Source organism: Paenibacillus jamilae (assembly GCF_050482105.1).
Classification (GTDB): Bacteria; Bacillota; Bacilli; order Paenibacillales; family Paenibacillaceae; genus Paenibacillus; species Paenibacillus jamilae_B.
The window spans coordinates 1-44,317 of the sequence record NZ_JBCNHI010000041.1 but is presented as its reverse complement, the minus strand read 5'-3'; the positions used below and the strand labels follow the sequence as shown (position 1 = coordinate 44,317).

The 44,317-nt window shown below is 42.5% G+C and carries 45 protein-coding genes; 19 read left to right on the top strand and 26 right to left on the bottom strand.

From position 1 onward, the window contains the following. The 3 genes from ABEW32_RS25775 to ABEW32_RS25765 all read left to right on the top strand — a co-directional run. Window positions 1–599, top strand: a 599-nt coding sequence (locus ABEW32_RS25775; protein ID WP_430193087.1) for a CdiA family toxin C-terminal domain-containing protein, incomplete at its 5' end; no start/stop codon positions are given. A 23-nt stretch (window positions 600–622) separates the two neighbouring features. Then, window positions 623–1,009, top strand: coding sequence for a ribonuclease toxin immunity protein CdiI (gene cdiI, locus ABEW32_RS25770; protein WP_430193085.1), 387 nt, complete (start codon window positions 623–625; stop codon window positions 1,007–1,009). A gap of 214 nt (window positions 1,010–1,223) precedes the next feature. Then, on the top strand, window positions 1,224–1,511 hold the full coding sequence (locus ABEW32_RS25765; RefSeq protein ID WP_430193083.1) for a hypothetical protein: 288 nt from the start codon (window positions 1,224–1,226) through the stop codon (window positions 1,509–1,511). 60 nt (window positions 1,512–1,571) lie between these two features. Here the strand turns inward: ABEW32_RS25765 and ABEW32_RS25760 are convergent, their stop codons facing one another. Beyond that, complete coding sequence (locus tag ABEW32_RS25760; RefSeq protein WP_430193081.1) at window positions 1,572–1,817, bottom strand: hypothetical protein; 246 nt, start codon at window positions 1,815–1,817, stop codon at window positions 1,572–1,574. Here ABEW32_RS25760 and ABEW32_RS25755 point away from each other — a divergent pair. The 5 genes from ABEW32_RS25755 to ABEW32_RS25735 all read left to right on the top strand — a co-directional run bounded on the left by ABEW32_RS25755 (window position 1,802) and on the right by ABEW32_RS25735 (window position 6,414). Then, the gene (locus tag ABEW32_RS25755) at window positions 1,802–2,056 is read left to right on the top strand and encodes a hypothetical protein (RefSeq protein WP_430193079.1); all 255 of its coding nucleotides are present in this window, start codon (window positions 1,802–1,804) and stop codon (window positions 2,054–2,056) included. The two genes, ABEW32_RS25760 and ABEW32_RS25755, sit on opposite strands and share 16 nt — an antisense overlap. Next, complete coding sequence (locus ABEW32_RS25750; protein WP_430193077.1) at window positions 2,053–2,595, top strand: hypothetical protein; 543 nt, start codon at window positions 2,053–2,055, stop codon at window positions 2,593–2,595. Before ABEW32_RS25755 ends, ABEW32_RS25750 begins: the two co-directional genes overlap by 4 nt. 268 nt (window positions 2,596–2,863) lie before the next feature. Further along, window positions 2,864–3,223 (top strand): putative zinc-binding protein, encoded by a 360-nt coding sequence (locus ABEW32_RS25745; protein WP_013311396.1) that lies wholly within the window; start codon window positions 2,864–2,866, stop codon window positions 3,221–3,223. Window positions 3,224–3,845: 622 nt separating this feature from the next. Continuing rightward, a complete protein-coding gene (locus ABEW32_RS25740; RefSeq protein ID WP_430193075.1) occupies window positions 3,846–5,273 on the top strand; it encodes a pyridoxal phosphate-dependent decarboxylase family protein in 1,428 nt (475 codons plus the stop codon). A 268-nt stretch (window positions 5,274–5,541) separates the two neighbouring features. Beyond that, a complete protein-coding gene (locus tag ABEW32_RS25735) occupies window positions 5,542–6,414 on the top strand; it encodes a copper amine oxidase N-terminal domain-containing protein (RefSeq protein ID WP_430193073.1) in 873 nt (290 codons plus the stop codon). A gap of 64 nt (window positions 6,415–6,478) precedes the next feature. Here ABEW32_RS25735 and ABEW32_RS25730 read toward each other — a convergent pair whose 3' ends face one another. From ABEW32_RS25730 to ABEW32_RS25690, 9 genes are all read right to left on the bottom strand, one after another. Beyond that, window positions 6,479–6,991, bottom strand: coding sequence for a stalk domain-containing protein (locus ABEW32_RS25730; protein ID WP_430193071.1), 513 nt, complete (start codon window positions 6,989–6,991; stop codon window positions 6,479–6,481). 222 nt (window positions 6,992–7,213) lie between these two features. Further along, window positions 7,214–8,125 (bottom strand): M23 family metallopeptidase, encoded by a 912-nt coding sequence (locus ABEW32_RS25725; protein ID WP_430193069.1) that lies wholly within the window; start codon window positions 8,123–8,125, stop codon window positions 7,214–7,216. Window positions 8,126–8,146: 21 nt separating this feature from the next. Next, window positions 8,147–9,274, bottom strand: a complete 1,128-nt coding sequence (locus ABEW32_RS25720) for a serine hydrolase (RefSeq protein ID WP_430193067.1) — start codon at window positions 9,272–9,274, stop codon at window positions 8,147–8,149. Between the two features lie 12 nt (window positions 9,275–9,286). After that, entirely contained in the window at window positions 9,287–10,639 is a 1,353-nt protein-coding gene (locus ABEW32_RS25715; protein ID WP_430193065.1) for a DCC1-like thiol-disulfide oxidoreductase family protein, read from the bottom strand. Then, window positions 10,620–11,303, bottom strand: coding sequence for a DUF5819 family protein (locus ABEW32_RS25710; protein WP_430193063.1), 684 nt, complete (start codon window positions 11,301–11,303; stop codon window positions 10,620–10,622). The genes ABEW32_RS25715 and ABEW32_RS25710 overlap by 20 nt, the downstream gene beginning before the upstream one ends. 72 nt (window positions 11,304–11,375) lie before the next feature. Further along, entirely contained in the window at window positions 11,376–11,693 is a 318-nt protein-coding gene (locus tag ABEW32_RS25705) for a hypothetical protein (RefSeq protein ID WP_430193061.1), read from the bottom strand. Between the two features lie 520 nt (window positions 11,694–12,213). Continuing rightward, entirely contained in the window at window positions 12,214–12,738 is a 525-nt protein-coding gene (locus ABEW32_RS25700; protein ID WP_430193059.1) for a VOC family protein, read from the bottom strand. Between the two features lie 51 nt (window positions 12,739–12,789). Beyond that, window positions 12,790–13,416: a type 1 glutamine amidotransferase family protein gene (locus ABEW32_RS25695; protein ID WP_430193057.1), complete on the bottom strand. Its 627-nt coding sequence runs from the start codon at window positions 13,414–13,416 to the stop codon at window positions 12,790–12,792. Window positions 13,417–13,525: 109 nt separating this feature from the next. Continuing rightward, entirely contained in the window at window positions 13,526–14,488 is a 963-nt protein-coding gene (locus tag ABEW32_RS25690) for a helix-turn-helix transcriptional regulator (protein WP_430193055.1), read from the bottom strand. Window positions 14,489–14,737: 249 nt separating this feature from the next. Here ABEW32_RS25690 and ABEW32_RS25685 point away from each other — a divergent pair, with 249 nt between their 5' ends. The 7 genes from ABEW32_RS25685 to ABEW32_RS25655 are packed head-to-tail and all read left to right on the top strand — an operon-like array spanning window position 14,738 to window position 22,542. Then, window positions 14,738–16,237 (top strand): hypothetical protein, encoded by a 1,500-nt coding sequence (locus tag ABEW32_RS25685; RefSeq protein WP_430193053.1) that lies wholly within the window; start codon window positions 14,738–14,740, stop codon window positions 16,235–16,237. Between the two features lie 20 nt (window positions 16,238–16,257). Continuing rightward, complete coding sequence (locus tag ABEW32_RS25680) at window positions 16,258–17,361, top strand: pentapeptide repeat-containing protein (RefSeq protein WP_430193051.1); 1,104 nt, start codon at window positions 16,258–16,260, stop codon at window positions 17,359–17,361. Between the two features lie 12 nt (window positions 17,362–17,373). Then, a complete protein-coding gene (locus ABEW32_RS25675; protein ID WP_430193049.1) occupies window positions 17,374–17,886 on the top strand; it encodes an imm11 family protein in 513 nt (170 codons plus the stop codon). A 12-nt stretch (window positions 17,887–17,898) separates the two neighbouring features. Beyond that, window positions 17,899–18,528 carry a hypothetical protein gene (locus ABEW32_RS25670; RefSeq protein WP_430193047.1) on the top strand — a complete coding sequence of 210 codons (630 nt, stop codon included), beginning with the start codon at window positions 17,899–17,901 and terminating at the stop codon, window positions 18,526–18,528. A 31-nt stretch (window positions 18,529–18,559) separates the two neighbouring features. Continuing rightward, window positions 18,560–19,039, top strand: coding sequence for a DUF4280 domain-containing protein (locus ABEW32_RS25665; protein ID WP_430193045.1), 480 nt, complete (start codon window positions 18,560–18,562; stop codon window positions 19,037–19,039). 25 nt (window positions 19,040–19,064) lie between these two features. Continuing rightward, the gene (locus ABEW32_RS25660; RefSeq protein WP_430193043.1) at window positions 19,065–22,046 is read left to right on the top strand and encodes a contractile injection system protein, VgrG/Pvc8 family; all 2,982 of its coding nucleotides are present in this window, start codon (window positions 19,065–19,067) and stop codon (window positions 22,044–22,046) included. Next, window positions 22,039–22,542, top strand: a complete 504-nt coding sequence (locus ABEW32_RS25655) for a hypothetical protein (protein ID WP_430193041.1) — start codon at window positions 22,039–22,041, stop codon at window positions 22,540–22,542. The genes ABEW32_RS25660 and ABEW32_RS25655 overlap by 8 nt, the downstream gene beginning before the upstream one ends. A gap of 598 nt (window positions 22,543–23,140) precedes the next feature. Here ABEW32_RS25655 and ABEW32_RS25650 read toward each other — a convergent pair. From ABEW32_RS25650 to ABEW32_RS25625, 6 genes are all read right to left on the bottom strand, one after another. After that, the gene (locus ABEW32_RS25650) at window positions 23,141–24,022 is read right to left on the bottom strand and encodes a carbohydrate ABC transporter permease (RefSeq protein ID WP_430193039.1); all 882 of its coding nucleotides are present in this window, start codon (window positions 24,020–24,022) and stop codon (window positions 23,141–23,143) included. Between the two features lie 56 nt (window positions 24,023–24,078). After that, on the bottom strand, window positions 24,079–24,960 hold the full coding sequence (locus ABEW32_RS25645) for a carbohydrate ABC transporter permease (RefSeq protein WP_430193037.1): 882 nt from the start codon (window positions 24,958–24,960) through the stop codon (window positions 24,079–24,081). Between the two features lie 26 nt (window positions 24,961–24,986). Further along, the gene (locus tag ABEW32_RS25640) at window positions 24,987–26,327 is read right to left on the bottom strand and encodes an extracellular solute-binding protein (RefSeq protein ID WP_430193035.1); all 1,341 of its coding nucleotides are present in this window, start codon (window positions 26,325–26,327) and stop codon (window positions 24,987–24,989) included. A 138-nt stretch (window positions 26,328–26,465) separates the two neighbouring features. After that, a complete protein-coding gene (locus ABEW32_RS25635; RefSeq protein ID WP_430193033.1) occupies window positions 26,466–27,266 on the bottom strand; it encodes a response regulator in 801 nt (266 codons plus the stop codon). 2 nt (window positions 27,267–27,268) lie between these two features. Then, on the bottom strand, window positions 27,269–29,029 hold the full coding sequence (locus tag ABEW32_RS25630) for a cache domain-containing sensor histidine kinase (protein ID WP_430193031.1): 1,761 nt from the start codon (window positions 29,027–29,029) through the stop codon (window positions 27,269–27,271). Between the two features lie 269 nt (window positions 29,030–29,298). Continuing rightward, the gene (locus ABEW32_RS25625) at window positions 29,299–29,742 is read right to left on the bottom strand and encodes a HEAT repeat domain-containing protein (RefSeq protein WP_430193029.1); all 444 of its coding nucleotides are present in this window, start codon (window positions 29,740–29,742) and stop codon (window positions 29,299–29,301) included. Window positions 29,743–30,014: 272 nt separating this feature from the next. On the opposite strand from ABEW32_RS25625, the gene ABEW32_RS25620 reads away from it, so the two are divergent. Continuing rightward, complete coding sequence (locus ABEW32_RS25620; RefSeq protein WP_430193027.1) at window positions 30,015–31,208, top strand: glycoside hydrolase family 5 protein; 1,194 nt, start codon at window positions 30,015–30,017, stop codon at window positions 31,206–31,208. A 251-nt stretch (window positions 31,209–31,459) separates the two neighbouring features. Next, window positions 31,460–31,789: a hypothetical protein gene (locus ABEW32_RS25615; protein WP_063211224.1), complete on the top strand. Its 330-nt coding sequence runs from the start codon at window positions 31,460–31,462 to the stop codon at window positions 31,787–31,789. 89 nt (window positions 31,790–31,878) lie between these two features. Here ABEW32_RS25615 and nfi read toward each other — a convergent pair whose 3' ends face one another. From nfi to ABEW32_RS25595, 4 genes are all read right to left on the bottom strand, one after another. Beyond that, window positions 31,879–32,589, bottom strand: coding sequence for a deoxyribonuclease V (gene nfi, locus ABEW32_RS25610; RefSeq protein ID WP_430193025.1), 711 nt, complete (start codon window positions 32,587–32,589; stop codon window positions 31,879–31,881). Between the two features lie 43 nt (window positions 32,590–32,632). Next, a complete protein-coding gene (locus ABEW32_RS25605) occupies window positions 32,633–33,214 on the bottom strand; it encodes an NAD(P)H-dependent oxidoreductase (RefSeq protein ID WP_430193023.1) in 582 nt (193 codons plus the stop codon). 72 nt (window positions 33,215–33,286) lie between these two features. Beyond that, window positions 33,287–33,871 carry a TetR/AcrR family transcriptional regulator gene (locus ABEW32_RS25600; RefSeq protein ID WP_430193021.1) on the bottom strand — a complete coding sequence of 195 codons (585 nt, stop codon included), beginning with the start codon at window positions 33,869–33,871 and terminating at the stop codon, window positions 33,287–33,289. Between the two features lie 431 nt (window positions 33,872–34,302). Further along, the gene (locus ABEW32_RS25595) at window positions 34,303–34,935 is read right to left on the bottom strand and encodes a DUF4183 domain-containing protein (RefSeq protein ID WP_430193019.1); all 633 of its coding nucleotides are present in this window, start codon (window positions 34,933–34,935) and stop codon (window positions 34,303–34,305) included. 452 nt (window positions 34,936–35,387) lie between these two features. On the opposite strand from ABEW32_RS25595, the gene ABEW32_RS25590 reads away from it, so the two are divergent. Next, complete coding sequence (locus ABEW32_RS25590) at window positions 35,388–35,801, top strand: DUF4183 domain-containing protein (RefSeq protein ID WP_430193017.1); 414 nt, start codon at window positions 35,388–35,390, stop codon at window positions 35,799–35,801. Window positions 35,802–35,964: 163 nt separating this feature from the next. On the opposite strand, the gene ABEW32_RS25585 is transcribed toward ABEW32_RS25590, so the two are convergent. Next, window positions 35,965–36,702 carry a cyclase family protein gene (locus ABEW32_RS25585; RefSeq protein ID WP_430193015.1) on the bottom strand — a complete coding sequence of 246 codons (738 nt, stop codon included), beginning with the start codon at window positions 36,700–36,702 and terminating at the stop codon, window positions 35,965–35,967. A gap of 398 nt (window positions 36,703–37,100) precedes the next feature. On the opposite strand from ABEW32_RS25585, the gene ABEW32_RS25580 reads away from it, so the two are divergent. Then, on the top strand, window positions 37,101–38,384 hold the full coding sequence (locus ABEW32_RS25580) for a pectate lyase family protein (RefSeq protein WP_430193013.1): 1,284 nt from the start codon (window positions 37,101–37,103) through the stop codon (window positions 38,382–38,384). 141 nt (window positions 38,385–38,525) lie between these two features. On the opposite strand, the gene ABEW32_RS25575 is transcribed toward ABEW32_RS25580, so the two are convergent. From ABEW32_RS25575 to ABEW32_RS25555, 5 genes are all read right to left on the bottom strand, one after another. Beyond that, window positions 38,526–39,593 (bottom strand): ABC transporter ATP-binding protein, encoded by a 1,068-nt coding sequence (locus ABEW32_RS25575; RefSeq protein WP_013372507.1) that lies wholly within the window; start codon window positions 39,591–39,593, stop codon window positions 38,526–38,528. Window positions 39,594–39,818: 225 nt separating this feature from the next. Then, window positions 39,819–41,198, bottom strand: a complete 1,380-nt coding sequence (locus ABEW32_RS25570; protein ID WP_430193011.1) for a sensor histidine kinase — start codon at window positions 41,196–41,198, stop codon at window positions 39,819–39,821. Between the two features lie 2 nt (window positions 41,199–41,200). After that, window positions 41,201–41,911 (bottom strand): response regulator transcription factor, encoded by a 711-nt coding sequence (locus ABEW32_RS25565; protein ID WP_430193009.1) that lies wholly within the window; start codon window positions 41,909–41,911, stop codon window positions 41,201–41,203. A gap of 169 nt (window positions 41,912–42,080) precedes the next feature. Further along, entirely contained in the window at window positions 42,081–42,599 is a 519-nt protein-coding gene (locus tag ABEW32_RS25560) for a hypothetical protein (RefSeq protein ID WP_430193007.1), read from the bottom strand. A 157-nt stretch (window positions 42,600–42,756) separates the two neighbouring features. After that, window positions 42,757–44,317 (bottom strand): WIAG-tail domain (locus tag ABEW32_RS25555; protein WP_430193005.1); only part of this gene is annotated, 1,561 nt, incomplete at its 5' end.

The following is a 44,317-nucleotide window of genomic DNA, read 5'->3' as shown; positions in this document are numbered from 1 at the left end:
ATTTAAAAAAGGAAAAAGAAGTTGTTAAATCGAAGAATACTAAGGAGACGTCACAAGCTCCTAATGTTAGAGTCAATTATAAATCAGGTTATGATAATCATTTAATTGAAGTAGAAGGGTTTAAAGCAAAACCGACTATAGGAATAAAAGGTGGCCATAACCTTGAAAACTTTGAGCGGTATATTTTAGACAACTTTGGCGATCAGGTTAAGAATATTAACCAAGCTGTGATAAAAACGTCACATCCAGATATTCCGGGAATTTATGAGGTTAAATACAAGCTCCCTGTTTATGACGGAATGAGCACAGCTAATGGTGGAAAAGGAAACTATACTGGTCAGTGGAAAGAGTATAAGAATCCTAAGACTGTTTATGATCCGAAAGTTTTCTCTGATGAACAGTTATTGAAGTTGGGAAGAGAAGCGATGGAAGAGGGCATTCAAAATAATAAAATAAAAATAGACACACGACAAAATGCTGTTTCTGATGAAATTGTTGGATATGCTGAAGTTGCCGGTAAAAAACTGCAATTTATAGGTTACAGGGATAAAGCTACTGGAGAAATAACAAACTTTTTCCCTGTGATTCCGAAAAATTAATTAATAGATAGGGAATGAATAAGATGGATGATGAAATATATTATGTAGAAGATGCACAGGAAAAAATTAAGAATATGGAGGCATACTACGGTACTTTAGGGGACGGCTATTTTTTAGAAGCTCTTAATGAATTTAAAAAGGGTAAAGGATTTGGTATTGGTTATACTAGCTGCTATTTTGCTACTGAATGCACTCCAAATGATGAAGAGTATTTTGGAGATAGTGGAGTGAATTTTACAACAACTCCGCCAGTAACTAGTGTAGAAGTGTATGCAATTGTGGATTATGAGATGTTTTTTGAGTATTTAGTTAAGGTAGCTCAGGAGTATCTATCAAGACATTCCCAGAATGTCACTAAAGTTGAAAGTTGTTTAGTTCAAATCAAGGAGAAGTTAAATTTATACACTTAAAACAATAGGATGTCTACAAACCCAACAACAAGATCGTACAATACAACCAAACACTAAAAAAACTTGACACACACTTGATAAACTTTCCTCCTCATATTCCAACTTGAAATATGAGGAGGAATGAGCCTTGTTTTTCACGAAAAACAATGACTTGCCATCCCTCCCTATCAGAGTTAACATACACACACTTCAACCACGGGAGGGATAATGCGCTATGTCAAATTGGCCAGATTGGTTTCAAGAAGCATTACGTCAACGTTTTTATCAATTAGAATTAGCCAGTGAACAAAACGCTTCAAATTTATCAGAAAATGAGCATTCATTCACTCAAATTGAGCAACTGAAAGGTAATCAAACTGAAGATATTCAACATCTACTATCTGAATGGGAAGAAGCAATTGGTTATCAGCTAAGTCAGGACAAACAGTCGATCTATATGGAAGGAGTGCATGACGGGATTCAATTGATCCTTCCCGTCATGCACTCCACAAATATTCGTTAGCCCATTGATCGTTCCAGCCTATGGCTTCTCTAGTCCATAAATTCATTTAACAATGATCTATTAATCTTCTATAATTTCATCTATGCTCATTCCACTTTTCAAGGTAAAAACAAAATGCGCTGGTGAGAGAATCGTGATCTTCTCCACCAACGCATTGAATAGGTTATCATCAAATTGTTTTAGTATACCTTGCCGTGAGCTTAGTACTTGAATGATTTCATCGACTCGCTCCTTGATTTTTGCTTTCTGATCCTCTTCCTCCTCTAATATCAAAAAGAATGCAGGATTATTTGGAAGCAAAGACAAAGCAGGATTATTGCCAAAAGAATTCTCTTAATGAATATGCAGTGGGAAATTGCGCAGAAGTAGATGCAGTGAATCAAGCACTAAATCAAAAGGCTAATGTGAATGATTTATATATACTATTAAAACAACTCCACATCGAATTTGGAGCAGCAAAAATAGCCTGCGAAAACTACATATTTACTTTTAAAAGAAATATTGCTGACGCACTAACCGGATGGTATAAAGGAGACCAGCGATGATGCACATGGAAAAATTCAGACATATTTCAATGAGGGGTAGAGTTGCATATGGTATTAACTGCTTTGAGAACGCTATTATAGCCTTGAAATATGATGTTAATGATTGGAATATCGTTTTAAATTATTTATGGGAATACACTAATATACAATACTTGGATGATTGGAACGATATATTCATTGAATTAACTCCTGAGAATTTAACAGAATTTAAAACATACGAGGAGGAAGAGTTGGAGAAGTTGAGTAAAGATGAATTCATATATTTGTATAGCTTGTATCAAAATATTGATGAGCCAGTCGCCGCCTTACTACGAGGTATTTATGAGCTTGGTATCAGTCATGCGTACACTGTGATCGAAGGATACGGCGAAAGCAGTTTGAAATCTTTGGAGAGAATTATAAAGCTCATGATAGATTACAATATTCCATTGCCAAGTATCGAACCATTTCTAAAATTTTCTATAGAAGAAAATAGAGGATGGGGCGACAAGTTCGATGGTACAAAATTATCTAAAATTCTTCACCCGGAAATTGATTAGTTTAATTGCACCTAAATATTAAAAGTTCAAAAGCTTATTCCAACTTCAATCTATGAGTTGGGATAAGCTTTTTTTCTAAAGCTCTAGCTGATTTTATATATACACACACAATTAGCCCTATAACAGATTTCACAAAAATATTGTCGTGATCACGATCACGGTTTAGACTGTAAATTTAAGTTAAAATACAAACAATTTTAAATTTATTTTATCTAAAACCAAAGATACCCTGATGGATTACAAAGAAAAAACAAGGAAGTGTACAAAGATGAAAAGAACGGATTTACCTCTTGTCTATTCTTGTTCTGGATGTTCCTCCGCAGCACAAACCGCCAACATGATCGCTATACAAATGGATCGAGAAAAAGTCGCTGAAATGTCCTGCATAGCTGGTGTTGGCGGTGATGTCAAACCCCTTGTCAGAACAGCAAAATCGGGACGTGACATCATTGCAATTGACGGCTGTCCCTTGTCCTGTTGCAAGAGTTGCTTAGCAAGACATGAAGTTCAACCCAAACACCATTTCCTGCTGTCTGACTTTGATGTACCCAAAATAATAGGAGAAGATCCTAACCCCGATCATTATAGAAATGCTTACACACAAATCTTAGAACAAATTGGACAATAATTCCCGACCGAAGTTAAGGTGTTGTGTATATATAGTAAAAGTATAGCTGACTCATATTATGTAACAATATTGTAAATTAGTTTGTACTGGTGGCTCCTAACACATTTTTAAGGGCCACCAGTATTTTTTTATTCCCATATTAATCATTGGATATAAAAATCCTAAAGAATTTGGAGCTCTAATTGGAGTCATTTTTCAAATCTTTAAGTAGCTCAGTTGCAACATTTGGCAAAGCGTTTCGAGCACTTTACTTACAAGTGACTATACATTTATTCTCTTTTTTAATTATTTTCAGATAACTAAGGTTCCCCTCCTATATTACAAGCTCCCCCCGCCTCCTTAGCTGTCTTGTAAAACTACTCGTCGTTACCATCCAAGCAACACAGCACTATATAGCTGATTACCAGCCTTGAGCTGGAGTACTATCTCATTCCCAACATCACATTTCCAACATTTACACTGAACGGGGATTTTATAGCCCTCTTTGCCTTTGAGAATTACTTTGCGTAATAGCGAAGAGCCTAAAAATAAACATAATGATGAAATCGGTGAATATCACAATATGACAACAGATGTTATATTATACTTTGGTTGAAGCTAAACAAAGGAGATGGAGATGCTTATGATGAATCAAGAACCAAATCAGCAATTAGGTGAGATTATTGAGCAGTTCGTACATTCATTTATAGCAGAAAACAATAACATTCGATCTCAAAAGGTAATCAACATTGCAGATGAGGATACAATAACTCATTTAAGGAAAATTGGCTTTCCCAAAAAAGGTAGACCTGTAAAAGAGGTTGTCGATGAAATGAGGAAAAACGTCTATCCTCATCAAGCCTTCATGCAACACCCTCGTTTTTTCGCAATGGTTCCTAGCCCCGTGTCTGTTTACTCTTGGTTAGGAGATATCATGACCTGTGCTTATAATACCCACGCCGGAAGCTGGATGCAGAGTTCGAGCGCAAGCCTTATAGAGGGGGAAGTGATCCGGTGGATGTGTGACCAAGCAGGATATCCTGCTACTGCTGGGGGCTTATTTCTGTCGGGCGGATCGCTGTCGAATTTGACCGCTTTAGCGGCTGCACGTAATGCAAGGTTATCCGAGCAGGAATATGCCATTGGAACTGCTTATGTTTCAGATCAAACTCATTCATCGGTCGCCAAAGGGCTACGCATTCTTGGATTCCGTAGTGATCAAATCAGGAAGGTTCCAAGTGATAAAAATTTTCGTATGGATGTTTCAGCCTTAGAGAAAAAAATAATGGATGATCAGGCGGCTGGCATGAAACCTTTTGCGATCATTGCAACGGCAGGAACAACCAATACGGGAAGCATTGACCCGCTAAACGAAATTGCTGACCTATGTGAAAAACATAATATTTGGTTACACGTGGATGGAGCTTACGGTGCGTCAATTTTGGCTTCTTCGAAATATAAGCCTCTTTTGAGCGGGATATCGCGTTCAGATAGTATCACCTGGGATGCACACAAATGGCTAATGCAGACCTATTCCTGTAGCGTGGTTTTAGCCAAAGATAAGCATCAACTCAAAAACTGCTTCAGCACACGCCCAGAATATTTGAAGGATGCCGAGACTGATGAAGAACATTTTAATTATTGGGATATGGGTCCAGAGTTAACCCGGCCTGCTCGAAGTCTGAAACTATGGGTGACACTGCAAGCTTTAGGCACGAATGCTGTCGGTGAAGTTATAGAGCATGGAGTCCAACTCGCAGAATGGGCTGAAGATGAAATCAAAAAACATAATCATTGGGAAATTGTATCCCCCGCACAGTTAGCGATTGTTAATTTTCGATATGCGCCTGCTGGATTATGTGAGCAAGAATTAGATTCGCTCAATAAAAAGATCTCCCAAGAAATGGTGACGAACGGGTACGCCACAGTGCTTACGACACAACTCAATGGAAAGACTGTTCTCAGAATCTGCGCAATTCATCCGGACACTACGGAAGATGAGATCAGGAATACAGTTCAGCTTTTATCGAATATAGCAAGATCATTGAATGAGAAAAAAGTTTTTTTATGATGTTCAATTGTGAAAATGAAGTGCTACACTTTCTGTAAATAAATAAAAATGCTCAGCATTACGAAAATAAGAGGGGCACGCCGCCCCTCTTTACTGTCTTCCCATACATCTTCCAAATTATTTACCATTGTGCAATGCAGTAACAATGAACAGCACTCAATCCTAAAACGTACGCACTCCACATGTGTCAAAGAAGGACAAACTGTCACTGCTCCAAAGCAAACATGCGATCTTACACAACCTATCTCAATTCAACGGAGGATGAAAAATGAAGCGAAAATATTTTTATAGCACGGCTGTAGTATCCTTTGCAGTTCTTGTGAGTGCTATATTCGGAACCTCTTCTTATAACGCTAATGCAGCACCGATTAATCGCTCTATTCATGTCAATGGAACCTCTTTGCTCAAAGTGAATGACTATGACGTTTTGTACTGCACACCGATTGGTCCCTACGTTAATGAAGAAAAACGTCTCATGGTTCCGCTTCGTTCCGTCGCCGAGCTTCTTGGCGCAAAAGTTGATTACAACGGTAAACTTCAGGAAGCAAAAATCAGGTGGAGGTCAAATGAAATTGTGTTTCAAAAGGGAGCAAAAACATATAAACTGAACGATACTTCAGCACAGATGGACACTCAGCCCGAAGTGATTCAGGATGCCTTTGTCATTCCGCTTGGGGTATTGCTGAGAAGTATGAATATCCCGTTTGAGTACATGAACAACAAAGTGATTGTAAAAGATCCGGCTTTTGACCAAAGCAAGATTTTTCAAAAAGTAATAGAACTGGATCAAGGAAGATTCATTGTTGACAATCCTTCTGCACTGGATATTCAAAATTTCAAACTTGTGGAAGAGAAAAACTCAGCAAGTGAAACCAGAGGGAGTATTACGGTGAGTGGGTTAAATCGGACAGGTTCTACGATTAGAGAAGGAAAAGAAGATTTGCACATCATTGGCTTCTTTAATCAAACGGTGGATATGGATGCAGATTTCGCGTCTGTAGATATCCCGGATCGAAAACGTCCAAAAGTTAATCCGGAAGGCAGCGTGTCTCAAAGTCTGTCGTATCTTAAAATGAATGACCCTTTGCAGTATATGCTAGCTGCCGGAAGAACATTAAAAACGAAGAATGAACGAAAATAGTAATATTGGAGAAATTTAAACTCAATACAAACGCTTGGTAGTCGGCAGAGTAAGCAATCAAGTATTATTTCTTAATGTCAACATGTAATGTTCCATTGACTGTCGTTATATTTACTGTAGCTCCCACAACTTCCGAAACAAATCTAAGAGGAACCATAACCCGATTCGGATATTCCGGCATAACGGGAGCACTTGGCATCATCTTTTCTTCACCGTTCACGTACGTAACTCTGCTACCCACGGTTAATCGTACAATTGTACCATTCGTCGATTTAATTGTAACTTCTTGTGTAGGTCTGTTCCATGTTACAGACTCTCCCAAGCCCTCAGATATGAATTTAATAGGGACATATACGGTGTTTGTGGATTTCTCTATATACGGACTGATGTCTGTTGTCAAAATGCTATTATTTTCGTTTGTGGATTTCTCTCCAAATGGATCTAATGTCAACGCGCTGTTATTTACAGCAACTTCAACATTATAACTGAATTTATATCCCGCCTGCGCACTCTCAACGGAGACAGAAGAAACGAACACAAAGATAACAGCTAAGGGTAAAATTATGCGTTTTAACATGGTTTATTATCTCTCCCCATTTATCAACTAGACCCTCATTGAGAAACTAAAACACCAAATGCATCCTGTATTCAATCTTTTTTTACTGACAGTGAACAGTAATCAACATGTGTCGAGACGATATCTCGCTTAAGTTAAAACCACTTGCTTTGAAGAACAATACACGATACGGAAAACCTGACAAACAAATTCTCAACCGACGTTCTAAGAAGATATTCATTTTTATCGAAAAATAACCGTTTGATTAAGCAATAAATCATTTCTTTTTAAGTAATTACCATTAAAAGTAATAGGTATCGAAGTTCCATTGAAGTAATCTCTCTTATTGTCATGTTTTATAGCATGAATATGAAGATGCGGCTCACTGCTGTAACCTGAGTTTCCTACTTTCGCAATTTCTTGTCCAACCTTGACAAAATCATTTTTCTTAACTAGCAGACTATCTTTCTTCAAGTGTAACAACAGAATATTATATCCTTTATGTTTGATGATAATCATATTTGTAGTACTACGACCCAGGGAGTTCGGAACATTATCTTCTACTCCATCCACAACTTCGATAATTCTACCTGCAACCGGACTATATACTGAATCATTATAAATGGGATAGGATTTTAAAGACTCAGGATTATCAAATTTTCCTTTCCTTGAACCTAACGGGGTGAGCTTAGTTATATCCACCGCATATTTCAGAGTACGATGCGAAAAGTGATAGTTCATAGATGAACTCATTCCACCATTCACTACCTCGTAAGCCCCTCCTTTCAAAGGGAAGGCTAAATCGACTGCATCTTCGTGTTTAGGAGTGGATGTAATGTATGAAATACTAAATAAAATACAAATAAAAACTTGATATATCGCTAAAAAGCCATATAGAAAAAGGAATATTCGTATTTTTCTATTTAAGCCATAAAATTTAAAAGTGTGTAAAGTAACCATTTGACGGAATAAGGAACATCCAAACAATACGATGCAAACTGGACGTAAATAATAGCTAATTTCTGTCCAATCGTTTATGAATAATATCATGAACGTATATGCACTTGTAAACAAAGTGTGGATAAACCACGAAATACGATTTTTAAATGGATAGTAAGCCATAATCCAATAAAGCATAAGCGGAACCAGCAGCATTTTTATAAAATAGAAAAACATTCAATTCCTTCCCTTATCACATGATAATTTGCTACTTACCTCTTCTTGAAATGCAGTATCGGTTAATAATTTGTAAAAAAACAAATCCAGCTTCTGCTTGAGCCAAATATGATCCACCCCAGAATCATCTTGAATAAACATGGCTAGTTGAATGTCATTTCCTTCCCGATCCGTACAATATAAAGCCTCTGTTAGAACAGAGATGGTAGATCCACCTTTGTTTCCAAACTCTATTAACTTGGAGTTATCTACTTGTCGCTGAATTAGCTTTTTTAGATATGGATTTATAGTAGAAGGAACCAACTTCTCCTTGTGTATAAGCTTCATAATGTAAGCATATTCTTTAGTCGTTGAACGAGGAAGCTTGCGTGATTCCAGCACTTGAAGCTTTCGTACATAATTCTGTTTGGTGTTCCATTTCTTAATACGTTCTGTCCCTTGATCACGATTTAAAATCTGATGAATTTCAACAGATTTTTTCATATATTCCTCGTAGCTCATCTCACTTATCTTTTGTATCGACTCTTTAAAACCTATGTTTTCGGTCTCTTGGATATAAGGAGACATAAATCCTGCAGATGAAAAAGGAAAGATTTTATCATGTAACGAAAGTGAGAGTTTGTTTATATTCTCGTTTATCTCATCTAATCCCATTTTCGCCATCAGGAATTCTGTATTGGCATTGGAACTGTAAGCTAACATGCCGTGAGCAATTTCAAATAATGTAATTTTCCCTTGAATCTCTTTATGATTTGACTCGATCCATTTGATCCAGCTATTATGAGCGTTGCCATCAGAACCAGGAATATAAAATTTATTTAATTCCTCTAAATCCACAAGTTCATGTTCATCTAACAGCTTTGCCGCTACTTGGCGAGCAAACTCAATAGCGATGATCACTTTCGCAGTGCTGGCAAGCGGCATTTTAACTTCTGAGTTGTAGCTGATTTTCTCCATACCATTTTTGATCATATACAAAGATGCTTTACTCGGATTTTCCTTCAAAAAGCTTAGAACATCCATTTCTGTTTTCTTATTATTTTGGCGCTTCGCAATGAGCAAAAACAGGATACATAATATGAGAACAAATATTAAAAGTATAGCTACTACCAATAAAATTACTTTCATATACTTTGCTCCTTAATGGACACGCTTAGGGTAAAGTTCACATAAATCGTCACAGTTCCCCACAGGAATCACTTTTCTTTTAGAAGCTATATAATCATACAAATAACCGCCTATACCCATTTTATTGAAAATGCTAATAAAGGGAACCGCCCACCATAGATACGGTATTCTTGTACAAATTTGTGCAATAGAGTCAATTCCGCGTTGTATATTACTGGGATCATTCAGTGAGAAACTATGCATTCGCCTTTCTAATTCATTAACATCTAATTTGTATGTTTGAACCAAGGAAGAATTCCGAAAACTAACAAGCTGTAGCATTCTAAAATAATCCAGTTTGTACAAATAGTCTTTTATATTTATACAGACAGGACACCAACCATCATAGAAAACCAGAATTTGTTTGTGTTGAAAGCTTACATATCCTAATCTTCTTGTTTTTCTTCGAATTGTAATTGATATTCTCCGAAAACTGATCTTTATAAAATGGTACAACTCTTTATATTCTTGATCCGTAAACAACAATAATTCCATAACAATCATAATTAACGAAAATGTGAGCAGACCCATCCCTATAGCAATACCTATATGAAACAATATCATAGCAATAACTACAAACGGTTTAAGCCTCTTATTAATCACAGCAAAAGGGAATGCAATTTTAATAATTATAGATAAATAAGTAAATACAATGGTGAGTCCAACATAATGGTTGACCATGTAATCCAAAATAGGTCTGCTAAACTCTCTCACTTGAGATATATAATAAAGTGCTGTTCCGTTTTGCCACATTTCGCCCATAAGCTGGTACATTCCTGAGAAAAAATAAACAATACACAGTTGTATAATACAAAAAAGTACTGCAAAATTGTGGATTATCACAGATAATTTATAGAGTAAAGAGTCTTTCGAGTCTTTTCCACGTGAGTTGTTCATTTTAGAATCCAAAGAGAAATAGGCTGTGATATTGGTGAACAACAGAAAAAACATATTCACTATAAGTAAGTTGTCTCCTCCGTCACTAATATGAAAAGAGCGAACATACAATGAATAAAAAAATAAGTAGGCCAGAATTGAAAAAAGACGGCCTTTATATCCTATTAAATAAAAAATAGTAACTATAATTCCTAGGTGATAGATAAAGTCAAAAAATAAAGCTGATGAATTCAAATTATATAAAGACCATGTTAATGACTTGTACCCAGCAGAATAAATATTAATTCCAGATTCGTGCCAAAAAAAGTATCTTTGTTTATAATGAATAAAATAATTGAAAAGTAATATCAATCCGATACATATCCGAAGGATACTTGTACCAATAAGAAAGCGTTCATTCATAAAAAAATTACGGTAATTCAACAACATCCTTTACAACTCCTTTCCAACCATATACGACATTCTCTTCTTTCACTTTAAAATGAAGATCATTCCGCTTTGAATATGGAACCGCATCCGATATTGAGGTCATAAACTGGACATCAGTTATTTCATGTTTCAAAAACTCCCTTTTTGCAAACGCAGAAGCATAGCGATATATGGTTTGTTCAACTTGATCCGAATCCTTTTCTAAAGAAGCATTTATTTCTTTGGCGACATCATCTTTTTTTGATATTTTATCCATTAATTTGTATGTTAGATCATCTTTTCCTCCTATATATAATTGATGTATGTATCCACTTCCAATTCTAAGCATCCTATTATAAGGTGAAAATACTGTCGTCTCATTTGTCCTGATCATAGGTTCAGTAACATCATACCAATTGCTTATTACAGTTTTGGTACTGCCCTCCCCCTTATACTTCACACGTACATATAATTTTAGATTTTGAGTCATAGGTTGAGGAGCAAATAGATGCCAGTTTTGTTGAAAAAACCGTCCAACATAATTATCAGTGACTGATTTCAATGAAACAGAGACCGGGTTAAGCGGTCCAGCGTGAAGAAAAATAAAGAAGAAATGAACCATCAAGAACAACGATAAAGATAATAACGTAGCATTCAAAATATACACTTCACTTCTTTTTTTCATTTAAGCAATCCTCTCTTTTAAATAACATCAGGGAGAGAGAAATATAAAATTTGATCTCCCCCTGATATTCAGCTATTTATCAAAAATTACATCTGCATTCTCTACATCACTACTAGAAACACCTGTACCTAATAGACTTCCTAAGCGGGTCGCTTCTCTCAGAGCATCCTTGTTAGCTTCATAAGCTGCTTTACCAACTTGTACTGCTTTACGAGCAAGGGAGGCTATTGCTTGAGGCTCAACAGCAGCACCGTTTGCATTCGCGCTAATTAAAGGAGAAGAATTTTCAGAGGAAACGTCATAATCAGAAGCGTAAGAAGCGCTTAAACTTACAGTAGAGAAGGCAGAGATGGCTAGAGCCAGACTAAGTATTGTTAATTTTTTCTTCATAGATAATTCCTCCTAAAATGGTTAGTAACAAAATAATTTCAATCTCTTAGTTTTATAACTTTTTATATGACTATTATTGAATATAATTACTTATTATATCACTTCCTTCCATATTTTATATCTTATTTTCCTTTGCCAAAAATCATAAGCATAAATTTTTAGTAATTAAAATTTAAAAAAATTATTTAGGATTTTAACCTATTCCATCAGGTGTCGCACTTCATTTTAAAATCCATTAAGAGAAGAAAACAGCAATCTCTACAAACTCCATCAAACTCTGTGCCTTAAAATAGTTTCAAGTCTACATTTGGTCTACAATTAAGGGTGATTAAAAGCAAAAACCCGCTCAATGAGCGGATTTCAGTATAAAGACGTGGGGAGTTAAACCTCTGTTCCAAACTTTTAATATACATTAATTGTTATTATCAGTGTTCTTCAAGCCATATGTATCAGACCTGAGGAGCTCTCTCCATTTATCAACTAGACCCTCATTGAGGAGCTAAAACACCGATGCATCCTATTATTCTCCACTAAAGCTTTTAGCCCATTCAGCAACCCTACGACTGCTTTCTTCTTCGGACAAATCCTCGATCCTGGTCATAATAGACCATCTTACTCCACAAGGATCCAATATACTTGCGAATCGATCACCTGAAACAAAGTTTGTAACGGGTTCCCTTACTTTCGCTCCTCTTGTTACCGCCTTTTCAATGACCTGATCCACATTCATGACGTAAATCCTGAAAGAATAGCACGCATTGTCTCCATCTGGCGGTAAAACCAACTGATATGTCGGATTCGCTGCTCCCAGCTGCAAAAAACCATTTCCAAAATCTAATTCCGCATGAACAATGATTTTATTGCCATTCTCATCAGGATATTCAGTAATATCCTTAACCCTCGCATTGAAAACTGTTTTATAAAACTCTATTGCTTCAGAAGGATTCTTCACGGTAATAAACGGGGTAATAGATGTAAAGCCGTTGGGTATCCCCTTATTTGTATATTTACCTGACACTCCCACATATTCTCTGCTTTCAGTCATTTTAACTCCTCCTTTAGATGATCTTAACAGTTCAATTTAATGCGCATACCTTCATTGGATGGAATCCATCAACTCATAGTAATATTTGGATGCACGTGTCTTATTTAGACTATACCAGGCTTCTAATGTTTTAGAAGAAAACACACCCAGAGCTTTCAAAACGTGTACGGTGAATTCCAACGGAGCCGTTCCAGATGCAGTGATCAGTTTTCCATCCGTTACAGCAGACTCCATTTTGTAATACTTTTCGCCTGTGTAGCTGGGACAGGTCATTTGGAGGTATTCCAGATCATTGCTTGTATGCGAACGTGAATTCAGCAATCCTGCCTGGGCAAGTCCGATGGTAGCACCACAAATCGCAGCAACCCATATACCTTCCTCTAAACACCTCTCAGCGATTTTTAAGATAGGTTGGTGAATGGTTTCTGTCCATGTATTTCCACCGGGTAAAATCAATGCATCTGTGCTCTCAATGCTGCACTCATCCAGTTGGATGTCAGGCAGGATTGTCAATCCGCCCATGGTAGTGACAGGAGTCTTTTCCATTCCCACGGTAACTATTTTGGATGGGCCCAGCCCCTTTTTATAATATCTTCCTGAGTTCAGTTCGGCAGTTAAGTAACCGATTTCCCAGTCTGCCATGGTGTCAAATACATAAAGATATACCGTACTATTCATTAACAGGTTCTCCTTATTTTATAATTTATCAAGTGATACCAACCCTCAGTAATCCATGATTATCCTCATTATAAAAAAGCTTCACTGACATCTACTGTCAGTGAAGCTTTTAACGTTGATAGTATTCCATTAACTCCGACGCAACCGCGGCAAGTTTTTCCTTCAAGCTCTGTGGTTCGATGATTTGAATGGATTTCCCGTAGGGCAGGAGTAAATAGGGGACATATGTATGAAGTGATTTTTCCTCAAGCAAAAAGATGGCTTGGTTAGCGGTTCGCTCTTTCAGATGATGCCCCAAAAACCAATGTAGACACAAGTCATCCAATGCCTCTGATCTGCCTTCGATCATTAGAGAAATTAAACCGTCCTTGCCCACTAAATCAGGTAACAGATTTTGCATAAAAAATTCACGAGCCGAAAAAGGTTCAGGACGCTTAAATAGAGTTGGAGTGCGCTTAATCTGCAAAATCCGTTCTGCCCGAAAGCTACGGATCTCATTTCTTAGGTGACAAAATGCAACAGTATACCATTTGTTGTTCCAGTAAACCATTCCATAGGGGTCGATCACTCTATTCTTGGGTTGTTCTTCATGGCTCGTGCGATAATCCATTTCGATAGAAAATTGGTTGGCTACAGCCTGCTCCAATTCTGCCAATATCGGCTGAAGAGAAGGAACTCCTATGCGATTTATTACTTCAAATCCGGCTAAATGACGGATAAGTATACTTTCCTGCTCTTGATTCGAATACATTTTCAATTTTGAGGTCGCACTGCTTAATGCCTCACTTAAAGGAGATCCAGCTTCTTTTGCAAAAACAGCAGCATGAAGGAGTGCCTTTTTTTCCTCCATATCAAATAGTAAGGGTGCTCTAATAAAATTATTCAGCAAGCTATACCCGCCATGATGACCCGTGTCGGATATGATTGGTACTCCACTGGCACATAGAGCGTCAATATACCGATAAACTGTCCTTATATTTATTTCTAACTTTTCGGATATTTGTTTTGCCGTCATTTTTACCCCCGAATTCAGCATCCATAAAATGGCCAGCATATTATCGTTTTTTGGCATAACCTGAACCCCCCTCTCTCATTAAAGCTCAATCTTTTATAAATATCTCATTATACTATCTCTTACCACCTATTATATGCTTTTTTCCAGCTTATACTTCCCTCTCATATCTTCTAATTCCAGATTTACACATAGTAAATACCATAATGAATGGGTCATTCTGTAAACTAACTCTCTCTTTTAACCGATAAATACATATGCTGGATTTATAATCCCACTTTTTAAACACAACTACAGAAGGAGACACCTATGGAAAATATCGTGACGTACGGTCATATCGAAATCATGCCTTATGAGTTCGTCCGCCTTCATGAACTTAAAATCTTAAAAACAGTCAATGACCATGCCCGAATGATCTGTACAGGCATCATCTCGGAGAAAAAGCGAGAGCTGTATGTACGTGCTTCTGACGAAGAAACCCAAGTCAAAGCTTTTGTTACGGACAAAAATGGCAATCGGCAGCCCCTTTTTCGAGGAATTGCCTTGGATGTAGAAGAAAAAGTGGTTCACGGGGTCCATTACCTGACCGTCGAAGCCATATCTCATACCTACGAGTTAGATATTAAGCGCCATCAACGCTCTTTCCAGAATCCTAACCTCACCTATATGGGTTTGATTGAAAGTATTGTATCGGACTATTCCAAAGCAGAAGCCATGGATGTTGTGTCCCATAAGAAGCCCATCGGTACCTTTATCATGCAATATGATGAAACCGATTGGCAATTTCTGAAACGGATGGCTTCCCACTTTTACTCTCCGCTCATTCCTGCAGTGGGCTATGGAGTTCCCAAGTTTTATTTTGGTCTACCTATGGGACTCAGCAAGGGCGAAATACAATCTACCAATTATAAAGTCACCAAACGGGTCGCGGATTTTCAAACCGCCTCAGAGAACCATATCCCTGGCGTGCGTGATGCGGATTTTATCCAATATGAGGTCGAGACGGAGAAATCATTGGAACCTGGCTACGAAGTGACCTTTCGAGGTCATAAGTTGATTGTAGCTGAGGTGCTAACAGAGATGAAGGACGGGGTACTGACCCATAACGCCAAGCTGTCACCACGAAGCGGCTTACGTCCGATTAAAGACTACAATCGTTCCATTATCGGCGCTTCCATTCAGGGCAAGGTACTGAGCGTTCGCCGAGACAAAGTACGCGCCCAGCTTGATATGGACGATCAGCAAGATCCAAACACGGATTACTGGTTTCCCTACTCTACCATTTATGCCTCTGCGGATAACACGGGCTGGTATTGCATGCCTGAAGATGGAGACAGCATCCGCATCTATTTTCCCAGTTATAAGGAAGAAGAGGGATATGCGATCAGCTCGGTTAAAAGAGAACCACAACCTTCCGAGGGAAAATCTACTACTTCTGGACATACCACAGCTTCTGCTTCATCTGCTGGATCAAAGTCTTCTTCGGCACTGTCTGCGGTAGCTCCTGCGCCAGACCGAATGGCTGATCCTGCCATTAAGACGCTGCGAACCAAATACGGCAAAGAAATCATGCTCGCCCCAGATCAAATCGTTATTTCTGGCAATGGCATGTCCATTGTCATTAACGATAAAACAGGCATTGATATTGTAAGCGGAAAAAATGTGAGTATTAGCGCGGCTTCGGATATTGTTATGAGTTCCGGTAACATCCAGCTTTCCGCCGGAAAAATTGAGCTGTCTGGTAAAGGCAACACGATCACATTGGATGACAAAACCACCTTCTCCGGCACAGAAATTAAGATGAACTAACGGAAGGTGAGAACTAGCAGATGAATAAACAAGCGGCATTACACCATTTTAAAGAGCATTATTTTACACCTTTGCTGGACATTCAGTTGGACAGGCTGGAAGCCATATTTCATCGCTACCAAGCTCAACTGATCTCCGATTTCAAAGAATCGTTCAGGGATTTGTGTAAGCACATTCTGAGCATGCAGCAGCAAGGTCAAAAAGAACCTATTGGATATATTCACTACTCCTTCTTGCGCACTCAGATGTTGGAGCAATCCTACCTGTATATGGTCGAGGCTTATTCTGCTGAATGGTATGAAGATGATTCCGATTGCAAGTTAACCTATGACGCATCATGGGCCTATGGATCGATGAGTACCATGTTGGAAACCTTGGAGCAGGAACGAAAAATATATATGGGGACGATCACTTCAGTGGACGTTGAACGATTGATGTTGGAATCCGCTCCTTTGTTCCACCAGTTTTTAAACTCCCTTCTACGCTTAGGGATAGCAGAAGTGGTTCAAATGCCTGAGTTTCTCGCTATTCATAAAGCTGATCGTGTAGTCATCCGAACGGGCGAATACAAGGACATCAGCGAGAATCTATATGTCGAAGATCAGGAAGCACTTCTTGCAGATCATGTGAGAGAGCAATTGATTCACTCCAGTGAAGAAGAACCCTTTGTTTACGAAAACCTAAAGCGGCTCTCTCTTCCCCATCTTCAGCTGATGCAAAAAGATTTGCGTTATAACGATTTTAGCCTTAGTGACTTACGAGAAAGCCAGTTCCATACCTGTATATTAATCGGGAGCAGCTGGCAAGGAGCAAATATAGAAGGGACTAGCTTTCAGGGATGCTTACTGACCGACGCTGATTTTAGATATAGCAATCTAAAGGGTGTCCATTTCTGCGGTGCCAGCGGACAGCCTTATCGGGAACATGGAGTTCGGGTTCCGGGGTTATGTGGCCTTCATTTTGAACACTCCATCCTGGATGGGGCCGATTTTACGAATGTACATTCGTTTGAACATGCGCATTTTGAGGGGGCTTCGATGCAAGGAACCCTTGTCCCGCGAAGGTACCAACAACATTGGAAACTAAGCGAATCACAGTGTCAATCCATTATGTGGGCGGAATAAGGAGGAATATGTATGCGCCATTATTATGTGCTGGTCGATGATCATCGTATATCCCGGAACATGGAGCCGATGAATTTAGACCTTTTTAAAACGCCATTCGTTGGTATGCCTCCAGCTCAGGTTTTAGATGTTCATGCGACAGAAGATGCCGAGTATACGGACTGGCTCCTGTTTTCAGCCTCACAACCACTATTTTCCGATCGTATGAAACAAATTCTAGAATTATACAATACACAAGCTCGTTTTAAGCAGGTGTATATCGTGAACCGGGAACCTAGCCGTCAGGAATTATATTGGATTTTATCCATTCCCTCTGTGGATGGCATTTCAGAGCAGACTGAATTTTATCCGCACGATCAAACCCTAAAACGACTTGTGCTGGATAGTCAAAAGGTGAATGGACACCATTTTTTCCGACTCTCCAACGTGAGAGAACCTTATTTCATCGTTAGCTTGGAAGCGGCTGAAAGCTTGCTGCGGCGGAGCTTGAGTGGTTTTCAGCTACAAAAGCTAGAACTCTTATAAGGAGGTTCAACCTTGACGGAGCATTGGGATGAATTTTTTTTAAAACTGCATCACCAACAAACAATGAAAGAGCAATTAAGTACAGCAGAAAACGATGAAAGCTGGATGATGATATCTATTGAAGAAGCGATGAAGGGAATTTCGAAAGGATCACTAACGCTATCAGATGAACAGGAAGTCCGGTTTCAAACCCTTCCTGTCTTTGAAAATCAACTCACCATTTCCCTGCCTGACTCTCTTATTCCAGAAGTTCGAGCGAGACAAACGGTAACTTCGTCGAAAAGCTTCGTTGTTCAGGACAAGCTGGGCGGAATCCTGCTCGGTCTGCATCAAAGCGGGCAAGAACTGAACCCTACGCAAATAGAAGTCTATCAACAACAGATGATTGAGCAAACCAGTCGTGCACAACCAAGTATGAAGCTCGTAGAGGAAAAGGCTTTTTCTATTCAAGATACCATCTTTGGCTGCTATGAAGCTATTTTTCTAGTTTCCCCATCTCCCTATTATCAAATTGTCTTTGTGCGTTCCTGGCGTGGCAAAGCTATGATCGGGAGTTGCCAATTCAAGCTGGAGGATGCTCCCCTCTGGGTCCCGTTAACCTATGCCATGCTGCACACTGCGACATGGTCGGAGCTTTCTTGATTCTATACCTTTTATCCAAGGAGGTACTTATATGTTTTTACCTATACTGATTAAAGCTCTGGCCCAGGGTGCGCTCAGCGGAGAACATTCTTATGTGGTAAGAGGAGCCAAGTTACAGTGCAGTCAAGGTACAGACCCTGGTGTGCTTAATATGATGTACAGTCATGGTGTCTTCATTAAGAATAAACCCGTTCTGAACGTGGACGATGCCATTTGTGGGGCCAATATTAGCAAAATCAATGCTTTTGGTCTGTGTAAATTGAAGCATGGTCTTCCTTGTGAACCAGAGATTGCGTTTGGGTCCAAGTGGACCGGTGGGAAAGAAGACGTATTGATTGAGGGGGCACCCGCCCTACTCAACAATTCGACCTTAATGTGTAGCTGCCAAGATGTTCTGACTAATACGTTTAATTTTATGATAGACCCCAGTGATGATGGTACCCTCTCTTCTGCGATAGGACCTAGTGGTGGTGGCATCATCTCGATCATCGATGACGGGCAAGACAGTTGACTTTATCAAGCAAGGAGATTCAGGAATGAACATCGTAGCGAAAGACCGCTTTACCTACCAGCATCTACATGTTACCTGGCCCTATGGCAAGCTGCGTCTTCGTAATATCCATATGAGTCACGAGCTCGGAGAACATGCCAGGCTGAGGATCACGGGCGTCTTGGATGGCAATCAGGCAGACACGATCATTGCCAAAGCGAGCAGCGACGACGAAGTTGAGCTATGGTATTCCGATGACAAAGATCAGAAGCATCCCTTATTCATAGGGCAACTATACTGCGTAGATGTGGAGCACACGCACCAGGAGGTCTTGGTGACCCTCGACATCATATCTCATAGTTTCAAACTGGATACGCAGCTCAAAAACCGTTCCTTTCAACATATCAATCAAAAGTATGCGGAGATTGTAGATGCAGTGCTGGCCGATTATAAAGGCTCGGATAAGATCGATGAAGCTTTTGAGAAAAAAGCGACAGGCCAGTTTATCATGCAGTATCAGGAGACGGATTGGACTTTTTTAAAACGGCTGGCTTCGCATGTAGGAGCCCTGCTCGTCCCCAATATTGTTTCACACCATGCGCAAATTTGGATCGGAATCCCGCAAGCCAGGCAGCATATTCATTTGAAAGAGGTTCCTTTTTCGTTACAACGCAAGATCGCTCCCTATCTGGATCAGGAGGCGAACGGCTGGAGATCTGCAAACATCGGAGATTACACCCGGTATACCTTTGAGTGGGATCAAATGCTGCAATTGGGAGATGAAGTTGAACGCAATCACGAAACTTACGTCATCACCAAACGTGAGGGTCAACTGATTCGTGGCTTGATGACTTGGTCGTATGAATGCGCCCTGTCGGCGGGCTTGAAGGTCCCTAAAATCTATAATCGAACGATCATTGGCGCGGCTATCGAAGGAAAAATACTGGAGGTCAGTCGGAATCAGGTTCGATTGCATCTAGATATAGACGGTCATCAAAATCCAAGGGATGCTCAGTGGTTCCCCTATTCTGCTGAAGGTAATCAGGTGTGGTATCTGATGCCGGAAAAGGGTGCACAGGTGAAGCTGTATTTTCCAAGTGCAGACGAAGACGATGCGATGGTCATACAATCGGTCCGAACGAAACCATCTAGTGTTGCTGTCTCCTCATCTCACGCAGCTCAAGGTGCCGTAATCGAATCACCTGCAGAACGACACCAGCGTAAAACAGCCGATCCCGGTGTTAAATCCTTTGCAAATCCACAAGGAAAAGAAATTTCCTTAGGGAACTCCGAGCTATCGATGAGTGCGCAGGAAGGATCGCTATACATCTCCATGAATACCCATCACGGTGTCAGCCTGAACAGCACCCAACGTGTACAAATTCAAGCCGCAGGCAGTCTTAATTTTTCGGCAGGCAGTATTCTGCTGCAAGGAACCAACGGCTTACATTTGAATACAACAACCGATACGCTTGATTTGGAGCAGGAAGTCAACAGCGTTAGCTCTGAGATTCAACTTAAAGCCTCCCTTCATCAATACTACCCAGAACCGATCTTGTCTGACTTTGAGAAGCAAGTCGCTGAAAAGGGAATCCAAGGCGTAATGGGAGCTCGTGCTAAAGAAAACGTAGGTGCCACCCTCAAGGGAGAATGGGATGCGGGTTTGGAGTTTGTAAAAGAAATGTGGAATTCGTTTGTCGATATAGCGGATCTTGTAACAGTTCCTCTTGCTTTTCGTTTTATCTTGCCAGAAGGAATCTTGAGACGTAATGAAACTTTCGAAGGTATTCAGCATGGTATAGAACTGGGCGCTGAGAAAGGTACCAAGTATGTGGAAGTTGTTAAAAATTCGTCCAGTGTAGGACAGGGATTTAAAGACATTGGGAAAGAAGTAAAAAGAGATGCTAACTTTATATGGGACGGCATCACAGAACCTTTCGTAAAAAAATTAGATAACTTCTTCCCCAACCCCTATACCGATACCAAACAGGAAAGTTATGATGCAGGGTATGATAGTATAAAAGCTGCGGAACGTGCAGCAGACATTTATACAGTTCTTAAAGGCGGCACAAAGTTATTTAAAAATCTTGGAAAGCTGGGTAAAGAAGAAGTCTCCTTATCTAAAGAGGCCAAGGAAACTGGAGAAAAGAATACTGGAAAAGGTGGCGCGCCGGGATTATTCGGAGATACAGCAAAAGCTGAATCTGCCCTTGCCAAGGCTGGAGATGGAAAATTCAAAACGAATGCCATTCGTTTCCCTAATAATTTTGAATCCTTAGGTAGTTACTTGCAAAGTGTAGCTAGAAAGATGAATATTCGTATTACTAAAAGGTCACCCATCTTCGCAACTGTTGAAGATCATTATCGGTTTCATGAACCTGGTCCTGATGTCCCACATTCTAAAGGTTCTGGTGCAAAGATTTCGCCTGAGAGACAAAAACAGATTGATGCGTTAGAATCAGGAGAGTACACGGGTAAAGGGAATAAGGGGACCGGAAAACCTCCTAAAAGGTATGGAGAGCCTCCTATTGAGCGGAAATTCAAGATTGATGTAGCGGCAGAAAGAAAGGCAGATTTAATAAGAGCAAGTAAATTGGATAATATTGGGGTTTTTGCGAAAAACACAGGGCTTAGTATTGAGGAAGCCAAGAATTTAAAATCCCACATGTTCTTAAATGAATACGAACTGTGTCATTATGATAAAAATGGTCTTTATTATTATAAATCACGACTTACACCCGATTCAGAAGTTGTGTATGCTTTTACCAAGGCTCAAGAAGGAGAACTAACCGTACAAGGCAAAGAATGGTTTAGACAATTAGCAGCACATGAATTAGAAGAAAAGAAGCTCATGGAGAGTGGTAATAGCTATCGCCATCCAGACTCTTGGGATGGCACTAAATTTACAAATGATCCTCCAGGCGCTCACGACTTGGCACCTAAGCAACCCGATTTCGGTTCATTTCCAGGGTATGAAAATAATGTAGCTAAATTTTATAATCTTAAATGGAGTGAATTATATGATTGATACAATAGAACAAGCCATAACTCGTCTCTCTAAAATTACTTGGAGTACCTCTGAACTAAAAAAGAAATCGAGCGAACTTTTAATTACTGAGTACCTAAGAAGGAGTTCATTATTTTTAGAGATTAATTCAATTGAATCTGGGCCATTTTTTAGTCCTGCGCAAGTATTAGGTACTAATCTGGATTTAGAGGATGTTATCACAAGTATTTTTACTGAGCCAGGTAAACCAAATTTATTATGTAAAACAATTTGTTTGCGTTACTTAGAATGGGCTTCCCTAGTTAAGAAAGGAGAGTTAATTGATGGCGAATATCAAGATATTTATGAGCCTTTAATAAAATATTTTGAAAGAGGAGGCTCTCTTAGAATTGATCAGGGTATCTATTTGGACTATGGATATGGGGCATTTCCTATAGACAATTGGCGTGAACGATATATAAAGTTACAAGCCGCTGATATTTCTGATGAAAATTTAAAAAAAATTGATACAGAATAAATGTTTTGTCTTTAATTTGTGTTACAACGAGCTAATAAAATCATACAATACAACCAACAAACCAACTTAATACACTTGAAGAATTTTCAAATGCTTGTTTCATCTTTGAGTAAAAAATGTGCTTCTTTCATGATCAAGATCAAAAGAAAACAGCACAATCGACTAAACTAAAACAATGGTAAGCCATCCCTCCCAATCAAAGTTAACATACTGTACTACAATCACAAGGGGGAGAAATACGCTACAACAGGTTGGCCAGAAAAGGCTTCTTGGAGCATTATGCCAACGGTTTACCCATTAGAATTCGCCCAAACAATAGGATTTATATTCACCATCAACAAAAATAAATCAATTTTAAAATTAAAATAGCTTCAGTTCCTTTTTTGCTTATCATTTATTTTTTACTAAGGTCCAAAGCATCAACATTCTAATTATAGCAATTACGCTTTTTACACTTTAACGTGCACAGATTCATTTATGTATTCCCTTCACCACAAACTAAACTCGCATAAAAATGCCCTCTAGCATTCATCGGACAAACCAAGGTTTGTTCCAATGTCTACACTAGAGGGTGCTCTTCTACTCAGAGGAGTCTGTCTTACCCTTTAACCGACCCGGCTGCGATCCCTTCCACAATCCGGTCACTCATGATGAGGAACACGAGCAAAATGGGCAAAATGCTGATCATCAACGTGGCCCCGATCGCTCCCCAATCGGTCGTATATTGACCGATAAAGTTCTGTACGCCAACGGTCAGTGTTTTATTTTCGTCCGAGCTGATGAACGTATTGACGAAAATAAACTCGTTCCAGTTGTAGATCATATTAATAATAGACGTCGTTGCCATGACGGGGGTGGTCATGGGCAGTACGATCCGAAAGAACATCCGGTTGACGGAGCATCCGTCCATAACGGCCGCTTCTTCCACTTCACGGGGCAAGGCATAATAGAAGCCCAGCAAGATCATCATCGTGGTCGGCAGATTAAAAGCGACATACGACAGGATGATGGATACTGAAGTGTCTGTTAAGTGCAGTTTAAGAAACATACTGAACAGCGGGATCAAGGTGGAATGGACCGGAATCATGAGTCCAACCATAAAGAGCCCGAGGACCAGTTGGCTTCCTTTCCAGCTCATACGTGTAATGGCAAATGTAACAAAGCTGGCGAGCAGCACGGTCAGCGCCACGGATATAACCGTAATCCATACACTATTGAAGAAATACCGCCCGATATTGCCGCTGGTCCACACGTTCATATAGTTTTCCCAATGCGGCTGGGACGGAAGTGCAAACGGTGGCAGGTTAAACACTTCCTGATTATTTTTAAGTGAAAAAAGCATCAGCCATACCAGTGGTAAAAGCTGCGTCACCGCCAAGATGATCAAAAGTATATACAAAGCGGCATAACCGACCCGAGTTAACATTTTGCCGCGGGTAGCGACTCCAAGCGGATAGTTGGCGGCTGCCTGGGTTTTCATATCCTTTCCTCCCTCTTTCTGTCCTCTGTTACTCCTGATCTAATTGCATGAGTGTCCTATGAATACTGGATGGTATCACTAGTTGCGGTCACCTTACGAATCACCCACGTAGCAATCAGGCAGATGAGCAGCAGGGCAAAGGCTGTAGCGCTGCCATATCCGAAATCGAAGCTGCGGAACGCCTGGTGGTACATGTACGAAGCCATCACTTCACTGGCTCCGTTCGGCCCACCGTCCGTCATGACATAGATCAGGTCAAAATATTTGAGCGAGCCGACAATCGATAATATGATCGTCACGTTAATTACCTCGCGCAGCAGGGGCAATTTGATACGAGTTGCAATCTGCCAGGCACTGGCTCCGTCGATGCGGGCAGCCTCCATCAGCGTTTCGGGAATGTTTTTCAGTCCGGCATAATAGATCAGGATATAAAAGCCTGCATATTGCCAAATAATTGGAATGAACAAGGCAAGCAGCACCAGAGACGGATTTGCTAACCACTCGGGCGGGTTGTGAACTCCGACTGACGCCAGCATGGAATTCAGCACTCCGTTGGTCGGGTGATACATTTTGAGCCACAATTGAGCGATCGCTACAGAAGACAGCAGCATGGGAATCAGATAAATTTTCCGCAGCAGGTTCGCTCCCTTGATTTTTCCTGACAAAATCATTGCAACGGCCAGATAACCGATCAGACTGATGCCTGAAAACAAAGCCAGCAGCAGCGAATGCCAAGCACTTTGCCAGAACGCCGTGTCTGTGAACAAATGTTGATAGTTATCCAGCCCTACGAACGTCATAGCGCCGATTCCATTCCACTGATTCAGACCGTAATAGCCGGTCAGTACGATGGGTACATAAATCACGGCGAATAACAGCAGCAAGGAAGGCAACACATAGAGAGCAATGACGAGCTTATTGGACATGACCTTATCCACGGTCAGACCTCCTTAGGTGGTCAATTTCAATTTCCTTTCTCAATGGCAGCCTTATGCTGGTCGGCAAATTGCTGCGGTGTCACCGCTTTACCAAACAACGCCTGAATCATGTTCAAATGCACCTGCGCCGCATTCGGCTTCATCTGTACATCAGCGAACAATGTAATGTTGCTGGCTTGGTTCAGCCCATTCAGCAGATCGACATATAGCTTGGGCAAGTTTTCTTTGGAGGTGTCCACCTTGGTCGCCGGAATAACACCCGCCTGTGTGACCGATTGCTCTCCCCATTTTTCTACGAAGTACTCAACGAACGCTTTGGCTTCTTCTTTCACTTTGGAATTTTCCGAAACAAACAAGCCTACTCCCGGACCTCCTACCCAGCTGTTCTCGTCACCCTTGCCGCCTGCAACCATCGGGAATTTAAAGAAGCCAATTTGATCTTTAAACGCTTGCGGGATATCGGGGTTAGTCGTAAAATTCGGCAGCTCCCAAGTAGCCATCAAATACATCGCCGCTTTGTCGTTCATAAACTCGGATTTTCCTTCATCATTGGACAAGCCGTTAAATCCTTTGTTAAAGGCATTCATATCCACCAGCGTCTGAATTTCGGATGCCGCCTGAATTAAGCCAGGGTCGTCAAACGAGCCTGAGCCGTCAATTGCTTTTTTCAGCGTTTCGCTACCTGCTATACGGTCTGCCAGATACATGTACCAAAGTGAACCCGTCCAGCGGTCTTTATTGCCCAATGCAATCGGTGCAACTCCATGATCTACAAGTGTTTTCACTACCTGCTTAAACTCGTCAAATGTCGCAGGTACCTTCAAGTTGTATTTTTGGAATATAGCTTTGTTGTAATAAATGGGTGTTATGTTCAATTCGATCGGAAGCGCATACGTTTTGCCGTTCAGCGCATAGGCTTCGGTCGTTCCTGGTACGAATTTGTCCTTCAGCTTAGAACCTTGCAACAGGTCATCCATCGGTGTAAACAATCCACCTTTAACGTAAGGCTCCATAAAACCCGCCGCCCAGGTGATGCCGATATCCGGTAATTCATTGGAAGCTGACAGCACTTTGAGTTTGTTTTTGTATTGTTCATTTTCCAGCACTTCCTGCTGAATGACGACATTCGGATGATCCTTTTCGTATTGATCTATAATCTGAGTCACAAGCTTGCTCTGCTGTGCCGAGCTTCCCTCTGGCCACAGGTGCATCATTTTGAGTGTAACCTTTCCTCCTGCTCCGCTGGAACCACCTTGACCATCCTTACCGCCACAACCGGACAGCACTAGCATGAATGACAGCAGTAGGGTCAACCCAGCAACCCATTTTCGGTGAGAGCGCTTACGTAAAAAAGACTTATTGGACATCGTTAGACCTCCGTTTGTTGTAATTTATTTTTTTGTAACCGTTATCATTTGTAAGTTTAGCACTCCATTCTTGCTTCCAACAGGGTACGCTCATTGGGTATAATTCCACTTTTATTGGATTGTGAGCAGCCTCTACTGTCAATCGATATTCTCCGGCCCTTTACGCATCTGCTGTCTATAGCGGCTGGGACTCACTCCCTCGGTCGTTTTGAATACTTTAATAAAATATTTATCTGTCCGATAGCCTGAGCGCTCGCCGATTTGGGCAATGGTCAGCTGAGTATGCAGCAGCAGCTCCTTGGCCCGTTGAATCCGTAGCCGGTGCAGATATTCACTAAAGGACAAGCCACTTTGCTCCTTAAACAAAACACTAAAATAGCTCGCATTCAGGTGTGAATGCGCCGCAGTCTGCGCCATCGTAATGGGTTCGTGAAGATGCTCCGCCATATAGGCGAAGGCTTGCCGTACTGGATCACTAAGCGTAGCCGCTTGGAGGTCAAGCTCTAGCAGCACAGGGTCAGCCAGCTTGTCCAGCTTCTTATATCGCTGCCGTTCCTCTTCCAGCTGAAGTGCTTCATTTACCGCATTCAGCAGCTCCTGCTTATCAATCGGCTTGAGCAAATAATTAACAGCTCCGAGACGAAGTGCCTGCTGGACATAATCAAACTCCGCATATCCCGAGATCACAATAATCGCCGGACGATGTGAATCTCGTTCCAGTGAACGGATTAAATCCAGCCCGCTGAATTCCGGTAATCGCACATCTGTAATGAGCAGATGAACCTTCTCTGCTTGCAGCATATGTGATGCCTCCAGGCCATTCCCTGATGTCATAATCCGGTATTTCCCTGCGGCCCACTGCTCCAGTGTCTGATGTATCCCCTGACGTGTTCTTTGTTCATCATCTACAATGACAATGGTCTTGGATGAAATGCTCATTTTTACCGCCCCCCGTATTCATCAGGAATTTCAAAAGCGACCAACGTTCCTTCCTGCACAGCACTGTGGATCAGTACACCCTCTGTTGGATAAGATGTGCTGTCATAATAGAGAGCCAGCCTCCGCTGCACATTAACCAGTCCCATACCAGTTCCCTTGCTCTGACAGGCAGATCCCTCTATCAACGCTGTACGTACAGCTGTAAGTTCCTCCTGTGTCATTCCAGGTCCGTTATCTATGATCTCAATCTTGGTCCAACCCAATCTCCCCGAAGGAGTGACTCGGATCTCAACACGACCGTTGCCGATACGATTTTCGACGCCATGTAAAATTGCATTCTCAAGAATAGGCTGGATTAGCAGTTTGGGAAGCGGAATTCTCGCCGCCTCTGACGGCATATGAATTTGCCAGCTCAGACGCTCACCCAGACGCATCTCCATCAGTTCCAGATACCGACGGATTTGGGCCATTTCTTCCCCAAGTGTCACCCAAGAGTCATGGTGAGCCGGTTCGATCACATAACGAAACAGCCGCGACATGGACACCATCAGCCCGGCAAGCTCCTCTTCTCCCTTCTCCTGTAGTGACCAGTTAAAAGCATCCAGCGTGTTAAAAAGAAAATGCGGGTTAATCTGTGCCTGTAGTGCTTTAAGCTCAGTTTGGCTTTGCAAAGCCTCCTTTTCACAAATGACGCGGATCAATTCATTAATATCGATAATCATCGTGTTGTACTCTGCGTTTAATTCCCTTAGTTCGACCGCTGCTGCAGGTTCTGGATTCAAGGCCAACGCCCCTTCCCGTGAACGGCGCATCGCCTGAATCAAGTGACCTATCGGCCTTGTAATCAACGTTGACAGCATAAAGGACATGAACAGGAATAGCACAGCCCCTAGAGACGCGGAAATAATAAGTGTTGTCCGTAAAACCGTAATTCCGTCTGTGACAACGCTAACTGGAATCAGGATCAGCAGCGACCAGCCTGTCCGCTCTGACTGCTGAACTGCTTTGACATATTCCCTTTTTCCAATGTGAACCGTCTGTGTCTTGCTGTGCAGTACATCTAACAAATTGGTCTGATTCATAGGCTCACCCGACAACAGTTGCCCTCGGCGATCTACAAGCAGCATGGTTTCATTTGCTTCTCCATCAGATGCTGACGCACCATTTAGCCCAAAATAACTTCGTTCCATGCGGGTAATCAGATATCCTCCGCGTGAAAACCAGCGATCCACCAGGCTCACCTGCCGAATCGCCAGCAGCGACCGGGGGTCCTCAGGATCTATACCGATCCAGACGAGCCGTCCTTTCATCTCATTCGCTTCCCGAATGCCCGGCTGGCCGATACGGTCCTCCAGACTGCCTTCTCTAATCGGGAATAACATCTTTCCTTTAGCGGTATACAACTCCAGCGAGCCAACGCTCGGCATATAAGCTTGATAGCTATGCATCACTTGCAGTAGCGACTGGCGCTGTTCGAAAGTCACCTGACTCCCATTGCGTTCCTCCAGCAAAATATGCTGAACAGATGGATGATTCGCCACTTGTTCTGTCAGGCTGTCCATCTGGCCGATTAATGCATCCAGTCTGCCACTTGCTTGTACTGCGGTCTGACCAATATGCCGCTCGGCGCTGTCTTTTAGCAGGTCAGAGACATTGAGGTAAATGAACGCCCCCGCCACACTCATCATAATGAGCATCACCAGTATAAAGCCGATAAAGATCTGATTACGCAATGTGTTTAATGATTGGAACCTTGAATGCATATGCCTTCTCCCCCTGAATCATTGCAGAAAAATTGATAATGATAGCGCTTTCCATTTTCTATTCTAGCGCATTGCTCTCCTTTATTGGCATCTTTTTAGCAGAGATTAATTAAAAGGGCCAGCCCTCTTAGGAATCATTTGTTTGATAATAGCACGTAATAACGATATATATTAAAAAAGCCTTAACAAAGATAACACCTTATCCTTGTTAAGACTTCATCTGCATTACCAGTAGCAATTCTCAGGGTTACATTCAATGGCTTCAGACATTATCTTGTCGATAACGAAGTCCATTTTTGCTCCAGCCACTGATCAAATTCAGCACCCTTGTTGCCTTCATATACGTCATAAATATCGACTCTCATCTTGTGCAGCTTCTCGCGAAAATCGTTATAGGTATGATCGGCTGGCAGGCTTTTTTTAATCCGCACCAAGATCTTCGTTAAGCCCTTAACAAGCTCTCCCTCTTTGCGCACAGGCGGCTGTACGTTTTCGCCCCATTCCTGAAGCTTGCGGTAAGCGGCCTCCTGAACAGCATATACCATATCATTATTCATTCGGTGCGTCAGCAAGTCAATCGTCTGCTGGTTCTTCCATGCACCTAGATCATTCACCGCAGCTAAACGCGCTTTCCAATCGGAGGTTCGGTTTGCAGCTACTTTAAGCTGCTCATATACTTCTGCAAATTCCTGCTGAGTTTCGTTGTTTTCCAAATTATCTCATCCTTTTCTAGAAATCACTATATTGCTGTTCATCACGATTGCCGTTTGTTAAATATAACATACTTACAGGTCTTCTTCTAAAAAAGATCATAATAAAATGTGAAGAACACCTAACCTAACTACCGTTTGTTACAAATCTAATGAATTCGACGAAATCTTTAAAAATATACGAATTTTATGAACTTGTTTGATGGAAGATTTGAACATAAAATGAAAATGTAATCGGTTACAACATTATTTAAATAAAGGAGGAAGCAAGAATCATGAAGAAAAAAGGGTTGAAAAAAACATTTTTCGTCATTGCCTCCCTCGTCATGGGCTTCACACTGTATGGGTACACTCCACCTTCGGCAGATGCAGCCAGCGTGAAAGGATACTATCACACCCAAGGAAACAAGATTGTAGATGAATCGGGGAAAGAGGCCGCATTTAACGGTCTGAATTGGTTCGGTCTGGAAACTCCTAATTACACCTTGCATGGACTGTGGGGCCGCTCAATGGACGACATGCTGGATCAAGTAAAGAAAGAAGGCTATAATCTGATTCGTCTGCCTTACAGCAATCAGTTATTCGATTCCAGCTCCCGTGCAGACAGTATTGATTACTACAAAAATCCTGATCTGGTCGGCTTGACTCCGATTGAAATTATGGACAAGCTGATCGAAAAAGCTGGACAACGCGGTATTCAGATTATCCTTGACCGTCATCGTCCAGGCTCAGGTGGACAATCCGAGCTATGGTATACTTCCCAGTACCCTGAGTCTCGCTGGATTAGCGACTGGAAGATGTTAGCTGAACGGTATAAAAACAACCCTACCGTCATTGGTGCAGATTTACACAACGAGCCGCACGGTCAGGCAAGCTGGGGGACAGGCGATGTCTCCACAGACTGGCGTCTCGCGGCGCAGCGTGCAGGGAATGCTATTCTGTCCGTGAACCCGAATTGGCTGATTCTCGTAGAAGGTGTGGACCACAATGTCAAAGGCAACAACAGCCAATATTGGTGGGGCGGCAACCTGACAGGTGTGGCTAATTATCCTGTCGTTCTGGACGTACCGAACCGTGTCGTATATTCACCACATGATTACGGTCCTGGTGTATCTTCGCAGCCATGGTTTAACGACTCGACCTTCCCGTCCAACCTGCCAGCGATCTGGGATCAAACTTGGGGCTACATCAGCAAACAAAACATAGCTCCGGTGCTGGTCGGTGAATTTGGTGGTCGTAGTGTTGATTTGTCCTCCCCTGAGGGAAAATGGCAAAATGCACTCGTAGACTATATCGGTGCCAACAACCTGTACTTTACGTATTGGTCCCTGAATCCGAATAGCGGCGACACAGGCGGTCTGCTGCTGGATGACTGGGTTACCTGGAATCGTCCGAAGCAGGACATGCTAAGCCGGATTATGAAGCCTGTTCATTTCATAGCGGAACAAGCGAAAGCAGCAGCCGAATAGGCACAGGACTTCACTTTGTTTATTCAAAAAGCCGATTTTCCTCCTTCAGGTCAGATTATGCTGAGACTATGAAGAGGTGGAGAAACGGTTTTTTTGTTCTTCCAGTTTTACACATTGTAAATCCCACATTGAATGGGGCATTTTGTAAAATAAATCTCTCTTTTAACCGATAAATACATATGTTGGATTTGAAAATTATTTCGACGCAGGACGCACCATGAACGTAAACTAATCAGAAAGGAAGTTTGCAAGTGATTATTTGGAAGGGTTTCGGTATTTTAAACGTCATTATTCCAGCGATTTTATTTTTTATTGTCGGGAGTTTAGTATCCGCTCTAGGGCTTGACTCTATAGATTCAAGATTGCCGATGGCTTTTGTGTTCATTGTGTCAGGAGTTATTATCTGGCATTTGGGAAAAGCACTCAACGCCGACTCAGACAAAGTGCTAGTTGACATGGAAACAGGACAACGCTATCGGATGGGAACCCAGCACAGTTTGTTTTTTATCCCTATGCATTATTGGGGCCCTGCCGGTCTAGTGATCGGATTTGTTTTAATCGTTGCATCCATATTTATATAACGTGGATTGGAAAACATGAGTGATTCCAAACACCGCAATGCGAGCTAGTTGCTCCCCTTGCGGTGTTTTTCTTTTTGCAGATGGATCGATTATGAATGAATACTCCCCTGGTTTATTTGTGATAAAGCTCTTCTCACAAGCTGGTCAGCTTGTCGAGTGGTCTCAGGTAAGCGATATTTCGGACACAGCTTTAATATCCAGTTGCAGGCCGTTTCTAGTGAAATACGATGGCCCACAGATACAAATATAGGTTTAATGTTGGTCTGGGTTCTTAACGCTCCACCGATAATCTCCTCATGATCCATTAATAACGAACATGCCCCACGTTCTTGAGAGGGCTCTTCGAATTCACCCCATAACCTCGTTTTGCCACATCCGATTGCAGGAATATCAAACATAACACCTAAATGACTGGCTAATCCAAATCGTCTAGGGTGAGCTATTCCTTGTCCATCGCAGACGACCAGTTGGGGAGAGTTCTTAATTTGCTTCAATGCCTTAACTATAGGCGGTAGCTCCCTGAATGAAAACAAGCCCGGGATGTAGGGAAAATGGACAGCATCTTCAACCACTACAGACTCTACTATTTGTAATGAGCTGGCATCTAAAATGACGATGGCCGCAACTAAGAGATCACTTTGTTCACTGTAGGCCACGTCTACGCCGGCAACATATTGAATTTCAGAAAATCGATCTTCTTTTATAACTTTTAAAGCTAACTCCTGCTGTAATTTTACGGCTTCCTTTTCATCTATATTCCATTTGTGATTTATGATGGGTTGCATTTTTCTGTGCCTCATTTCTATCCTCTTAAAATGTAGATTTCCGAATGCAGGCAAAAACCTAGCTCATGCTACGACCTAGCTGTTCAACCTTGCTCAGCCATTCGTTACGCTGTTGGTCTGTCCTCTTATTCATAAGATCAATTGTTGTAGAACGTACCGGCTTGACACCACATAAATGTAATGTGGAATCCTTCATCATCCGATGCCCAGGCTGTCCCTGGAAAAATCGGTAGTACCAGTGCGGGCCGTCCATCGTGGTGATTAAGCGGGCTGTCCTTCCTTTTAGAAGCTTGTCAGGCAGGGGTTTTCCTTTTTGATACTTAAACGCAAACCCCGGCATAAAGATACGGTCAATGAATCCTTTCATTAATGCAGGCAAGCTGCCCCACCAGATCGGAAAGACAAAAACGAGATGTTCTGCCCATTTAATCGATTCCTGTGCTTGGATCAAATCAGGCTCCAGCGGCAATTTATTCCTATATCCACCTGACAGATTTGGATTAAATTCCAATGCGGATAGCTGCAATAAGCGAACCTCAGCCCCTGCGTACTTGGCTCCTTTTACATAAGATTGAGCCAGCGCTTCTCCATAACTGTCAGCGACCGGATTTCCCTGAATCACCAAAATTTTTTTAGACATATAAGCCACTTCCTATTCCATATTATGGTTTTAGTTAGAGAACACTAACTTTATATTTAAAAGAAAAGGCCACTACTGACCTTTACTTAATAATGCCGTTAAACGTTGCTTAATCTCTGCTGCCAATGGAACCAGTTGCTGCGGGAGTTCACCTTCCAGGCTGGACACGGACAAGCGTGTAAAGGCTCCAATAATGAGCACACCGGATAGTTGAGCATTCTGCTGCGGGAGTTCCCCTTGCTGAATCCCTTGTTCGATGAATTCAGTCAACGCCTCCAGCGGCTGACGGACATTTTGGCTCTGGCTTGCTTCAACATACAGCTCATGATGCTGTGACAACAAAAGCAATCCATATTGGTCCTCATCATGCATATTCAGCACTTCATCCACCAGTTGGTGGAAACGACTGAGAAAGCTCCCACTCTGCTTGCGATAAAAATCAATCAAGGTGGTGTAGCTATTGCAATATTGTCCGAATACTTCCAAAGCCATCGCATCTTTGCTCTTAAAATGCTTATAAATCGCGGCATCCGTTACACCGGCAGCCTCTGCAATTTCTTTAACCGAAATCCCATCAATTCCTTTGGTTGCAAATAAGCACATCGCTGCCTGCAAAATATCCTTCTTTTTACTGTCTACATGTGTTTTCTTATTCATAGGGATATAGTAAGTGATTACTAACTAAATTGCAACACAAATTTATACAGTTTCAACCTGTCTGTATGCTTGAATTTAAAATCCATCGTAATAAGCCTAAAATACCATTTTTTTATAAATGAATGGTCATGTTATGAATACGTTAAATGATACGTGTATCGCCCCATTTTATTCCTATAAAATACATATGTAACCGAATAAGGCGGGCGTTCTGAACTGTTCATAAATATCTAATTAACGATTCAATATAAGAATCAACGTAATGATGCATAAGGCGGCTCGAAAGAACGACGTTATCTGTTTTTAGGTGAAATTATTGATGCTCTTCGTACTGTGTGGGATGGTCCGTTATTTATACAAATTTCTGCTGACGGATATAGCCCGCTCGCAATGGAATATGTCCATCACATAAAGTATTCATTGCGAGCGAGTCATGCACTGTAACGCACACTAAATTGAACAATTTCCACAATAATAGGTGTGCCCGAAGAAATAGTCTCCCCTTCGGCAAGGTATATTGTCAGTGATGAAGGCGTCAAGCTGAACAACGTGCTTTCCTGTAACATACCGTTAATATACAGATTGGCATAACTATTGCTTCCGACATGAAACCGCTGAAAAGCCTCCTGCACACCATCTAGAGAAAATTGATTCGCCATAATCGTAACCGAAGATTCGATCGGATCAGGAGTAAAATAAAAATACCGCTCAGCCGTAGGGACAATTTCAATATTAGAGATGTCAGGTGCCGGACCTGCTGGACCAGTTATACCTTGGGCTCCAGTAGGGCCGGTTACGCCCTGTGTCCCAATAGGACCCGGTATGCCCTGTGCTCCAGTAGGACCTGGTATACCTTGTGCTCCGGTAGGGCCAGGTGTACCTGTTGCGCCTCCACTACCTGGAGCTCCAGCTGGGCCGGGTACTCCCGGTGCTCCCTGTACTCCTGATGGACCTTGTATTCCTGGTATTCCTGGTATTCCTGGTATTCCTGGTGTTCCCGCTGTTTCTGGCGCTCCTATCACCCCGGCTTCGCCTGGCAGACCTTGCTTTCCTGTCTGCTCCATTTTCTTCCTCCGTTTGGCAGGAGTATTTCTGAAGCGCCGTTGTATAATGATTAGCTTTGAATGCTTTTGGGCATGGAGCCCCGTTTTTATTTTACCTTTGAATGGATACCCGGACTTACACTTCTTTCGTTTGCTGATCTTGCAATGTACCGCTCTCTTTCCTTGCTTCCTTCGTGATCCATCACGTCTCCTCATACCAGCCGTACACACCTCCTCCTCTCACGCTTATGTATTGTATGCACATCTCCCCTTAAAGTCTTAGGCATTTGTAATATGTAGATTACAAGTAATCGCTTTCTTTTTGGGTACAGCAAATTAGGGCCTTCTCCATTTACCCTATTATTAATAGGAAGGTTAATATGCCGTTTCCGAATAGGTTGAAAAATCATTTATTGATTAAGAGCCAGCGAATGGCTCATACCACATACTAGTAAAGAAAGGAGGTGAAAACTATGCCCATCATAAAACCTGTGTACACAGCAGTAGCTACTGCTCCCGTAGCAACGGGTGGTGCCATAAGCACGTCTGTAACCCCAGCCGTGACTCGTTTTTTTGCAACAATTACAGCCGGGATGATCGGAGCAACAACAACAACTATTCCTGCCGCTAGCTTCGTAGATGACGCCGATACTCCAGTCGTTGCTTTGCCAACATTAACGGCTACTGATTCTGCTAATTATTATATTAATGGAGTTATTCAGCAGAGCTCCTTATTCACCCTAACCACGGCAAATCTGGTCATTGCCTCCGTAGATATTACACCAGGTGTCCCCGCTGTCATAGAAATATCCGATTTTAGCGGCACAACCTCCACCATCACAACCCAGCCTACCATCTCTGCCCCTACCGTAACGATTATCACATAAGGCGTTTCAATGATTTTGAACCTACCTGGACTGAATGGTGATTCCACGCTGGACACTACCCCGAGTAAGCAAGAAAAAGACCGATGCAGATATTAATATCTGCATCGGTCTCTTAAATTCTCAATAATCTAGTCTATTTTCAATTTGACTGGGTACTGCATGATTAAGGCAATATAGCAAAGGAACGCACCGGAAACCCAGGAGAATCCTGAATGCTTGGAACAATATTATAAATGATCGCACCCGTCGGAGGCAGCTTATCCAAATTTGTCAGCACCTCAACTTGATATCGATCTTGCTCCAATACGTAATATTCCCCCACCAGTTTGCCCGCTTTTCGATAAGCTACAGAGGAGTCAGTATCCAGTGTTTCATGTCCGATAGCAGCAACATTTCGTTCCTCTATTAAAAAGCGCAGCGCATCCAGCGACCACCCTGGGCAATGTGCATCTCCGGCGTTGTCCATGTTCGAGAAGGCATCTGGGTCAGGCCAACGCTTGCTCCAGTCACTGCGAAAGGCGACAAAGGATTGTTCGGCAATACGTCCGTGATCTTTTTCAAAATCCAGAATATCCGTAACCGTAAGCTCATAGTCGGAATTGGCTGCAACGGCTGCTGAACGGTCTATGACAACCAGCGGCAAAACCAGCTCCTTCAACGAAAGCTCATGTAAATAACGCTTACCCTTCACAAAATGAACAGGGGCATCGATGTGGGTTCCATACTGCCCTGGAAAGCAGTATTGCTTTACAAAAAAGCCATCGTCGTGGGTAAACAGGGTATCCACCTGAACATTATCGAAAACCGGAAAATGGGGAATTTCGGGATAAAAGGCATGGGATAAGTCCACCCACTCTTTTTGCTTCAACAACTTCAAGATATCTGCTACATGCTCTGCCATGATGCCCATTCCTCCTCAGTTTTATTACAAGCATTGTACCTGAGGATACCACAAAAATCCATAATTATCCTGTCAGTTCCTCTCACTTTTTGACTTGAAATCGTTAACATTACGAGAAAAATGATTCTATCTTTATCCACCCAAAAATTCCATATAATCATATATACAATTCCTATTTCATATGATTGTTAACGTTTTCATTTACATGTATGCATTTTGATTGGAAAAAGTAGGACCCTATTGAATTATTTAAAAATTCGACAAAAATTTTAGTATGTAACTTTTATTATATTAACAAATACTGGTACACAAAGTATGATAGAACATGTAGAAACTACAGGAGCACCCGGGACTCCCTCGTTCGTCTACTCCATTTATCCAATATACGGAGGTATTTTATGAAAAAGAGATTTTCACTCGGAATCGCAGCCGTGTTACTACTCGCTACTCTGGCTCCCGTGGGTGCACCTGCTCATGCAGCAAACGATATTGGCAAGGAGACACTTGGCAGCAAAAACGGCTGGGCAGCCTTTTCTACAGGTACAACAGGTGGAGCTGCTGCTACTTCCTCCAATATTTTCACCGTAACGAACCGCAAGCAACTTGTCGATGCTTTAGGCAAAAGCAGTAACACTACGCCCAAAATTATTTATGTTAAAGGTACAATCAACGCCAACGTCGATGACAATAATAAAGCGCTAGGATTGAACGATTACAAGGACCCTAAGTATGATTTCAATGCTTATCTCAAGGCGTATGATCCATCTACCTGGGGGAAAAAGGTTCCTTCCGGTACATTGGAAGACGCACGTAAGGCTTCACAAAAAAATCAAGCCAGTCGTGTCGTTATTGAGATCCCATCGAATACGACGATTGTCGGTTTGGGCAACAATGCCGTCATTAATGGGGCAAACCTCCAATTGAAAAAGGGTACAGACAACGTCATTATCCGTAATATTGAGTTTCAGGATGCCTACGATTATTTCCCGCAGTGGGACCCAACGGATGGCAGCACAGGCAACTGGAATTCAGAGTACGACAGCATTACTATTAATGGAGCTACACATGTATGGGTGGATCACAACACGTTCAACGACGGATCTCACCCCGATAGCGGAAACGGCACCTTCTACGGTCAAGAATACCAGCATCATGATGGACTGCTCGATGTGATTAACCAAGGTGATTTGGTTACCATTTCATACAATCACTTTTACGATCATGACAAAACCTCCATTATCGGCAACAGCGATAGCAAAACAGCAGATGAAGGGGCTTTACGTGTAACCCTGCATCACAATTATTATGAGAATACAGTACAACGCACACCGCGCGTACGTTATGGACAAGTCCATCTCTATAATAATTACTATACAGGTGATGTAAAACGCTCTGAATACCCTACACTGTATATATGGGGTGCAGGCAAAGCCTCCAAAATCTTTGCTGAAAACAATGTTATTGACGTTGCGGGACTGTCCGCAGCCAAAATTGTGTCTGTTTTTGGTGGAACTGCCTTGTCAGACACTGGCACGCTTCTGAATGGGCAGGCCGTAAACGCAGGCTCCAGCGCAGGTCTTAGCTCCTCTGTAGGCTGGAAACCATCCTTGAACGATAAAATTTCCCCATCCACCAGCGTGAAGGCAGAGGTCACTTCCCAAGCCGGTTCTGGCAAGCTGTAAACGCTGCCAAATCATACAATTTAACCACAGGAACATACAACCTGTGGTGTTACAGCAAAAAGGCTGTTCCTCCGTAATAACCCACACGGAGAAACAGCCTTTTTTATTTATCATTTGATGATTTACAAATTATATCGTACATCAGCTGCCGTATTGTTCAACTAAAACCGGCTTTTCAAATGCGTTATCCAGCTTGCGAAGTTTAGCCTTCACCGCTTCTGGCGGCTCAACCGCAGGTGCATCTGGATGAAGCAGCCATGACTTCACAAAGTGTGTATCCGACAATTGATAGAGTGGTGGTTCTTTCTCAAAGTCAATTTTCATGGCATAGGAACTGCGGGCTGCAAAAGCATCCCCTACAGGTGGATGCAGCAGATCCGGTGGCGTTCCAGGGATCGCAGCCAGCTTCTGACCATGGCTGTCCAAACTAGGCATGGAAGCGAGGAGTCCCCATGTATATGGATGTTTTGGGTTATAGAAAATTTCATTAACCGTTCCTGTTTCCACGATTTGTCCTGCATACATAACAGCTACACGATCCGCCATCTTTGCCACAACACCAAGGTCATGAGTAATAAAGATGATAGAGGTATCGATCTTTTTCTGAAGGTCCTTCATCAATTCCAAGATTTGAGCTTGAATCGTTACGTCCAGCGCAGTCGTCGGCTCATCGGCAATCAGAAGTTTCGGATTAGCAGCCAAAGCCATTGCAATGACGACACGTTGACGCATACCACCACTGAACTCATGCGGATATTGGTTAAAACGCTGTTCAGGATGTGGAATACCTACCAGATTCAGCAACTCAATGCCCCGCTTGCGAGCAGCATCCTTGGATATTTTCTCATGCTTGAATAGCACTTCGGTAATCTGCTTGCCGACCTTCATCGTTGGGTTAAGCGAAGTCATAGGGTCCTGAGAAATCAGGCCAATTTCCTTACCACGAATCTTTTGCATCTGCTTTTCCGTTTTATTAATCAGCTCTTGTCCGTCAAACATAATTTGACCCTTTTGGTAAACGCCCGGAGGGGTCGGGATCAGCTTCATAACAGCTTGTGAGGTTACGCTTTTGCCTGAGCCGGATTCGCCCACAATCGCCAGCGTCTCTCCTTTATTGACATGAAAGTTTACGCCACGAATGGCCTGCACTAGTCCCTGACGGGTCTTGAAAGATATCGTTAAGTCCTTCACTTCCAAAAGGCGGTTCATCTCATCACTCTTTCATTTATTATTCATCACTATTATTGACCACTATCTAAAAAAACGACGTTCATGAGTCAAGGTATATACGAATAATTTTACTCATTTTAGTACCTGCCAGTCAAGCAATATCTAAAATATCACCAAAAACCTTTCATGAGATGTCATGTTAACGGCATATTTTAGCAAAAAATTGATCATTTTTAACCATTTTTGCCTCATTTATAACATGTGTTATAACATGCGTTGAATGTAGCTGAAGCGTGCCCCACCTAATGGCGATCTTGTACACAGCAATTCTCCATTCAGTCGAGAGGCTATTTGACGGCAGATAGCCAATCCTAAACCCGTGACGCCATTTGAGCCGGTATAGAATCTGCCGAACACCTCGGCTGCTTCAGATTCGGTTAGACCTTTCCCATCATCATCTACGTGCATAGCCCACACAACCTCCGGTGTTGTCCCTGTCTCCAAATGAATGACAACCTCCGTAGAGGTGTGCCGAACTGCATTTTGCAGCAAATTCAATATCATGCGGAATAATTGCTCGGCCGGAACAGCCACATGCAGACCTTCTCCCTCCACTCGCAACGAGATAGAGCGTTCACTGGCCATCGGCATCAACAGATGCACAGCGTCCTCAGCCATACTCCTCAGATCAATCAAAGAGATTGGCCATTCCTCATTCAGCGCCTCCAGCCTTGATAGCTGAAGCAGCTTTTCCACCATATCAATTAATCGCTGGGATTGCACTTTAATAATGCTCAGTCCCTCGTCCTGGGATACCACTTGATCCTGAATGGCGTATACATAGCCTTGAATGGACATTAACGGCGTCCTTAGCTCGTGTGATACATTTTGCAGAAATTCAATTTGGCTGTTGTGGTGCTGCTGAATGCGGGCAGACATGGAATGAAAGGTGCCTATCAGTTCGCCAATTTCACTTTTGTCCGCCTGTGGAAAATCACTATCCTGTGGCTGATTCGGCTCATAGTTGCCTACCGCTTCCTTTAATCGTTTGAGCGGACGTACCAGTCGTGAAACAATCATCAGCCCAATAACAAGAATCACCAGAAAACTCGCGACGATCGACAGCAACGTAGTTCTCATTAACGGTACATATAGGGCTCTCAAAGAAGATAAGGGGGAGTATACAAAGATGCGAAAAGGTTGGCCAGGCAATTCTTCATTCGTAAACAGTATCTTTTTACCTTGAAGAACAGCAACGCCTTCATGTGTAGTAACCAAATCATGAGCGGATGGATGAACCGATGCAAAAAATCCTTGGCGAGTCAAAAGCAAACGCTCGATCTTTTTGCCTTCCATCCCAGAGACACTGGAGTCAATGATGCGGTTATCTGTGCTTAAAATAAAATAATCGGCAGATAACAGCACACCCTTGATAACATAGTTAAATTCGGCATTATCCAGTCGATCAAAGCCTCCGTCACTCATAATGTGGACGGCTTTTCGTGCCTGCTCATGAAGCTTGGATTTGGCCTGATTCACCAGAATGTCATCAATGAGCCTGATAAACAAAACCACCGTAATACAGACGGTAATCAGCATGGCAATGGACAGGGACAACAGAATTTTGGCTCTCATCGTACGCATGGCTACATCTCCTGAACCGTTGCTTTGTATCCAAACCCCCATACCGTGTTAATGACGAGTGTGGAGTGGTATTCTGCCAACTTTTTGCGAATACGTTTGACCAGATCATCTACGACTCTCACATCACCTATAAAATCATAGCTCCACACCTGCTGAATCAAATGCTCTCTGCCAAAAGGTCGTTCAAGATGATTCGCAAGAAATAACAACAGATCGAACTCACGTGAGGTCAAATTCACCGCTCGTCCGTCTACTGTAACTTTACGAAAATCAGCAAAAATGCACAGATTGCCCGCATGGCAAGGATTTGCGCCCTCTGCCGCTTGCTTGTCATCCGATGCAGACGTTCCAGCCTTGCTCAGTCTCAGCATCGCTTTGACCCTTCCCACCAATTCTCTTGGATTAAAAGGCTTGGTCAAAAAATCACTGCATCCCAATTCCAGCCCGTGGATACGGTCACTTTCCTCTCCGCGCGCGGAGATCATAATGATCGGCATTTCTGTAAATTCACGAAGCTGAGTCAGAAGAGAGAGCCCGTCAATACCCGGCATCATAATATCCAGCACCAGACAATCCGGATGGTTTGTTCGGATATGCTCCACCAGTGTTTTCCCACTGGAAAAGGAGGTTACCTCATAGGACTCTTTTTTCAAATATTCAGATATTAATTGCAAAATGAACACATCGTCATCCACTACTACTATTTTTGTCATAGCCTTAACCCCTTGCCGTTATTCTGGATGCTAGCATCCTTTCTTTAAGATTAACAGAAGCTCAGCAGAATAGACAAAAGACGGGTATACCGTTCCCGGTCCCGTCTTTTCTTATCATGAATCGCTGTTGTATATGCCAGGCGAACTGATAGCCAACTACACTGCAACCTTATTTCTTGGTTGTGACTGTTTTAGCTGCTGCTTTTGGAGCTGTTTTCACCGTTTTTGGAGCTGTTTTTGCTGGGACTGCTTTTTTTACTGGAGCTTTATGGGTCACTTTTTTAGCTACAACGTGTTGTGCGCGAGTTTTATGTGCCGCTACCTTGCGTTGAACAGCGTTATGTTTTTTTGCATGGTGTTTAACTGTGCGGTGTTTTGCTTTCACTGCTTTTGCTTTGTGGCTTGCCACTTTTTTCGCAACAGCTTTTTTGGCAGGAGCTTTCTTGGCATTGGTTGTTGCTTTATGAGCTGTTACAGCTTTTTTAACAGGTGCTTTCACCACAGGTGTTTTCGTTGCAGGTGCTTTTGATGGTGTTTTGCTAGCAGGAGTCGTAACCGCAGGAGCTTTGACGGCTGGTGCAGTGGTGGCTGGAGTTGTAGTTGCTGTAGCGGCGAATGCGCTGCTTGCTCCTCCCAGTACGCTTACTACGGTCAATACGGCTGCTGCATTTTTAGTCCATTTTTTCATGATTGAATCACCTCTCCTTTAAAGTATCTTTAGCTTATCAGGAGAATTCGGGATAATTGTGGAGCAAATATGTGAAAAGTATATGAAAAAGCGTGCAGCTCTGTATCAGGAAAATACATGAGTCTGCACGCTATGAGTGTTACAGTCATCACCGTCGTCAACCAATGGCAATCCAGGAAATAATGCCATAGTTATGCGCGGTTTCATTCCACTTGGTTACGACGATCACCGCTCCGTCTGTCGTCTGAGATTTCAGCGTTGCATGGAAGAGAGGATGGTTCGTCATCGCTACCAACGTATAGTCCGGGTTCACAAATGGCTCCCCAAATACAATGGTTACTTCTGTCTCGCCTTCGCTCCCCTTTAAAAGAAACGGCGCTCTGCCAAACTGCTGCAATGCAGGCTGATTGGCACAAGTACGAACCGGGGTGATGCTCAAATGCTCTGGTGTCACTGCATTCAGTTCCAGCTCACGTGAGCCAACGGAACCCTCTACCAGATGACGACCTTCAATGCTCTGCTCTGCCACATGATGGCTTTGTATCGCAGCAGCCTGTAGATGCTCCGGACCGACAGCTTCTGGGCTCAGTACCTCACTATCAACGACCTGAGCCTGCAGATGGCTGCGAGATATACTGTCTGCCTGAAGTCTGTCGCCACTGACCCCTTCCTCCGGCAAAAGCCCCGAGAGATGTATATCTGTGGACAATTGAGCCAGTGTCACCGAGCCGGGTTTCAGATGGTGCGATTCAACGACTTCCTTTGCAATATGGTGGCCTTCAATTGCCTCCTCAGCCACATGGCGGGACTCCACCGTTCCATCTGCGAGTTTGCCCGACGTCACTGCTCCATCCTGCATAGCTTGCTCTGACACCGCCTGCCAGCCGATATGCTGTGACTGAATAGCTCCTGCTTGCAAATGCTCGGACTGGACAGAATCCAATGAAATGTGTCGGGACTGCACAACTCCCTCAGCCAGTGCTGATTCCTGAACCGCCCCATCGGACAAATGCTGGGAGTGCACGACATGCTCTGTCAAATGCACGGAGCTTACGCTGGCTTCCGCCAGATTCGAAGCACGCACCGCCCGAAGCGCAAGCTTCTCAGCGTTCACGCTGCCTGCCTGTAGCGCGTGAACAGACACACTACCTGGCGCAATATGCTGGATCGTCACTGCCGAAGGCTGCAAGTGGGCTGAGGTGACGGATTCCGGGGCCAGATGGCTCGACTGAATGGCCTCTTCTGCCAAATGATTGGCTTGCACAGCTTCATCCGTAATGTGCCATGGCTGCACCGAGTGAGCCGACAGTTTGGCGGTAGTCACACTCTCATCTGCCAATTTATCCGACGTAACAGATGCATCCTGTAGAACATCCGTCGATATCGACTGGGATACCAGATGCTCGCCCTGAATGGTTCCAGTGTGCAAATGATGCGACTGGATCGATTCCGGGGCAATATGCACGGATTTCACTGCTCCCTCTGCTAGCGTTGTATCCTGCACTGCGCCAGTTGCCAAATGCTGGGTGTGTACCGAATGTGCGGACAAATGCGTAGGACCAACGCTGCCTTCCGCAAGATTCGTCCCTTGCACCGAGTGAGCTGCCAGCTTCTCCGAGGTGATGCTTTCCGCTTGTAACGCACGACTAGACACACTATCTGGGGCCAGATGGCTCGCAAGTACCGCCGAAGACTGCAAGTGGGCTGAGGTGATAGAT

Coding starts and splice junctions, on each gene's coding strand:
- ABEW32_RS25765 (WP_430193083.1), top strand. CDS start 1,224: ATGTCAAATTGGCCAGATTGGTTTCAAGAAGCATTACGTCAACGTTTT.
- ABEW32_RS25580 (WP_430193013.1), top strand. CDS start 37,101: ATGAAAAAGAGATTTTCACTCGGAATCGCAGCCGTGTTACTACTCGCT.
- nfi (WP_430193025.1), bottom strand. CDS start 32,589: ATGAGGCACAGAAAAATGCAACCCATCATAAATCACAAATGGAATATA.
- ABEW32_RS25575 (WP_013372507.1), bottom strand. CDS start 39,593: ATGAACCGCCTTTTGGAAGTGAAGGACTTAACGATATCTTTCAAGACC.
- ABEW32_RS25720 (WP_430193067.1), bottom strand. CDS start 9,274: ATGAAAGTAATTTTATTGGTAGTAGCTATACTTTTAATATTTGTTCTC.
- ABEW32_RS25685 (WP_430193053.1), top strand. CDS start 14,738: ATGGAAAATATCGTGACGTACGGTCATATCGAAATCATGCCTTATGAG.
- ABEW32_RS25565 (WP_430193009.1), bottom strand. CDS start 41,911: ATGACAAAAATAGTAGTAGTGGATGACGATGTGTTCATTTTGCAATTA.
- ABEW32_RS25570 (WP_430193011.1), bottom strand. CDS start 41,198: ATGCGTACGATGAGAGCCAAAATTCTGTTGTCCCTGTCCATTGCCATG.
- ABEW32_RS25620 (WP_430193027.1), top strand. CDS start 30,015: ATGAAGAAAAAAGGGTTGAAAAAAACATTTTTCGTCATTGCCTCCCTC.
- ABEW32_RS25740 (WP_430193075.1), top strand. CDS start 3,846: ATGATGAATCAAGAACCAAATCAGCAATTAGGTGAGATTATTGAGCAG.
- ABEW32_RS25635 (WP_430193033.1), bottom strand. CDS start 27,266: ATGAGCATTTCATCCAAGACCATTGTCATTGTAGATGATGAACAAAGA.
- ABEW32_RS25585 (WP_430193015.1), bottom strand. CDS start 36,702: ATGGCAGAGCATGTAGCAGATATCTTGAAGTTGTTGAAGCAAAAAGAG.
- ABEW32_RS25750 (WP_430193077.1), top strand. CDS start 2,053: ATGATGCACATGGAAAAATTCAGACATATTTCAATGAGGGGTAGAGTT.
- ABEW32_RS25695 (WP_430193057.1), bottom strand. CDS start 13,416: ATGAATAGTACGGTATATCTTTATGTATTTGACACCATGGCAGACTGG.
- ABEW32_RS25715 (WP_430193065.1), bottom strand. CDS start 10,639: ATGTTGTTGAATTACCGTAATTTTTTTATGAATGAACGCTTTCTTATT.
- ABEW32_RS25725 (WP_430193069.1), bottom strand. CDS start 8,125: ATGCTGCTGGTTCCGCTTATGCTTTATTGGATTATGGCTTACTATCCA.
- ABEW32_RS25700 (WP_430193059.1), bottom strand. CDS start 12,738: ATGACTGAAAGCAGAGAATATGTGGGAGTGTCAGGTAAATATACAAAT.
- ABEW32_RS25560 (WP_430193007.1), bottom strand. CDS start 42,599: ATGAAAAAATGGACTAAAAATGCAGCAGCCGTATTGACCGTAGTAAGC.
- ABEW32_RS25735 (WP_430193073.1), top strand. CDS start 5,542: ATGAAGCGAAAATATTTTTATAGCACGGCTGTAGTATCCTTTGCAGTT.
- ABEW32_RS25640 (WP_430193035.1), bottom strand. CDS start 26,327: ATGTCCAATAAGTCTTTTTTACGTAAGCGCTCTCACCGAAAATGGGTT.
- ABEW32_RS25600 (WP_430193021.1), bottom strand. CDS start 33,871: ATGAATAAGAAAACACATGTAGACAGTAAAAAGAAGGATATTTTGCAG.
- ABEW32_RS25680 (WP_430193051.1), top strand. CDS start 16,258: ATGAATAAACAAGCGGCATTACACCATTTTAAAGAGCATTATTTTACA.
- cdiI (WP_430193085.1), top strand. CDS start 623: ATGGATGATGAAATATATTATGTAGAAGATGCACAGGAAAAAATTAAG.
- ABEW32_RS25605 (WP_430193023.1), bottom strand. CDS start 33,214: ATGTCTAAAAAAATTTTGGTGATTCAGGGAAATCCGGTCGCTGACAGT.
- ABEW32_RS25595 (WP_430193019.1), bottom strand. CDS start 34,935: ATGGAGCAGACAGGAAAGCAAGGTCTGCCAGGCGAAGCCGGGGTGATA.
- ABEW32_RS25660 (WP_430193043.1), top strand. CDS start 19,065: ATGAACATCGTAGCGAAAGACCGCTTTACCTACCAGCATCTACATGTT.
- ABEW32_RS25650 (WP_430193039.1), bottom strand. CDS start 24,022: ATGAAAACCCAGGCAGCCGCCAACTATCCGCTTGGAGTCGCTACCCGC.
- ABEW32_RS25590 (WP_430193017.1), top strand. CDS start 35,388: ATGCCCATCATAAAACCTGTGTACACAGCAGTAGCTACTGCTCCCGTA.
- ABEW32_RS25705 (WP_430193061.1), bottom strand. CDS start 11,693: ATGAAGAAAAAATTAACAATACTTAGTCTGGCTCTAGCCATCTCTGCC.
- ABEW32_RS25630 (WP_430193031.1), bottom strand. CDS start 29,029: ATGCATTCAAGGTTCCAATCATTAAACACATTGCGTAATCAGATCTTT.
- ABEW32_RS25665 (WP_430193045.1), top strand. CDS start 18,560: ATGTTTTTACCTATACTGATTAAAGCTCTGGCCCAGGGTGCGCTCAGC.
- ABEW32_RS25655 (WP_430193041.1), top strand. CDS start 22,039: ATGATTGATACAATAGAACAAGCCATAACTCGTCTCTCTAAAATTACT.
- ABEW32_RS25745 (WP_013311396.1), top strand. CDS start 2,864: ATGAAAAGAACGGATTTACCTCTTGTCTATTCTTGTTCTGGATGTTCC.
- ABEW32_RS25690 (WP_430193055.1), bottom strand. CDS start 14,488: ATGCCAAAAAACGATAATATGCTGGCCATTTTATGGATGCTGAATTCG.
- ABEW32_RS25730 (WP_430193071.1), bottom strand. CDS start 6,991: ATGTTAAAACGCATAATTTTACCCTTAGCTGTTATCTTTGTGTTCGTT.
- ABEW32_RS25675 (WP_430193049.1), top strand. CDS start 17,374: ATGCGCCATTATTATGTGCTGGTCGATGATCATCGTATATCCCGGAAC.
- ABEW32_RS25710 (WP_430193063.1), bottom strand. CDS start 11,303: ATGAAAAAAAGAAGTGAAGTGTATATTTTGAATGCTACGTTATTATCT.